The following is a 57671-nucleotide window of genomic DNA, read 5'->3' as shown; positions in this document are numbered from 1 at the left end:
GTGGAGCTCAGCGCAGAGCTGATGACAGCCGCATCGCCTGCTACGACAAGGGTGAGGTCGGCGGGGTCGACGTGGTCGCGGAACGCGGCGGCGGCGCTGGCCGGGGTCACGGCCCGCAGCGCGTCCTGCAAGTCGTCGAGGTAACTGTCGCCGAGGTTGAACGCCGCCTGCATCGCGGCCGACGCCGCTATCGCCCGGGCCGTCTCATGCCGTAGCGGGTGGATGCCGGTCATGAAGTCGACGGCCTCGGCGCACTCGGCCCGGGTCGGGCCGTCCACGCAGAACTTCTCGGTCACCGCCAGGACTTCGTCGACGGCGGGCGCCGTCGCATCAGTCTGCACGGGGGTGTCGATGGAGAACAGACCGCCCCGTCTGAGCGACGTGAAGCCGGCATGAATGCCGTACGTGTAGCCCTTGTCCTCGCGCAGCGACGCGGACAGCCGGGAATTGACGCCGCCGCCGAGGACTCGCGCGGCGACCATCAGATCCGCCCAGTGCGGTGTACGCCGGTCCGGAGCCTTCAGGCCGAAGGCGAGTTGGCTCTGTACCGCACCCGGCCGGTCGGCGATCACGAGGCTCGCCGCGGCGGCGCGCGGGTGCTGGTCCGAAACGAGGGCAGCCGCCGCCTTCGCGCCCCAGGCGCCGAAGGCGGTCTCTGCCGCCCTCTCGACGTCGACCCCCTGGAAGTCGCCGGCCAGCACGAGGGTGGCACGCTCAGCGGCGACCCACCGGAGGTAGAACAGTTCGACCGCATCCCGGTCGATCCTGCGCACACTCTCAGCACGACCGCCGACTGGACGCGAGTACCTGCTGTCCTGCTCGAAGCACGCCGCCAGCCGCTCCGTCCCGGCCAGGCTCGACGCGACCGCCCGTTCCTGCTCCAACTCCCCCAGACGCTGCTGCACATGCCGCTCGACCTCGGCGGCCGGGAACGTCGGCTCGGTCGCCGCCTCGGCGAGCAGGCCGAGGGCAGGGCCGAAGAACCGAGCCGGGGCCTCCAGGTTCAGCTGGATGCCTGCGGTGTTCACCGACGCCGAGTACGAGGCGCCGAGGCGGTCCATTTCCGCCGCGAAGACGGAGTTGTCGCGGCGTGCGGTCCCCTCATCGAGGGTCCGGGACATGATGGTCGCTATGCCCTCACGGTCCTCCGGCTCGATCTCCGGTGGCACGTCCAGCACCAGAACAGCAGCCGCCAGGAGTTGGCCGGGCAGGTCGTAGCGGACGACCCGCAGGCCGGAGCGCAGAGTGGTGCGGTGGACGGCGGGGAACTTCCATGCTGCCGCCGGCCCCGAGACCGGGCGCGGCACCCGGGCCGACAGTGTCATGACTGCTCCTTGCGGTAGATGAGCTGGGCCCGCTGCTGGGGGCGCAGCCAGGTCTGGGCGACGGAGCGCACCTGCTCCGGCGTGACGGCTCGGATCCGTGCGACGGCACCCGCGACCCGGTCGGCGGTGCCGAACAGGCACGCGGCCCGGGAGACCTCGTCGGCCAGGCCGGCGAGCGTCGTGGTGCTCTCCAGCCAGTCCCGCTCGGCCTGCGCCAGGGCCGCGGCGAATTCCGCTTCGTTCGGGCCTTCCTCCGCGAAGCGATCCAACTCGGCGTCCAGGATGGTCTCGATCTCGGCCAGGGAGGCATCCTGCTGCGCCGCCACGATCAGCATGGCGACACCTGTCCCGCCGGTGAGGTCGTTCGGCCCGGCCTCGATCGCCTGGGCCAGCCTGCTGTGCCGTGTCAGACGCTCGACCAGTCGGCTGCTCGCGCCGCCGCCGAGGATCCGCAGCGCGATCGCGGCTGCGTCGAAGTCCTCGGTGCCGTCCGCGGGGATACGCCACCCGCACCAGAGCGCGTCGGCGGGGACCCTGCTGCTCATATCAGCGCGGACCTGCTTGTCCAACGGCTCCAGCGCGGGCATGTCGGCGGCCTGTCCACGGTGCCAGCGGTCTCCCGCGTCGACCGCGTCGAAGTACATGGCCGCCTTGTCGAGTGCATCGCGGGTGCGGACGTTGCCGGCGATGGTCAGGACGGCGTTGGCCGGCGCGTAGTGCTGGTGGAAGAAGGCGCGGACATCGTCCAGTGACGCGGCGGCCAGATCCTCCATCGATCCGATGGGCATGTGGTGATAGCCGTGGCCGGCCGGGAACAGCAGCGCCAGCATGCGCTCGAAGCCGTCACCGTAGGGCTGGTTGTCCATGCGCTCGCGCCGTTCGTTGCGCACGACGTCCCGCTGGTTGTCCAGGTTCTTCTGGTCCAGGGCGTCCGGCAGGCCGCCCATCCGGTCCGCCTCCAGCCACAGCGCCAGTTCGAACGCCCGGGTCGGCACGGTCTGGAAGTAGTTGGTGCGGTCGAACGAGGTGGTCGCGTTGAGATCGGCGCCGAACGATTCGAGCAGGGCCATGTGCTCCCCGGCGGCCACGTTCTGCGACCCCTGGAACATCAGGTGCTCGAACAGGTGAGCCAGGCCGGTCCGGCCCGGACTCTCGTCCCGTGAACCGACCCCGTACCAGAGGTTGACGGCAACGGCGTCGACCGTGCGGTTCTCGGTGACGAGCACCCGCAGTCCGTTGTCCAGTCGCTCCTCGACGATTTCCCCCGCAGAGGTCTCAGTCATTTGTCATCACCGACAGCATCTCGTTTCTGACGATACCAATACTTGAATGTGAACATACCAGAGGCTTCTTGCCCTTGAACAACGAGATCTCATCCGGAAATCGGGAGGTTCGGCCCGGTGTACCGGAAGCATGTGCACGACCGCTCGTAGACGGACTTGCGCATGGCGAGGGCCCCGTCGTGCCGACCGGGCCCGAAACCGCTCTGGAAGGTCGTGACCGAGTCGAAGGTGTCAAGCTTGTCCACGCCCGCAATGAAGGCCTGGGCGTTGACGTACTTGCTGCCGTTGCCCTCCAGCGCCTGCTTGAGCAGATTGAGCGCGTCACACAGCTGCAGCGCGGTGCTCGCGTTCTGGGCGAGGTCCAGGTGCGCCTTGGTCAGGATCGACAGGCACTTGCCGGCTGCGGGGTTCGAGGCCAGCATCTCCTGCTGCGTGGCGACCGGGACGCCGTAATCGGTCAAGCCCCACGCGTAGCCGGTGAGGGCTGCCTGGATGGCCGGAGTGATGCCATTGCCCGCGGGGACTCCGGAAGCCGTCCACGCGTACTGGGCATCCAGGCCCTGCTTGTCGGCGGTGATCGCGATCGGCCCCGCAGCGCCGCCTCCGAAGAACACGATTCGGTCGATTCCGGCCTGCTTGAGCTTCAGCACCATGCTCAACGCCTGGGCCTGGAGCGCCTTCTGGTCGCTCGAGGTGGTGTCGAACGTGAACAGTCGGGGCGTCGAGCCGGCGACTTTCTCCAGCGCGGGGACGAACGTGCTCGCGGCGATCTTGTCGTCGTTGGCGACGCCGTCGGAAACCACGGCGACCTTGCTCGTGCCCTTGAGGAAGCCGGTGCTCTTGAGCAGGGCGGGCCAGGAGGTGGCCAGCCGCTCGTTGGTCAGCGTAGCGGGGCCGACGGTGAACGGCGCATCCTGGAACAGGCTCTCATCGACGACGCTGCCGGACCGCTCCTGAACGACCGTGCCCTGCTTGTTCAGGCACGAGTTGAGCTTCACAGACCCTTCTACATCGTTCAGTACGGCGAAGACCTTGTCCTTGCGCTGCTCGTAGGCCAGGCATATCGCCTGGTCCTGCTCGGCTGCGGTGGCGGTGGCCGGCACGTTGATCTGCGGCTGATCGGCCCGCACGAGCTTGCGGCCGGCGATCCCGCCGGCCGCGTTGTAGGCGTCGAAGACGGCCTTGTCCACCGGCGCCGTCCCGTCGTAGTAGTAGTTGTCCACGACGGTGATGCTGTCGGCGGTGACCCCGGGGCCGTCCTGCTCCGGGATGGTCGTGGCGGCCGACGGTGACGACGAGGACTTCGTGTCGGTGTCGGCGGACGTGGCCGAGCATCCGGCCAGCGAGACGGCGAGGACGCCTGCCGCCACGGTTCTGCGCAGTGACCTGTGTGTTCTCAAGATTCCTCCTGGGTGGTGTCCCGCTGCCTGGTTCGGCGGCGGCAGTTGGAGCCCCGGCCCGACAGGGGATGAAGTCTGCTAAGACCACCAGGTGAAGCTGAGAAGAACAAGTCTTGACTCTGGACTTCACAGTCATGCAGCATGACGTGCCGCCCGATCGTGTGAGGGCGCTCTGTTCAGGCTTCGGACGTCCAGGAAGAGATGAGGGGGAGCCGGTGGCGATACGACCTCGCGTACTACTCGCGCTGGGCTGCGCACTGCTCACCGCGGGGTGTGCCAGTGGTTCCGAGATGAGCTTCCGACAGGACAAGCGGCTGACGATCGTGAGCCCAGGCACCGGCAAGACGGTGCAGTTGCCGGTCACGGTCTCCTGGACGATGCGCGACTTCACCGCGGTCCGCCCCGGCAGCCCGGTACGGGCGGGGACGGGGTACTACGCGATCTTTCTGGACAAGTACCCGATGGCTCCCGGCAAGAGCTTGGGCTCACTGGTCACGAACGGGGACTGCGCCGGCGTGACCGGTTGTCCGGACGCCGGCTACCTGGCCGAGCGCCTGAACATCTTCGTCACCTCCCGGACGAGTTACTCCATCAACACCGTCCCGTCCTCGGGGACTTTGGGCGGCAGCTCGCACTACCTGACGATCATCCTCGTCGACGGGGCCGGCCGACGGATCGGCGACTCCTCCTGGACGACCAGCTTCACCGTCGCGGGAGCCGCGTCATGACAACCACGGATCAGGGTCCCGAGAAGACCGTCGGAACCACCACGTTCTCCGTGGCGGGCTTCACGGAGGAGATCAAGCGGTCGACCGCGGCGATGGCCGAACAGGGCAGGGACATCGCCGGAGTGAACGGCGAGGTCGACAAGCGTTCCCTGCTGCGCATGCTCCGAGAGGAGAAGGCGCCGCTGTACCCGATGGCGGCGCTGTTCCTGCTCAGCCTGAGCGACCTGCTCCACGGTCAGGCGTTCGGCGTCTACCAGCCGGACATCGCCCGCACCTTCGGGCTCGGCCCACAGTTCTTCACCACCGTCAGCCTGATCACGCAGGTCATCGCTCTGGTCATACCACTGACGGTGGCTCGGTATGTGCAGAACAGGGCCGCGCGGGCCATGGTGATGCTGGTGTCGGCGGGACTGTGGTGCGTACTGACCGGCTACACGGCCGTCGTCCCCGGCTCGTTGATGCTCACCGGGGTCATCCTCCTGGACGCCGCGACCACGTCGGCGAACCACACGGTGAGCGGGTCGCTGATGGTCGACCTGTATCCGCCTCGGGCGCGCGTGCGGGTCCTCTCCGTGCTGTCCATGGGGGCGATCGCCGCCGGGCTGGTGGCGCCCGGGATCGTGTTCCTGCTGTCCGGACCGCTCGGCCTCACCTGGCGGGGAGCGTTCCTCGTGCTGGCGGCGCTGGCCCTGGTCTGTCTCCTGCTGTCCCTGAGACTGCGGGACCCGGGATACGGCACCAGGGACACCGAACTGATCCGTGCTGCGGTCCGGGAGAACGCCGGCGCAGTCGACGACACGCGCGCCGTCGAACCGCCCAGGCTCACGGTCTTCGAAGCGCTGCGCCGCATCCTGGCGATCAGGTCGATGCGGTTGCTCTTCTCCTCGGGCATGGTCGGCGCGATCGCCACGCCGATCTCCACCTACCTGGTCTTCTACTACACCGACCGCTTCGGTCTGGACGCCGCTCAGCGGGCCCTGCTGCAGGGTTCCACCTCGGTGGTCGGTCTGCTGTCCTTCGTCCTCCTGGCTCCCGTAGGGGACCGGCTGTACCAGCGTGACCCCAAGCTCATCTTCTACGCCTCCGGCGCGGTCTCGCTGCTGGGCGTCGTCCTGTCCGCCGCGCAGGTGTTCGCTCCGACTCTCTCGCTGATGGTGCTCCTCAGCCTGGCCGGCACGGCGCTCGGCGGCCTGAGCGGCCCGGCGATGGCGGTCGGCACGATGTCGCTGGTCCCGGCGAACCTGCGCGCGCACGTCGGTGCGGTCTCGGCGCTGTTCTCGCTCGGCGGGGTCGCGATCGGCACCGTCCTGATCGGCGGGCTGGCCAGCAGTGTCGGCATCCCGCTGGCGGTCGCGATCAGCGCGGTGCCGTCGGTGATCGGCGTCCTGCTCACCATGCGTGCCGGACGCCACGTCCGCGCGGACCTCGACAGCATGATCGAGGGAGTGATCGAGGAGGAGACGGTCCAGCGGATCCACGCGGGCGGCGGACGGCTGCCCACCCTGGCCTGCCGGGGGATCGACTACTCCTACGGCCAGACCCAGGTGCTGTTCGGCGTCGACTTCTCAGTCGACGAAGGCGAGATGGTGGCCCTGCTCGGCGTGAACGGCGCGGGCAAATCGACCCTCCTGCGGGCCATCAGCGGCCTGGGCCTGCCGGACCGGGGCAGCGTCCGTTTCCAGGGACACGACATCACCTACATCGATGCCGAGCGCAGGACCGAACTGGGCATCACGCAGATCCCCGGCGGAAAGGCCGTCTTCAGCGACCTGACCGTGGCCGAGAACCTGCGCTGTTTCGGCTACACCGCGGGCCGGTCCCGCCGGGACCGCGAGGCCGTCATCGACCAGGTCTTCGCCGGGTTCCCGCAGTTGGCCGACGTGCGCAACCAGAAGGCCGGCACCCTGTCCGGCGGACAGCAGCAGATGCTCGGCCTCAGCAAGGCACTGATCCTGCGCCCGAAGCTGCTCCTGATCGACGAACTGTCGCTGGGTCTGGCGCCGGTGGTGGTCGGCGAACTCCTGAACACGGTCCGCGCGATCAACGCGAGTGGCACCGCGGTGGTTCTCGTCGAGCAGTCCGTCAACGTCGCGCTGAACCTGGCCGAGCACGCCTACTTCATGGAGAAGGGCCAGATCAGGTTCGACGGCAGCAGCCGCGACCTGCTGGCGAAGACGGACCTGCTCCGCGCGGTCTTCCTGTCCGGCGCGGGCGCCGGCGAAGTACCGGGCGTGGACACCGAGGAGCGCTCATGACATCGCGGGACACCATGGCAGGGTTGCTGCGGCGCCTGCCCGCCCGGTCGCGGCTGCCTCTCGGCTGCGGCGCCGTCCTGGCACTGGGGCTGCCGTTCGCGCACCTACTCGGGTACACGACGCCCCCGTACGTGGTGATTCTGGGCGCGATCATCGGCATCGGCTACGGCCTGCTCGGCGTGTGCCTGGTCCTGGTGTTCCGCACCAGCCAGGTCATCAACTTCGCCCTGCCGCAGATAGGCATCTTCGCCGCGGCATCGTTGACGGTCTTCGCACAGGTGGCCGGGCTGCCGTACTGGGTGGCGTTCGTGTTGAGCGCCGCGGTCGGCTTCGCGGCGAGCGCCCTGGTGAACCTGGGTGTGGTGCGTCGGCTGGCGAAGGCTCCGCGCGGCATGGTGACCGCGGCCACCATAGGCGCCGGGGTGCTGCTGTCCGAAGGTGCGGGCCAGCTGCTGTGGTTCACCCACGGCGCCGGCGGCAACCTGCGAGAGCCGACGCTGCCGTCCGGCCTTCCCCAGTTCAACGTCGGCCCGCTGCTGGTCACCCAGAGCTACACCGGGCTGCTGGTCATCGGCCCGGTGCTGGTGGCGGCGCTCACTCTGTTCCTGACCCGCAGCCGGTACGGCGTGGCCATCCGCGCCGTCGCGTGCAATCCCGACGCTGCCCGCATGGCGGGGATATCCGAGGTCCGCATGTCCACCCTGGCCTGGGGGATCGCCGGATCGATCGCGGCCGTCACCACGATCTTCACCGCGGCCCCTTCGGTCAACAGCAACACGACAGCCCCGGTCCTGCTGCTTCCCGCACTGGGCGCCGCGGTGGTCGGCGCCATGCAGAACCTGTCGCGCGCGATGGTCGCCGGGCTCTTCCTCGGCATGGTCCAACAGGTCGTGCTGTGGAAGGACCCGAGCTCGCACGCGGCCGAGGCCGTCGTCTTCGTCGTCCTGCTCGTCGCCCTGACGCTGCAGCCGCGCGCCGGGGGACGTACGGAGGCCAAGGGCAGCTGGGTCGGCGTCGCGGCGATGCCGCCGCTGCCGCCCGACCTCGCCCGGCTGTGGCCCGTCCGCTACGGCCCGAAGCTTCTCCTGCTCGCCGTCGCCGGTGCCCTGATCGGCTTCGGACTGACCTCCGGGGCGCAGGCGGTGAACGTGACCGTGATCCTGTCCGGAGCCATGGTCGCGACCTCCGCCGGCATCCTGACCAGCCTGGCCGGCGAACTGACCCTCGGGCAGTACGCCATCGCGGGCATCGGGGGTGTGGCGTCCTACTACGTCGTCGAGCGCACCGCCAGCTTCCCGCTCGGTCTGCTGGCCGCGGCCCTGGCGGCAGGCGCCTGCGCGCTGGTGCTGGGCCTGCCCGCGTTGCGCACTCGGGGCCTGATGGTCACGGTCACCACGCTCGGCTTCGCTGTGCTGGCCTCGGATGTGATCCTGCCGCACCCGTGGCTGCTCGGCGACGGAGTCACCCCGGCTCAGCCGATCGTCGCCGGTCACACACTCTCCGCCGGGGAACCGTACCTGTGGTACGCGGCGACCGTGTTCTCCCTCGTGCTGCTGCTTGCCCACAACGTGTGGCGGGGCGGCTTCGGACGGCTCCTGCGCGCCGTGCGCGACAACGAGTCGGCGGCGCGGACGTTCACGGTGCATCCGACCCGCGTCCGGATCCAGGCGTTCGTCGTCGCCGGTCTGCTGGCCGGACTCGGCGGCGCTGTCTACGCGCACTTCCAGCTCAGCCTCGACGCGGCCACCTTCCCGCCCGAGCTGTCCGTCGGTGTCGCCCTCGCGCTGATCGTGGGCGGGCTCTCGTCCTTCAGCGGGGCGCTCATCGGCAGCGTCTGGGTGATCGGCGCCCCCCTGCTCCTGCCGTCCTCCGGCCTGGCGAGCACCGCCACCACGACCGGCGTCCTCGTCGTGGCACTGTGCCTGCCGGGAGGTCTGGTGTCGCTGCTGCACCCGGTCCGCGACTGGACGGCCGGCCGGATCGGGCGCATGTACGGCATCCCGCTCGCCGCCGCCACCCATACCCACAACCACGCCGACCAGGCCGATGACGGCCGGCGGACCGCCCTGTCCGAACGCCCGCCGGCATCGCGTCCTCAACCGCCCGTACTGAGGATGCCCGACGTGGCGGACCGCGTGCCGGGGCAAGTGCTGCTCAGGGCGGACGGTCTGGTCAAGAGCTTCGGCGGAGTCAGCGCCGTACGGGGCGTAACCCTGGACGTCGTCGAAGGCGAGACCCTGGGCCTGATCGGGCCGAACGGAGCGGGCAAGACCACCACTTTCGAGATGCTCAGCGGCTTTGTCGTGCCGGACGGCGGCACCGTGCGCTTCGCCGGCTCCGATGTCACCGGGCTGGCCCCCGAGCAACGCGCCGGACGCGGAATGATCCGCTCGTTCCAGGACTCGTCGCTCTTCCCGACCATGACCGTGCGGGAGGTCCTCGCGCTCACCCTCGAGCGGCAGCACCGGACCCCCGTGACCGCCTCGGTGCTGGGCATGGACCGTACGGCCCGCAGGCGCCAGGCCGTCGCCGACGAACTGATCGACTACTTCGGCCTTGGCGACTACCGGGGCAAGACCATCCACGAGCTGTCCACGGGAACCCGTCGGATCACCGAGCTGGCCTGCATGATGTCGCTCCGCCCTCGTCTGCTGCTGCTCGACGAGCCGTCAGCCGGCATCGCACAGCGCGAGACGGAGGCCCTCGGCGTCATGTTGCGGAACCTCAAGCGGGACTTCGACTTCACGCTCGTGGTCATCGAACACGACATCCCGCTGGTCATGGCTCTCGCCGATCGCATCGCGGTGATGGTCGACGGACAGGTCATGTGCTGCGGCACCGGACCGGAGATCCGCGCCGACCAGCGGGTCGCGGACGCCTACCTCGGCGGCAGCGTGACCGCCATCGAGCGCAGTGAGCACAACGTCCCGACCTCCTTCACGACCACCTGACGACCATCTCATAGCCACCCCCTGCCCTGGAGAACCCGTATGCCGAACGCAACCGCCATCCCTCTGATCGACGAGAGCTCACTCGACGACGTCATGCGTACGTCCGAGGTTCCCGTCCTGGTGTACGTCTGGGCCGAGTGGTGCGGGCCATGCCAGTACCTCGGCCCGCACCTGGAGCAGGTCGCCGCCGACCTCGGCGACAGCCTGCACGTAGTAAAGATCGACTTCGACAGGTCTCCGCAGACGCAGGAGAAGTACGGCATCAGCGGCATCCCCCTCCTGCTCCTGTTCACGGGCGGCGAACTGGTGGCCAGGCTCGTCGGAGGCCGGGACGCCGACGAGATGAAGACGCAGCTCCGCCCGCTGCTCGAAGTGCGATCGACGGGAGAGAGTGCCGCGGTCACTCCCCGTGACGACGACTCCCCTCACCATGTCCCTTCCGACTGGACCCCGCGCGGTCCGCGCGTCCTGACCTTCCCCGACGGCCTGCCCGGCCAGCTCGCCATCTTCGACGGATGGATAATCGACCGCGGCGGGAGTGAGGTCGTCCCGGCCCAGGGCACGGTCGAGGTCGCCGAGGACCGGGTCGTGTGGCTCCTGGTCCAGCAGCCCGGCAACAAGGAGAACCCGGATGCCCCGGCCGACCCGGTCGACCTCGGCTTCCTGCGGCGGCTCCCGGCTGACGGTATCGACAAGCTGGTGGTCATGGCCCCGGCCATCAGCGCGGCCGGCCTGGCCGACGTCGCGCACCTGACCGGGCTGACCAGGCTCTCGGTGAACGCCCAGGCGCTGGTCGGTTCCACCGCCGAGGCAGCCGCCGCGCTGGCCGGTCTGACGCAGCTAGACGAGGTGCATCTGACCATTCCGGAGGCCGACGACGCGTTCGTCACGCAGGTGGCCGGCCTGTCGCAGCTCAAGGAGCTCTGGGTGACCGCCGCCGGGGTCACCGACTCCGGGATGGTGCAGCTGGCCCGTGCCCGCGGTCTGCGCAGCCTGATGCTCAACACGCCTTCGGTCTCCGATACGGGGCTGGCCGGGCTCCTCAAGGCCGATCTCCCGGAATTGACCACCCTGATGCTCGGTGTGCCGGAGACGACCGACGAAGGACTCGTTCACCTGGCGAAGCTGACGAGCCTCAAGAGCCTGCACATCACCGCGCCCAAGGCCACGCCCGCCGGACTTCGCCGACTGGCGGGGCTGTCGGGTCTGACCAGCCTCAGCTTCGACGACACCCCCGTCGACGACGAGGTGGTCGACGCCCTGGCGGCACTGACCGAACTGCGGTCACTGGGCCTTGTCGGCGAGGCGAACGTCAGCGAAACCGCGTATCTCCGCCTGCGCGGCGCGCTACCCTCCGTCAAGATCAACGGTGTCTGGGTCGCGCCGTCGGCGGTGCGGCACGCGCTGAACGCCGACTGACCGGAATGCCGGAGTACCCGCTTCATCGGTCCTCAGGCTCTGTTCCCGTGCCGGGGCTCGACCCGCACAGCGGGACCGACGTCACAATCTCGCGATAGGGTCTGCTCCAAGCAGAACCGTGTACTGCTCATACTAGAAGGAGAGCCTCCATGGACTCGGGTAGCGGCGGCGGATCGCTGAGCGAGCGGGCGGTCAGCGAGATCCGCCAGCGCGTCATCCACGGCGATCTGGCGCCCGGCACCTCCTTCTCCGAGGCGGACATCGCCCAGCGGCTCCAGATGAGCAAGGCACCTGTACGCGAGGCCTTGGCGGTGCTGCGGCGGCTGGGCTGGGTGGAGGTCATCCCGCGTTCGGGCTACCGGGTCCCACCGGTCACCCTGCGCGGGATGCAGGACCTGTTCGAGCTGCGCCTGTGGCTCGAACCGGAGGCAGCCGCCCTCGCCGCCCGGCACGGCGCACGCCGGCCCGAACAGGTCGCGGCGCTGCAGGAGTTCTGCGCCCGCGAGGAGGCCGGCGGCAGGGAGGACTCGGCCGCCTGGCTCACCGACCACTACCGGGCGCACCGCCGCATCGCGGTTCTCAGCGGGAACGCCGAGCTGGAGCGGGTACTCGACGACGTCCTGCTGAAGATGGAGCGCTACCACGCTCTCGACGTGATCGGTCCGGCGGCGGGATCCGGCGGACCGGAGTCGGGTCATCGGCACCTGGTGGAGGCCATCGCCGCCGGGGACTCCGTGGCGGCCAGAGATCTGGCCACCCTTCATGTCCGGGAAGCGCGCGACCGGGCGGTCGCCGCCGTCCTGGACAGCGAGGCGCTGCGCACCGTCGACCTGACCTCACTGGGCCTGCCGCACGGCGTGCCCGATGCGGATTCGCGGCTGCGCTCCGCATAGCCCCCACGGACACCGAACCCGGGCACCTCATCGAGGGGAACGTCGAGTCGCGCGAGGTCACGTGGGGCACCGGGCTGTCGCGGCAGAGGGGTTGAGGAGACACGCAGGTGTCGCGTGCCGGCTGGGTCAGCCCGGCCGGTCCTGGTGCGAGCGAGCACCGTCGACACCACGCTCGTGATCACCGCGCTCAAACGCAGCGGTGTCCTGGCCGCGGACCTCCGATCGACCCGCGCCACTCCTGACTGACGTACGGGGGTGACCTGCGCGTGACGCGAGACCTCGTACCGATACCGAGACCGAATATTTCCGGCGCGGCAGCGCGGCAGCGCGTCTGACGTCCTCGGCCTATGCCCGCCGTGTCGTGGCAGTGCGGTTGTGGGTGAGTCGAGTGCGTAGCAAGGCCGCGTCCTGGCCCGGCGGCAGGCCGTAGGTGCTGCGGTACTCGCGGTTGAACTGGGTGGCGCTCACGTAGCCGACCGCCTGAGCGATCTGGGCCGCGGTGGCGTCGCCGGCGGCCAGGCGCCGCCGTGCCTCCTGCATTCGCAGGTGTTTCTGGTACTTGAGCGGGCTCATGCCGGTGGCCGCTTTGAAGTGCCGGTGCAGGCTGGCGGGGCTCATGTGCGCCGAGGCGGCGATCGCGTCGATGCTGAGCGGCTCGGTGTAGTGCGCGCAGATCCATCGGGCCACCTCGCGCACCCGCGCCGTGGCCGAGTCCGCCGGCGCCCACTGGCGCAGAGCGGGGCCGAGGGAGCTGCGCAGTAGCCGGTAGAGGATCTCGCTCTCGATCCGGACGGCGAGGGGTCGGATGTCTTCGGGGGTGTCGAGGAGCTCGACCCAGCGGGTGACCGCGTCGACGAGTTCCGGTGTCATCGGCGCGCTGGCCTGCCCACCGGCGGGCAATGGGGCGCTCTGACCGGTCTCGTCCAGCTCGACGAGCAGCTCGGTGAGCGCCCGGCCGTCGATGTGCATGACGGCGGACCGGTAGGGCACGTGATCCAGCTCGATGGTGACGGGCAGGTCGATCGTGGTGAGGAGCATCTCGCCGGGATTCGCTACTTGGGTGAGTTCTCCCGCGGTGGCGCGTTTCGTGCCGCTGGCGACGAAGCAGATCATCGGTTCGTACAGCAGGTCGGTGGGCTCGATGGGCTCCTCGACCGAGACCAGGAGGAGCCGGGGGACGGCGGTGCCGGAGCCCAGTCCTACGCAGTGACGGTCGATTGCCGCGTCGAGTCGGTCCAGCACGACGCACTCCTTCGTTGAGAGAATCAGGCAATCCTCTGCGATCGACGCCCCATGACCCCCAGGTGCCGTGTCCCTAGCGTTGAGGGCATGTCACAGCACACCACGAACCTCCCCCAGCGTACCCTCGGCGGCCAGGGCCTCATGGCCGGGACGATCGGTCTGGGCACGATGGGCATGACGATGGCCTACGGGGCTACGGACGACCAGAACAGCATCGCCACCATCAGCCGGGCCCACGAACTCGGGGTCACCCTCTTCGACACGGCAGAGCTTTACGGCCTGGGCACCGGCAGCAACGAGCAGCTCCTCGGACGCGCCGTGAAGAACTTCCGCGACGACATCCTGATCGCGACCAAGTTCGGTTTCGACCTCTCCGATCCGACCAGGATCGGAGCCGCCCTGAACAGCCGCCCCGAGCACATTCGCGAGGTCACCGAGAACAGCTTTCGCCACCTGGGCACCGACCACGTCGACGTGCTGTACCAGCACCGCGTCGACCCTGACGTCCCCATCGAGGACGTGGCGGGTGCGGTCGGCGAGCTGATCGCCGAAGGCAAGGTCCGCTACTTCGGCCTGAGCGAGGCCGGCCCCGAAACCATCCGCCGCGCCCACGCCGTCCACCCGGTCTCGGTGCTCCAGACCGAGTACTCGGTGTTCGAGCGAGCCGTGGAGGCCGACGTCCTGCCGGTCGTCCGGGAACTGGGCATCGGCTTCGTCCCATACTCTCCGCTGGGCCGCGGCTTCCTCACCGGCGCCGTCAAGCCGGCCGACGAATACCCCGCGTACGACATGCGCAGCAAGGACGACCGCTGGCAGCCCGGCAACTACGAGAAGAACCTCGCCGCGGTCCGCGAGCTGAGCGCACTGGCTCAGAGCAAGGGCATCGCGGTCACCCAGCTGGCGCTGGCCTGGCTGCTCGCACAGGGCGACGACATCGTGCCCATCCCGGGACCCGCAGCCCGCGGCGGCTGGCAGAGAACGTGGCCGCCGCGCAGGTCACGCTCACGTCCGAGGACCTCGCCCGCATCGAGGAGCTCCTGCCGCACGGATCGGCCGGCTCCCGCTACCCGGCGGCAATGATGCCGTCCTGGCAGTAGTCAGCGACAGGGGTTCGCTCCAGTCGACCGCGAGGTTGCGGGCCGCCGCCCTTGTCAATTGTTTCGCGGCTTTCGAGTTACCAGTACTCCGGAAAACATGATCGCTGGTGGGTCGTGCCGACGAAGAGTCGTCAGCACAGCAGGTAGGTGCTGATGCGCGACGTGCGGGACGAACCTCCAGCGCCACTCACAACGCAAGGCGCAACCATGACACTTTCTTGGGATCCCGAGGTGATCGAAATCTTCGGCGCACCGGGGCAATTCCCCTCTGTCCACAGGCCCGTCGGGGATGTCGAGACACGTCGTAGCACGATGGAACCCGTGCACGCCATGATCGACGCAGCGCAGCCCAGGCCGGACGATGTGGTGGTCAAGGACTTCGAGACCACAGCCGGTGACGGTGCCAAGTTGTTGCTGCGGTGGTACGTCAAGGAAGGCGCCCAGCCTGGCGCTGCGGTGTTCTTCCTTCACGGCGGCGGCATGATATTCAGCAGCGTCTCGCTCTACGACGGAACCGTGTCCCGTTTCGTGTCGTCCAGCGGTGTCCCGTTCCTGTCTGTGGAGTACCGCCTCGCCCCCGAACATCCCCACCCCACCCCCGTCGAAGACGCGTACGCCGGATTGACCTGGCTGGCGGAACACGCCGGGGAACTCGGTGTCGACCCGGCACGCATCGCGGTCATGGGGGACAGTGGCGGTGGCGGGGTGGCGGCCGGCCTGGCCTTGCTGGCACGTGACCGGAGCGGCCCGGCGATCGCCAAGCAGATCCTGCTCTATCCCATGCTGGATGACCGCACCACGACTCCTGACCCAGCGCTCGCCGGACTGACCACCTGGAGCTACGAGGACAACGCGACCGCATGGCAGGCCCTGCTCGGCCCCGCATGCGGCTGCCCCGACGTGTCACCCTATGCGGCGCCGGCCCGGATGAAGGATGCCACGGGCATGCCTCCGCTCTACCTGGAGGCCCTCGAACTCGACATCCTCCGCGACGAGGACATCGACTACGCGCGGCGGACCGCGGCAGCGGGAGTCAGCACCGAACTCCACGTCCACCCCTCCATCCCGCACGCCTTCGAAGCCATCGCCTTCGAAACCGCCGTCGCCCGGCGTATGAAGGCCGACCGCATTCGGGTTCTCAAGGGACTGTGATCGGTGAGCGCATAGAGAGCGGAGCAGCAGCGAAGGCACCGGTGCGCGCCGACCATGAAAGCGGTGCCCACACGCCCACGGAGCACGGAGCACGGTGTGCAGGCGTGTGGGCGTGTGGGCGTGTGGGCACCGAATGTGCGGCTTCCTACTTGCTGCAAGCAGCGCCCTACTCCGCACCCCGCGGTCCCCGCGGCGACCCGCTACGCGCACTCGACTCCGTCATCGACGCCGCCATGACGCTGGCCGCCCGCGAGCACAACACCGTGGCCGCCGCGAGAAGGGCCGGCGCCGTCATCTCGGACGTCATCGACCCGTACTACGCGTCGATGACCCTTCTCACCCGACGCGCCCAGGAGATCGGACGCATCCGCGCCGACCTCGTACCGGACGACCTGCCCAGAATCATGGCCATGCTCTTCAGCCTGCTGTGGACCATGGACCCGGCCAGCGAAGGCTGGCGCCGCTGCCTCTCCCTCATCCTCGACGGCATGTCACCAGCGGCGGCGACTCCTCTTCCCGAGCCCGTTCCGCTACGTCCGTCATCGCAGTCCAGAAACTGGCCAATCTGACGCGAGGGCTGAACGGCGTCCTTCGGCCGGACTTGGCGCACCGGACTTGGCGCAAAGGAACCCTCGCGGACGCCTGCGGATCTGTCGCGGGCGTAACCAGCTTGATCGACGACGACGGCACACGAGAGCAACCGCTGCGGCTCATTGTCCGACATCTGCCCTGTCGGCCCCCTACTTTCGTAGGGGATCACCGTCGCAGAACGACGGATCCGATGCGGATCACCAGCGTTTACCGTCGAACCCATGAACAGCTGGACCACCTCCCACGAAAGAGTCCTGGCGCAGCGCAATGCCGAAGGCTGGATGTTCCTGATCGAAACGGCCCGCGATCTGCGGCCCGCCCGTGCTGCCGCCCCCAGCGGAAACGCGCTGGCCCGGGCCCTGACCGAACCCGTGCGGGTCCAGGCACCCCGCCCACTGGCAGTGCTGGAAGCCGGGGCCGGCGCGGTCACCGCCTCCCTGATGTCCCAACTGCCCCGGGGCAGCCGCCTGGACATCGTCGAAGCCGATCCCCGCTTCGCCACGCAACTGCGCCACCTCGTCGCCACGTACACCGCCCCGGCAGGCAGACCCGGACCCGTGACGGTGCGCCAGACGCGCCTTGAAGACCTTGACACCGAGGACCGCTATGACGTGATCGTCTCCGGGCTGCCGCTGACCAACTTCACTCCGGTACAGGCCGAGCGCATCCTGGCCCGCTACATGGAACTGCTGCATCCCGGCGGCACCCTGACCTACTTCACCTTCGTCGGCATGCGCGAGCTCCGTGCCGTAACCGCATCACGGAGCGAAGCGCGCCGACGCGCCGCGGTGAACGAAATCATGTCCGCGTACGAGCGCAGCTACACCATCGGCCGCCGGACCGTGTGGGCCAACCTGCGCCCAGCCCACGTCTGGCACCTGCAACGCCCCTGCGTCTCGTCCGGCGACCCGCAGCAGACACGGGGCGAAGTGAGCCAGTGACCTCTCTGTCCCACATCCTCGCTGCGTGCAGGTCGCACCCCCGGCTGCGCCGGGTACTTCTCGGCCCGCGCCCTGATGCCGTTCCCGCCCTGATCGCAAAGGCCTGTGCGGCCATCGGACTACTGGACGTGCTGGCCGGCGTCTTCGCGCGCTTCCGGCACAGCCGTATGCACACCGTCGCCGAGGTGCTGCCTGGCGCGCTCGGCCCGTTCGCCGCCGCGCTCTCGCTCAGCACCGGTCTGCTGCTGCTCCTGCTCGCGCACGGTTTGCGCCGCCGCAAGCGCCGCGCCTGGCGGGCCGCCGTCGTGCTGCTTCCGGCCGGTGCCGTGTCGCAGTTCGCCTACCGGCACTCGGCCTTCGGCCTGCTCATCTCACTGGCCCTGTTGACGCTGTTGATCCGCCACCGAGGTGAGTTCGCGGCCCTGCCCGACCCGCGCAGCCGCTGGCGCGCCCTTTCCAACTTCCTTTTGTGGGGTACCGCTTCGATTCTGATCGGTCTGGTCATCGTCAGCGTCCACGGCCGACGGACAGTCGGCGACCCGAGCCTCGCGGACCGCATCACCCACGTCCTGTACGGCCTGTTCGGCTTCGAGGGCCCCGTCGACTACGACGGGCCCACCTCCTGGACGGTCGGTTTCTCGCTCGGCGCCCTCGGCCTGCTCACCGCCCTCACCACCATCTACTTCGCCTTCCGGCCCGAACACCCGGCCGCACACCTGACCCCCCAGGACGAGGACCGCCTGCGCGTCCTCCTCGACAAGCACGGCCGCCGCGACTCCCTCGGCCACTTCGCACTGCGCCGCGACAAGGCGGTCGTCTTCTCCCCCAGCGGCAAGGCCGCCGTCACCTACCGGGTCGTGTCCGGCGTGATGCTCGCCAGCGGCGACCCGATCGGCGACGTCGAAGCCTGGCCCGGCGCCATCGAACGCTTCATGGACGAAGCCAAGGCCCACTCCTGGACCCCCGCCGTCATGGGCTGCTCCGAGACCGGCGGCGAGGTCTGGACCCGCGAAACCGGCCTCGACGCCCTCGAACTGGGCGACGAGGCGGTGGTGGACGTCGCGGATTTCTCCCTCTCCGGGCGCGCGATGCGCAACGTGCGCCAGATGGTCAAACGCATCGAACGCGCAGGCTACGAAACCCGGGTACGGCGCATCCGTGACCTCGGCCAGGCCGAACTGGAACGGATCCGCCACGCCGCCGACGACTGGCGCGGCACCGACACCGAACGCGGCTTCTCCATGGCCCTGGGCCGCATCGGCGACCCCGACGACGGCGACTGCCTCATCGCCACCGCCCACAAGACCGACGACCAACCGGGCCCCTACGGCGACCTCAAAGCCATCCTGCACTTCGTACCCTGGGGCACCGACGGCGTCTCCCTCGACCTGATGCGCCGCGACCGCTCCGCCGACCCCGGCATGAACGAACTCCTCATCGTGGCCGCCCTGGAAGCCGCCCCCCGCCTCGGCATCGCCCGCGTCTCACTCAACTTCGCCATGTTCCGCTCAGCACTCGCCCGCGGCGAGAAAATCGGCGCCGGCCCCGTACTCCGCGCCTGGCGCGGACTACTGGTCTTCCTCTCCCGCTGGTTCCAGATCGAATCCCTGTACAAGTTCAACGCCAAGTTCCGCCCCCGCTGGGAACCACGCTTCGTCGTCTACCGCACCTCCAGCGACCTCCCCCGCATCGGCCTCGCCGCCATGCAGGCAGAAGGCTTCATCGACCTCGCCCTCCCCCTGCCCGGCTTCCTGCGCCGCCGCACTGCCGCCCCGCGCGCGTGTACCCATGGCACGGCGGAACGGGGCCTACACACCGCATAGGGACCGCACGGTCCTGTCGACAGACCCGAGCGAGAAGACTTTCCCGCCCCCTGGCCCTGTCCTCCCGCTCGGGTCACCGAAAAGCCGCCACGACTCCGACGCGACATGCTCCGCCACCGGCCCATGACACTCAAATTCAGGCTCCTGACCAGCAAGAGGCAGTGCGAACCTGGCCCGCAGCGCACAGGCGGAGAGACAGCCCGGCTGACGCATCGTCATATCTCAGGCTCCCACCAACACCCGCCTACCGAGCACTTATTGACGTAAAGTCCCCGGCGCTACCGAGAACTGCCGCTGAAGGTCGTCGCGGATCTCGTCGAGGTCCCACCGGCTTCCCGCCGGCAGCCGCTGCGCCCGTCCGGTGTGCGGTGACCTGCGAACCCGGCCGGCTACCAGCCGTTCTTTCGACTGACAGGGCCCCAGCAGACCGCGTACGTAGTCCCGTATCCGCCGCTGCGGCTAGACCCTCGAAAACCTGCCGCCGACCCGCAGGAACAGGTCCTCAAGTTCAGCCACCCACAACCCCGGTTCCAAGATCCCGATCACACGCGCCTGCCCGCCGCCGATGGACGACTTACACCTTGGGATCGCCTACGGGGCCGGCTCGCAGATGACAACGGGGATCTGCCGGTCGGTCCACGCCTGGTACTTGTCGAAGTCGGCGTACATTGCGACAAGTCTCGGCCAGAGCACTGCGCGCTCGACAGGATCGGCGGTACGCGCGAGCATGTCACGCACGCTGCTGCGGACCTGGACGGTGATCCGCGGATCTGCTTGAAGATTTCGATACCACAAGGGGTTCTTCGGTAGGCCACCCTGCGACGCCACGAGAATCACACGATCACCATCACCCAAGCAGAGCAGGGGCTGGGTGCGCGGCAAGCCGCTCTTGCGCCCCCTGGTGGTCACGAGACAGACGGGCACACCGCGAGGGAAGGCGCTTCCGATCCTCCACTTGCCACCGATCCGCCCGCCCGTGGCGCGATAGACGGCGACATTGAACCGGGACGCCAGTTTGATGATCTTGGGCACGATGGGTGAATCCAGCCCTTGCGGTCGATCGAAGGGCGTCGGCGTGGTGGGTGGAGTGTCGGTCATGTCATCTCACTCTCCTTCGGCTTTTCACGGAATCGCCCGTCTCGCTGCGGAACCCGCCGCCTCAGCAAGGCGTTTGTGGAGTCGCGCGCCTCTGGCTGTCGAGGGAACTGGTGGGGGCGGCGGCGCGAAGAGGCTCACGCATCCTTGCTCGACGAACTGATGCGCACCCATCGCGACTGCTCCTTCGGCGTGACCGCGCAGCACAGCCCCGCACGATGGGGTGCCCTGCATCCAAACAGCGGGAAACCAAGAACCAGAAGACGCGCACAGTGAAATGGAAGGCAGCAAAGACCGCAAGAGTCGTGCCACTGGTCAAGGGCGGCACCATACGTTTCCTGCGGGACGAGAGCGATCAAGTCGTTGAGGCCAGTGATGATGGGGTTTGGCCAGGATGGTGCGCAGGATGGACCAGGTGCCAGGTTCTTACCTGGCAACACATGTCCCGAGACCGGATGAAGGAGCGAGGGCAGACGTCGCGCGGCTCGGCCTGACAGCCGTTCTGGCAGACCGCTGGAGACTGTCAACGGTGCGGGATGCGCGTGTCGGAGGGCCTGGATGGCGTCACCAGCGCAGGCATAAGCGGGGGGGCACCGTCCTCGCCTTGGCCGTCGTCGAACATGGCTACGGCACCGACGTCGCCCGCAGGGTCGCCCGGTGGATGGTTGCTCAGCCACAGAACGAGGCTCCTGGACCGGTCAGGCCTCCTTCCGCGAGATCACCGGTCCTGGGTGTCCGGCCGCGGAAAGCCGACCCAGCGCACTCCGACCGACGGATGCCAGCCGAGCCTGCGGGACACGGCCAGGCCGGAGGCGATGACCGCCGGCCGTACGGCCCACAGATCGACCGACCCGGTGCCTACGACGACCGACAGGGCCGCGACGACCTCGCCGTCGGCGTTGAGGACACGGGTGGCCACCGAATCGACCGCCGGTGTTGTTTCCTGGCGGACCACCGCCACGCCGGTCTCGCGGCACTCGGCCAGCATCGTGCGCAGCCGCGCAGGATCGGTGACGGTGCGCTCGGTGTACGCCGACAGGCCCTGCGCGATGACCTGCTCGACCAGTTCGGGGCAGGCGTGGGCGAGCAGCACCTTGCCCACACCGGAGCTGTGCAGCGGCAGCCGCCCGCCGAGCCTCGACGCGACATCCACGGCGTTACCGGCCGACAGCCGTTCGACCAGCACCGCCTCGGTGCCCTCCAGTACCGCCAGTTGGACATGCTGGCGCAGCGCGGTGTGCAGGTCGTCCATGAACGGCAAGGCCACAGTGCGCAAGGGAACACTCAACGGCGCCAGCGTGCCGAGCTGCCACAGCCGGATGCCCACCGTGAAGGCGCCGTCCGGGGCCCGGTCCAGTGCTCCGGCCCCGACGAGTTCCAGTGCCAGCCGACGCACTGTGGCATGGGGCAGGCCGGTCTCCCGGGTCAGGTCGGCGAGGGTGAGCCGGGACCGGCCGGGCCGGAACGCGAAGAGCACCTCGAACATCCGAGAACCCACGCTCCGGCCGGGCTGACTCGTACGGGGCATCAGGCCTCCACCCTCCGCGGGGGTTGCCGAAAGAGGATGTCCATTGAATGAACATAGCTGCTTCCGGTGGAGCGGGACGCGGGTGAGGATCGCGGTGTTACCAGGACGTTCCCCTCGAAGGAGAGGAGTGGCTCCATGCCCGCTCTTGTGCACGGCCCGCGGATCGCCATCGTCGGGGGTGGCATCGGCGGTCTGGCTGCCGCCGCCTTCCTGCACCGTGCGGGGCTCACCGCCAGAGTCCACGAGCAGGCGTCGGCACTGACCGAGGTCGGCGCCGGGCTGGTCGTGGCGCCCAACGCCGTACGGCTGCTGCGGCGCCTCGGCGTCATGGAGCGGTTTCTGCGCCGGGCCGTGCCGTTGGACTGGGGCTGGGAGTTCCGTCGCTGGGCCGACGGTGGGGTGCTGTCTGTGGAGAAGCTGAGCGTCGTGTGCGAGCGGCTCTACGACGAGCGCACCTACGTCACCCACCGGGCCGATCTGCTGGACGCCATCAGATCGGCCGTGCCCGGCGAGTGGATCCGCCTGGGCGCCCGATGCACTGGCGTCGAAGCGGGTCCGGACGGCGCGCTGCTGCGCTTCGCGGACGGCAGCCGAGCCGAGGCCGACGTCGTCATCGGGGCCGACGGCGTGCACTCCGTCGTCCGCGGCGCGGTGGCAGAACCGGCACCGCCGTCGTACTCCGGCCTGTGTGCCTTCCGCACCATCGTCCCCGCCGAAGCCGTCCCCGACTTCGCGCGTCGCCGTGCCCAGACGCTCTGGCTCGGGCCCGGACGGCACTTCGTGCACTACCCGATCTCCGGCGGGGAGTCCGTCAACATCTTCGCCGCCGCCCCGGCCGGGGACTACACCGATGAGTCCTGGAGCGCGACGGCCACGGTCGAGGAGTTCCACGCCGAGTTCGCCGGCTGGGACCCGCGGGTGACGGATCTGATCGCGGTCGGCGGCGACCCAGGACGCTGGGCGCTGCTGGAGCGCAGGCCCCTGCGGCGCTGGAGCCATGGCCGGATCACCCTGCTCGGTGACGCCGCCCACCCCATGTTCCCCTTTTTCGCCCAGGGCGCGGCCCAGTCCATCGAGGACGCCGCCGTACTGGCCCGTTGCCTCGCCGCAGCCGCCGACGACCCCGAACAGGCCCTGAAGCATTACGAGTCGGCACGCATCGAACGCACCACCCGCCTGCAGCAGGTCAGTCACGACCGCCGCGACATCAACCACCTGCCCGACGGGCCCGAACAGCAGGCCCGCGACGCCGCCCTGGCCGGCTCCGACCCCCTGGTGGGCAACGGCTGGATCTACGGCTACGACGCCGAAGAGACATCCCTGTCGTGAGCAGCGACGCCGACAACGGAAGGAACCGGATCGTGACCGTCACACGGACCGGCAGCGCAGGGCTGCGGACAAGCGCATTGCCGAGCTCAAGAACTCCCTGCGCACGCACGGCGTGAACTTGTCGTCCGTGCTGCCGCTGTACAAGTGGTCGTCACCCGACGAGAGCCAGCGGCAGACCGCCGTCCGTTATCGGAAGCGAATGATCGAGATCACCGCCGACCTCGAATGCCCGCCGATGAACTCGGAGTTCAACTGCCGCCCCGAGCGCGCTGCCGAGACCGAGGCCGCGTTCTGGCGCTCGCTGGAGGAGTTGCTGCCGATCTTCGAGCGCGAGGCATCGCCTTGAAGCCAGGGGCCCACCCGGACGACTTCTGCGAGGAGAACACCCTCGCGGTAGACCTGGTCCGCGCCATCAACAAGCCCTGGGTGAACTACCTCTACTGCGCCCCGCACGGTTTCCACCTCTCCGGGGCCGACCCGATGGCGGACATCGCGGCGTTGACGCGCTACGCCGGCGACAAGCTCCAGCACGTGCAGATCGCCGACTCCGTCAACCACAAGGGCTCCTCCGGCCTGCGCTACATCCTCAACCCGCCCGGCACCACCGCTCGGATCCACCAGCACCTCGACATCGGCCAGGTCGAGGTCGACAGCCTGCGTCTTCGCCTGGGAGGAACGAGCCAAGGAATCCTCCGCATCCATGCTCGACCGCATCGCCAAGGAACTCTCCGCATATTTGCAAATTGCACACATCTTTCGATGCAGTCCGAGCTTCCCTACCAGGGGACAATTGCCTACCCAGCGAGTTTTACCCAGGGGAAAGATTCCTCCCCCCACCACGAGTAGACATGCCCTGAGCATCGACGGACCATGATCTGAGGGCCGCCCGACGGCGGACCGAGGCTGCGAAAGGGCACGCGCCATGGTTGAAGCTATTTCGTTCAGGAACAAGGCAGTAGAGATTGCGGGCCATCTCCATCTGCCAGAGAACTTCAGCGAAGACAAGAAATATCCGGCACTCGTCGGAATCCATCCGGCCGGAGGCGTAAAGGAACAGACTATCGGCCACTACGCCAAGAAGCTCGCTGAGCACGGATTCGTCACCGTCGTCTACGACTCCTCATATCAGGGAGCCAGCGGTGGCGAACCTCGCCTCCTGGAAGACCCGACGACCCGGGTGGAAGACGCTCGCTGTGCGGCCGACTTCCTCACCACGCTCCCGTTCGTCGACTCCGAACGCATGGGGGTCTTCGGCATATGTGCCGGCGGCGGCTACGCAATCAGCGTGGCCCAGACCGAACGTCGCTTCAAGGCAGTGGCTACGGTCAGCGCGGCTCCGATGGGCGAAGGTTCCAGGGCTTTTCTGGGGCACATGTCCCCGGTGGCCGAGCAGATCGGCACGCTGGAAATGGTCGCCCAGCAGCGCACTGCGGAAGCAAGGGGAGCAGATCCTGTCTACGCCCCGTTCGTACCGGAAACGCTGGAGGAGATCAACGAAAGCACCCCGGACCTCCTGCGCGAGGGATACGACTACTACAGGACGCCGCGTGGCCAGCATCCAAATTCGAAGGGCCGTTTCCTGCTGACCAGCATGGACAAGATGTTCGCCTTCTCGACGTTCGACCAGATCCCGGAACTGCTTACCCAGCCGATGCTCCTCATCGCAGGGAGCAAGGCGGACACAAAGGTATTCAGCGACCAGGCATACGAGCTTTCCAAGGGGCCGAAGGAGTTGTTCGTCATCGAAGGCGCAACGCATATCGCCTTGTACGACGTGCCTGAGTACGTGGACCAGGCGATCCCCAAGATGGTGGATTTCTTTACCGTCCTCTAGTGGTCCACAACGCCTCAGCTGAGTATGCGCAGACACCGGTCTCGGACGAGCGGCGAACGTGAACTGCAGCTGCCGTACCACGCCGGCGCGGGACGGGCCACTCTGCAGGGTCCGGCCGTCGGACCGGATTCGCATACCGGGAGAGCGATAGGGAGGGGAAATTTTCTTACCCCTCACAGCGTGCTCTTCCAATGCGATGCTCGATCACACACCGCACAGTGACTTTCGAGGAGCCCGATCACCATGTCCCCCTCCGGCCGCACCACGATCGCCATTGCGTTTCATTCGGGCTACGGCCACACGGCCGTCGTCGCCGAGGCCGTGGCGCGTGGCGCGGCGGGAGCCGGCGCCGAGGTGGTCTTGATCTCCGTGGACACCATCACCGAAGAGCAGTGGGCGCAGTTGGACGCCGCTGACGCGATCATCTTCGGTGCCGCCACGTACATGGGTACCGCCTCCGCGGCCTTCCACGCGTTCGCCGAGGCCAGCAGTCGACGCTGGTTCTCCCATGTCTGGGTGGACAAGCTCGCCGCGGGCTTCACCAACTCCGGTGCCAAGAGCGGCGACAAGTCTTCCACCCTGGGCTACTTCGCCACCTTGGCCGCCCAGCACGGCATGCACTGGATCAGCCTGGGTCTGATGCCGGGCTGGGACTCCACCAAGGGCAGCGAGGACGACATCAACCGGTTGGGCTTCTTCCTGGGTGCCGGCGCCCAGAGCCCCACCGATGCCGGACCTGAAGCGGTCCACAGGTCGGACATCGCCACCGCGGAGCACCTCGGTGCACGCGTCGCACACCAGGCCGCGGTATTCCGGGCCGGGCGGGCCGCCCTCGCCGTCTGATCACCAGGCCTTTTCTCTCGTTCCCGATCCACCACCCCCACCCCCCGCAAGGAGTAACGCATGTCCGACTCCCCGAACCTCGCCCTCATCCGCCGTCTGTACGAATCCGGGATGGCCCCGGAAGTGACCGATGAGGTCATGGCGCCGGACCTCGTCTGGGACATCACCCCGGGCTTCCCGAACAGCGGCGTCTACCACGGCTGGGCCAGCGCGGCGAAGGACTTCTTCGGCAGGACGATGCCGAACTACGAGTCCTTCGGCGCGGTGCCCGAGGAGTTCTACGCCGACGACGAAGGGCATGTCTTCGTGTTCGGGCACTACCACGCCGAGACGAAGACCGGGAACAAGGCCGACGTCCGGTTCATCCACCTGTGGACCGTCCAGGACGGCAAGGCCGTACGGATGCAGCAGGCCGCCGACAGCCACATCCTCCAAGAAGCCCTCAAGGGCTGAGACCGTCACCGGGAGATCTGTAACCATGGCGAAGATCCTTTTCGTGATCACCGCATCCGACCACTGGACGCTGGCTGACGGAACCCAACAGCCGGCCGGCTTCTGGGCCGAGGAAGCAATCGGCCCCTACCAGGTTTTCAAGGAGGCCGGATTCGAGATCGCGGCGGCTACACCCGGCGGAGTGCCGCCCACGGCGGATGCCCTCAGCCTCACCCCGGACTTCAACGGCGGCGAGGACGGCGCGCAGCGCATGCGCACCGCCCTGCGCGAGGCGACCGAGCTGGCGCACCCGATGCGCATCGAAGACGTCGACATCGACGACTACGTGGCCGTGTTCTACCCCGGCGGCTGGGGCCCGATGGAAGACCTGCCCGACGACGCCGCCTCCGGCAAGCTGCTCATCGAGTGGCTCGCCTCGGGCAAGCCGGTGTCCCTGGTCTGCCACGGACCCGCAGCACTGCTGGCCACCATCGGCCCGGACGGGACCTCCCCGTTCGCCGGCTACCGGATGACCGGCCTCTCCAACGCCGAGGAGAAGCTGAACGGTCTCGCGGACCGCGCGAAGTGGCTGCTGCAGGACCGCCTCGTCAACGAGCTCGGCGCGGACTACCGCGAGACCGAGCCGTTCGCCCCGCACGTCGAGACCGACCGCACCCTGTACACGGGCCAGAACCCGGGCTCGGCGGTACCCCTGGCCCAGGAACTGCTCAAAGCACTGTGAGCTGACTCCACAGCTTCGTGTGCTCACTCGGCGGCCCGGTATGCACTCCCCGGGCCGCCGAGTCCCTTTCTGTCTTTTGCCGTACAGGTCGAAGTCGATACCATTCTCATATATGGGTAAAGCCCAACATAGATAGGATCTCTCCCCCTTACAGCGCCAGGCTTTTGTGCGAGGCTGCAAATCATGAACCGCAACCCTCATCTGAACGAGCTGGGTGAGTTCCTCAAGGCCCGCCGTGCCGAGCTCAGTCCTTCCGAGGTCGGACTCCGCGCCGGGGAACGACGGCGTGTAAGCGGTCTGCGCCGTGAGGAAGTGGCCCTTCTCGCCGCGATCAGCACCGAGTACTACACACGGATCGAGCAGGGCCGTCTCCAGGCATCAGCTCCCCTGCTCGACGAAATCGCCAAGACGCTCCGCCTGAACGACGATCAGCGCACCTACCTCTTCGACCTCGCGGCAAAAGAGAGGGTGCGCCCCTCCGCGTCAGGTGCTCGCCAGCAGGTGGATACGCAGTTGCAGCGCATGCTGGACGATCTCACCGCCTCCCCTGCCTTCGTCATCGGCCGGCGCACCGACATCCTGGGCTGGAACAAGCTCGCCGCCGCCCTGTGGACCGATTTCGGGCGCTACCCGGAGCAGGAGCGCGTGTTCGTCCGACTGCTGTTCACCGAACCCTGGATGCGCGAGCTGTACGCCGACTGGGAAGAGGTCACCCGGCTGGCCATCGCCCAGCTGCGCATGGAGAGCGCGCGCTACCCCGACGACAAGCGCCTCACCGCTCTGGTCGAGGAGCTCTCCGCCCGTGACGCACAGTTCCGGCAGTGGTGGACCGCGCATAATGTCGCGATGCGGGGCAAGGGCGTCAAGAAGCTTCATCACCCGGTGGTGGGCGAGTTGACACTCGACTGGAACACGCTCACCTGCGGCACGGACCCCGACCAGCACATCATCGTGTGGAACGCCGAACCCGGCACCCCGTCCCACGACGGACTGCGCCTCCTGGCCTCCTGGGCCGCGGACCAGAAGCCGACGACGTCCGACACCGCCACCTGAGCCCTCTCACACTTACGTCCGCAGGGGAGCAATTCCCTGGCAAAAGAGAGCATCTCACCGGCCTGCCTCCCGTACGGAGCCCCGTCCAGCGGAGAATACGGCCTTTGCGGCAAGCGACTTCCTCGGCCGCGCGATCGGCTCGGCCGCCGCGAGGGCAATGTGGGCGACGGGCGGCTGGACGGTCGTGACCATCGTCGGCATGGCCCTCAGCTGCTTCGTCCTCGTCGTCTGGGCGCTCGGACGCCGAGCCCGTTCGTTATGGCCAGAGCGCGACCGCGAGGAGCATCGCGTCTTCCGCCGGCACCAGTGTCATGGGGGGAAGGACTCGTCCCCCCTATCGCCGCATCCCAGCCAAGAAACCTTCCCCTTTTCCGGGCGCACGCGAGAGGGAAAGGTCGGACACCTCAACGACCGCATAGCAATGAGGTGCTTCGAATGAAGGCTGTAGGTTTCACGGAATTCGGTGGGCCGGACGTACTTCAGGTTCTTGAGCTGCCTGCCCCCGATGCCGGGCCGGGCGAAGTGCGCATCCGTGTGCACGCCGCGACCGTCAACGCGATCGACGCCCTCCAGCGCAGCGGACCCGCCCGGTCGCCGGACGCCCAACCGCCGTTCGTTCCCGGCATGGAAGCATCGGGGGTCGTGGACCAGATAGGCGCGGGTACGGACACGGATCTGAGCGTCGGCGACCGCGTGATGGCGATCGTGCTCGCCGACGGCTCCCGCGGTGCGTACGCCGAGCAGGTCGTGGTCCCGGCGGAGTCGGTCGTCCGCGCTCCCCACGGCGCGAGCGACGTACAGGCCGCGTCGCTGCCGATGAACGGCCTGACCGCGCGCCTGGCCCTGGACACGCTCGGCCTGGAGCCTGGACAGACCGTCGCGATCACCGGAGCGGCCGGCGCGGTCGGCGGCTACGCCGTTCAGCTGGCCAAGGCGGACGGGCTGCGGGTGGTGGCCGACGCCTCGGAACAGGACGAGGCCCTGATCAAGGAACTCGGTGCCGACGTCGTACTCCGCCGCGGCGCCGAGTACCCGGACCGAGTACGCGCAGAGATCCCGGAGGGCGTCGACGGACTGCTCGACGGCGCGTCGCTCGGCGCTCTCACCGCTCGGGCGGTCCGCGACGGCGGCCGGGTGGTGACCCTGCGCGGCTACGACGGCCCCGGCGAACGAGACATCGCCTACGAGCCGATCGTCGTGTTCCGATACGCCCGGGAGCGCACCAAGCTCGACCGGCTCCGGCAGCAGGTGGAGGACGACCTCATCACACTCCGGGTCGCCAAGTCGTTCCCGGCGGAACAGGCCGCCGAGGCGCACCGGCTCCTCGCCGCGGGCGGCGTGCGGGGCCGACTGGTCCTGACGTTCTGAACGGAGTCAAGTACGGGCACAGGGGCGGCGGCCCTCAGCGTCACCTCACTGTTGCGGCCGGACGTCGAACGACGTCCGGCCGCAATCGCGCCGAATCGGTCAGAGCCGGACCACCAGCCGGATCCTTCGCGAGGAGCCGCACCACACTGGTACCGGCGCCGCCCATGGCGCCGGTGGCCACGATCATGCGGGCCGGCGCTGCTCACCCAATGTCGGGGAGTCAGGAGCGGGGAGCGTCCGGGGGGCCCCGCTCCTGACACACGCTACGCGGTGAACGCGTTCACCCCCGTCAGTTGCGCCGACAACTCCCAAAGGCGCACTGCCTGTTCGGGGTCGATCGCCCAGTCCTTCACACCGCGCATCTCACCGTCCGCGGGAGCGGGCTCGGCGACATCGCAGTCCTCGAGGTAGAGGCCGCCCAGGCCGACGAGCTGGGGTGACGTCGCCGCCCAGACCTGCGTGGCCGCGCCCTGCTGCGGGTTCTTGAAGAACCCGGGGTTCCGCAGGTTGCCGTCCTCGTCGAACCAGCCGAACTCCACCTTCTCCTCTTCAGCCACGTGCCGCAGGAGCGGCGTGATGATGACGCCGGGATGGAGGGCGAAGGCGCGGACGCCGGAGTCCCTGGCGAGCCTGTCGAGGTGCACGGCGAAGAGCGCGTTCGCGGTCTTGGCCTGCCCGTACGCCTGCCACTTGTCGTAGCCGTGCTTCCCATGGATGTCGTCCCAGCGGATGCCGGACATGTGGTGACCGCCGGAGGACACGGAGACGACACGTGCGCCGCCGGTTTCGAGAGCCGGCCACAGACCGTTGACGAGGGCGAAGTGGCCGAGGTGGTTGATCGCGAACTGCGCCTCCCAGCCGGGCCCGACCCTCGTTTCGGGACATGCCATGATCCCGGCGCTGTCGATGACGACATCGACGGCCCTGCCGGAAGCGAGAAACCGCTCGACGAAGCCGCGCACGCTTTCCAGGTCACCGAGGTCCAGCTCGTCCACCTCGACGCCGGGAACCCCGTCCAATGCCTCCCGCGCATCCACCGGCCGACGCGCAGGGACGACGACGCGGGCGCCGGCCCGGGTGAGCGCACGGGTGGTCTCCAGGCCGATGCCCGAGTAGCCACCGGTGACGATCGCGAGCTTCCCGCTCAGGTCGATGCCCTGGAGGACGTCGTCGGCGGTGCTTGTGGCGTCGAAACCGGAGCCGATCTTGTGCTGTGCAGTGGTCATGCCCAAAACGCTCCAAACTAGAGCAGCGGAAAAATCCTGATGTTCGAAGCCGGCCGCCCGCAACTCGGCGAGCCGTGCGTCGACGGTCCCGATGAGCCGGTCGAGAGGGTCGTCCGGGAACAGGACAGGTCCTCGATTCAGTCGCTTCGCTCGTTGAGAAGCGGTCCTCGGCGGCCGAGGGCCCACACGAGGAGCGCGACGCAACCGAGGCCTGCCCCGGTCAGGGAGACGGCGGTCCAGCCGCCGACGGACCACAGGACGGACGCGGCGGCGGAGCCGGCCGCGCCGCCGATGAAGTTGCAGGTGACGAAGGCCGTGTTGAGGCGGCTTCGGGCCTGCGGCGCGACCGCGAACAGCCGTGTCTGGTTGAGGATGTTCACGCCCTGTACTGCGATGTCGAGCAGCACGATGGCCACGATGATCCCCGCTACGGAATGGTCGGCGAAGGCCGCGACGACGAAGGAGATCACGATCACGGCCCATCCCCATCCGGTCGCCGGCATGGACCGGCCCCGGTCGTGGAGCCGCCCCGCGCGTTGGGCGGCCAGCGCCCCGGCCAGCCCGATGAGGCCGAACAGGCCGATGACGGAGACCGAATAGGAGAACGGCTGCGCGCTGAGCAGGAAGGTCAGCGCAGTCCAGAACATGGTGAAGACACCAAAGGCGGTGGCACCGAGGAACAGGGTCCAGCGCACTGCCCGCTCCTGCCGGATCACCTGCCAGACCGAGACCAGCAACTGCGGGTAGGACAGGTGAGCCTTCGGGGCGAGCGAAGGGATCGCGCGGCTGAGGACCAACGCGAAGGCGACGGAGACCGCTGCGGCGACGAAGTAGATGGCGCGCCATCCGGCTGCATCCGCGATGAGTCCGCTGATGGTGCGGGAGGTGAGGATGCCGATGAGCAGCCCGGAGACCACGGTCCCGACCACCTGCCCGCGGTTGGTGTCGTCGGCGAGGTCACCGGCGAGCGGGGTGAGCAGCTGACCGCTGACCGTGGTCAGGCCCAGGAGAGTGGTCGCGACCAAGAGCGCGCCGATGGACGGAGCGAGTGCGCAGGCGATGAGGGCGAGGGCCGCGCAGAGCATCAGCCCGGGGATGAACCGGCGCCGGTCGAGGACATCGCCGAGTGGCACCAGCAGCAGTGCTCCGGCCGCGTAGCCGATCTGTGTGACTGTCACGAGCCAGCCTGCCAGCGCGGTGGAGGTGTGCAGGTCATGGCCGATGAAGTCGAGGAGCGGTTGTGCCCAGTAGAGGTTGGCGACCGCGGTGCCGCCGGCGATCGCGAACAGCAGAGTCAGGCCGCGGCTCGTTCTGTTCCTGTCGACGGCTTCGGGGGCGCTCGCGGTGGGCGGCGTGGGGGTGTCCGGGGTGGCCATTAGTGGGTGTCCAGGTGAGTGCGAGTCGACGGCATCTTCAGGGTGAGGCGGATCTCTTCTACAGGACAGCGGAGGCTTTCGTGGCGCTCGGCCGGCCTTTCGGAGCAGGCCCTGCAGGCCTGTTCCAGGGGCAGTCAGCGGCCTCGGCGGCCAGGTGGTTGGTCTCCGCCGGACCCCACCTGTCGAGGTGGTAGCGGTATGGCGCGCCGGGCAGGACGTGGGTGCAAAGTGCCGGGTCAGTTCGCTCTGCAGGGCGCGGGCGGACTGCGGGATGAGCGGGCGGCGCCGATGAGAACCATGCCTGTCAGGAAGATTCCGAAGGAACTGTTGACGCACATGACCAACAGCCCGCCCGCCGACGCGACGACGGCCAGGCGCAGCCACGGTTTGAGGCGGGGACGGCACTTCTCGGTGCAGGTGCGGCTCTGGTCATCTGTGACTCGCTCCTTCGGCCCGAGCCCCGACAGAACACCGGCGTTCGTCATCGCCCCGAAGGCGAAATGTGGCGACAACGCGACCTCTGATGGGGCACGTGCATCACGTCCGCGTATCCATCTCCGCAGCTCTGCTTCGGACAATAAAGTTCCTCATGTCCAGGGGAAAGTAAAGACGATAATTCCTCTCCCCGGTACTCGTTATCCAGGGGACAGATTCTTCCCCCCTGCAGAGAAAGGCGCGGCACCAGCCTTACAGGGCATCGGGACCGCCACGGGGAACGTCGCGGTACCGTCGGCAGGTATCACTCTGGTCTGCTCGGGCACGGCCGTAGAGGTGTAACGGTGGCCGGTGAGACGGATCTTGACAGGGCCTCGGTAGCTTCCGGGGTTCAACGGCGTAGCCGCCGTAGTCGTAGCTGAGCTGCGTCAGCCGGCCGGCCGGATCGACCAGGGCGAGCCGGTCTCAGCCCGTGCCCGCACCTCGCCCTCGGCCCCCCGTCCGGCGGCTGGCGGCCGTACGGAAGGGACGCACCCTGCAGGTCAAGGCCGACACGACGGCGCGAGCCGACTGTCCCCTGCCCCGGTCAAGCTGCCGCATCACGTGCCGGCTGATTCGGGTCCGTAGTCCATGACGCAAGGAAGAGAAGTCCGTCATGGGACGGGGTCCCTGGATCGGCGGTCGAGATCACCAACTTCTGTGCGGGGTCGGCTGTGCAGGTCAGGCTGTCCCAGTCGAGGGTGAGGTCGCCGACGAGCGGGTGTCGCAGCCTCTTGGTACCCATCCGTAGGCCGGTCATCTGGCGGCCTGCCCACCACTGCCGGAAGTCGGCGTCGGCCATCGAGAGCTCGCCGACGAGTGCGGCCAACCCGGGGTCGCCAGGGCTCCTGGCGGCCTCCACGCGCAGGTGGGCGACGCAGGTCCGAGCGTTCGTCCTCCAGTCGAGGTAGATCTCCCGGAAGGCGGGGTCGGTGAAGAGCAGCCGGGCGTAGTTGCGTTTCTTCTCGGGGACCCGGTCGAAGTCGGTGAGCAGGGCGGCAGCCAGAGGGTTCCAGGCGAGGATGTCCAGGTGCCGGCCCAGGACGAGCGCGGGAGTCGCTGTCAGCTCGTCCAGGATGCGCCTGAGCTGCGGGTGGACCTTCTGCGCCGGTCGGCGGCGCGGTTCAGACTCCCCGCTCGCGGCCAGCTCGAACAGGTGGTCACGCTGGTCGTCATCGAGGTGCAGGACACGGACCAGAGCGATGAGCACAGACCTCGGCACAGGGGCACGCCCCTGCTCCAACCGCGCATAGGAGTACGTGCTGATCCCCGCGAGTTGGGCGACCTCCTCACGGCGCAGCCCCGGCACGCGCCGCGGTGCCCCGGACTCGGGCAGGCCCACGGTCCGCGGGCTGAGTTGGGCTCGGCGCTCCTTGAGGAATTCTCCCAGTTCAGGCAAATGCGCTTCGCTGTACATAGCAGCCAGTGTCGCAGCATTCACCCGAAAAATGAGGGGGAGAATTTTCTCCCAGGGTTCGGGAATTCACCTTGTTGCTCCCAAGCTCGCGGCGCCGGATCAGACCAGTCGACCGGACCGGCCGACGGGCCCGCCGAGTCGGCCGGAGGCCCGTGAGGCGAGGTCACGTAGCCCGTCGTACGACGGCGTGCCGGGCTCCGCCGTCCAGACGACGAGTTCCTGATCGGGATCGCTGCTGCAGGTGAAGATGTCCCAGTCGAGGACCAGTTCACCGACGACGGGGTGGTGGAACCTCTTCATGCCCAGCCTGCGCGACGGCAGGTGACGGCTTCCCCACCACTGCCCGAAGTCCCTGTCCTGCACGGATAGTTCGCCGACCAAACTGATCAGCCGCGGATCGTCCGGGTATTTGGCGGCCGTCATACGCAGATGGGACACACAGCCACGGGCGACGGCCCGCCAGTCCGCGTACAGCGTCCGCATGGAGGGATCGGTGAAGAGGATACGGGCGCAGTTCCGCTTGCCTTCCGGCACCTTCGCGAAATCGGTCAGCAGGGCGGCGGCGAGCGGGTTCCACGCCAGAATGTCCATACTGCGGCCGATCACCACGCCGGGACTCGCGGTGAGATCGTCGAGCAGGCGGCGCAACTGGGGTTGAGCCTTCTGTACGGCCTGGCTACGGTGTCGCGCCCTCTGCCGGCCGGCCAGCTCGAACAGGTGGTCACGCTGGTGATCATCCATATGCAGGACACGGGCGAGAGCGGCCAGCACTGACGCTGACGGCTGGATACGGCCCTGTTCCAGCCGTGTGTAGTAGTCAGTGCTGATGGCGACGAGCCGCGCAACTTCCTCCCTGCGCAGGCCAGGCACACGCCGGCCACCGGTATCGGGCAGACCGACCGTGCGCGGGGTCAACTCCGCCCTCCGCGCCTTGAGGAATTCTCCCAGCCCGTTCAGATGCGCGTCGCTGGTCATGTCAGCCAGTGTCGCACCGCTCGGTCTGCACGAGGGGGGTAAGGATCTCTACCCTGGATAAGTGATGCCCAGGATGAAATTCTCCCCTTTGCGGATTCCCTCAAAAGGGGCAGGGTCGATGGCGTGTGCGGCGACCAGAATCGGTCTGCGGAGAGCATGCACCCGAAAAGGCGGGACGGCCGACCCCGGGACGGAATTACTTTCCGCACGTCACTGATATTCCGTATTTCCCCGGTCGAAGGCCGGGCAGCCTGAATCCCCCCACATACACGCAAGGAGCACCATCCCATGTCCGAACGGAAGAAGTTCGCGCCGCCGGCCATCCAGGAGTTCGCCCCCAAGCTCGCGGAGGTGACCGACACGGTGCTGTTCGGTGACATCTGGGAGCGGCCGGGTCTGTCCCCACGCGACCGCAGTCTGGTCACCGTCACCGCTCTCGCCGCCCTGTACCGAACAGACCAGCTCGGCTTCCACCTCGGCAAGGCGCTGGAGAACGGCGTGACCAAGGACGAACTGGTCGAGGCCATCACCCATCTGGCCTTCTACGCCGGATGGCCCAACGCCATGACCGCGATGACTCAGCTCAAGGAGATCGTGGAGAAGTCCGACCAGTCCGGCTGATGCTCCTCCGCCCGCACGCACCCCACATCGCGGGCTCTCCCCCACACACCGCCGCCGCACGGCCCGGCGGCAGCACCACACCAGAGGGACGACACCCCATGGAACTGCTGAAGCAGCCTCCTACCATGAAGCTTCCTGCCGAGTGGTTCACCGGCGACGCCTACGCCGATGTGATCTACCGCGGTGAGGAGCCCTCCCGGATGCGGGCCAACATGGTCCGGTTCACTCCCGGCGCCCGCACCGCCTGGCACTCCCACGGCCTTGGCCAGACCCTCCACATCGTCGAGGGCATCGCGCTGGTGCAGTCCCGTGGCGGCGACATCATCGAAGCTCACCCCGGCGACATCATCCACACACCCCCGGGTGAGGAGCACTGGCACGGTGCCGCGCCCGACCAGTTCATGACCCATCTCGCCCTGTGGGAGACGGACGACGCCACGTGGCTCGAACACGTCTCGGACGACGACTACTACGGCCGGCGCGTCAGCACCCGTACCCGCCCCTGACACCACGACAGACCGACAAGAGCTGGGAAGGCACCATGCGAGCAACCATCATTCACGCACCCGGTGACATCCGGGTGGAGAACGCTCCCGAGCCGAAGATCACGGCACCGACGGACGCGGTCATCCGCACCGTCGCCGCCTGCGTGTGCGGCTCCGACCTGTGGAGCTACCGGGGCGTCCTGCCGGTCGCCGAACCGCAGCCGATCGGCCACGAGTACGTCGGAATCGTCGAGGAGGTCGGCAGCGACGTCTCGACCGTCCGGCCGGGCCAGTTCGTCATCGGCTCCTTCGTCGCCTCCGACAACACCTGCCAGATCTGCCAGTTCGGCTACCACACCTCCTGTCAGCACGCGCAGTGGGTGAACGGCGCCCAGGCCGAGTACGTCCGCGTGCCCCTCGCCGACGGCACCCTGGTCGTCACCCCGGAGGAGCCCGCCGAGGAGCTGATCCCCGACCTGCTGGCCCTGTCCGACGTCATGGGCACCGGCTGGTACGCGGCGAAGGCCGCCGAGGTCAGGCCCGGTTCGACTGCCGTGGTCGTCGGTGACGGCGCGGTGGGCCTGTCCGGCGTCATCGCCGCGAAGGAACTGGGCGCCGAGCGGATCATCGCCATGAGCCGGCACGAGTCACGGCAGAAGCTGGCCCTGGAGTTCGGCGCCACCGACATCGTCACCGAGCGGGGCGAGGAAGGCGTCGCCCGCGTCAAGGAACTGACGAACGGCATCGGCGCCGACTCGGTCCTCGAGTGCGTCGGCACCCAGGAGTCGCTGCACCAAGCCCTGCAGTCCACCCGCCCCGGCGGCAACGTCGGCTTCGTCGGCTTCCCGCACGGCTCTCAGATCGACGGCCAAGAGCTCTTCTTCTCCCACGTCGGCCTGCGCGGTGGCCCCGCCCCCGTGCGCGCCTACCTTCCCGACCTGATCGACCGCGTCTTCAGCGGCCGTATCAACCCGGGCAAGGTCTTCGACCTCATCCTGCCCCTGGACAAGGCCGCCGAGGGCTACAAGGCCATGGACGAGCGCCGCGCCATCAAGACGCTGCTGCGTCCCTGACGTGAAGCCCTGGCGGCGGTGGGCGCCGACTCGGCCGTGCACACCGCCGTCGGCGCCAACCAGCGGCGGCACCTCCCATCGCCGCCACCCGGCAGAACGGACCGACAGTCATGGCCAGCAGCGAGGCGATCACCACCGTCGAGGCGTACTTCGACGCCCTCGGCACACGCGACATGGAGCGGATCCTCGCCCGCTTCGCTCCCGACGCGACGTGGACGATACCGGGCAACCCGGCACTGACGCCCTGGTCCGGGCGTCGCATCGGGCCGGAGAAGAACACCACCACTCCCGCCTGACCACAGGTGTGCCGCTGCTGCGGACCGGTCCGACGACCGTGACGAGATTCATCGCACTCTCACGGGATCACCAGAAGATCGGAGAACACCGATGACGACATGGACGAGCGACGAACTCGACCGCATCGCCGGGGCCGACGAGTTGGAGATGGCACCGCTCCGGCGCAACGGCACCCTGCGCCGACCGGTGCCGATCTGGGTCGTCCGCGACGGTGACGACCTGTACGTCCGCTCCTTCCGGGGTACGGACGGCGGCTGGTGGCGCGCGGCACTCGCGAACCATGAGGGGCACATCCGATCCGGCGGCGTCGACAAGGACGTCACCTTCGTCGAGGTGGCGGGCTCCGGCATCGACGACCGTATCGACACCGCGTACCGCACCAAGTACGGCCGCTTCGGTGGCGCGTATGTCGATCCCATAGTGGCGGCACGCCCGACGACGCTGAAGCTGGTGCCCAGATGAGCAAGACGTGCCCGGTGGCGGCCACCGGACTTACGCCAGTGGCCCGCCCTACTCAGGAGCAAGCCCCATGATCGGTCTCGAACTCGTCGTACTCCTGGGTGTGGCCGTGCTGGTCGGCCAGTTCGTCGCGCAGCGCCTGGGCGTCGCACCGCCCGTGGTGCTGCTTGTCGTGGGTGCTCTGGTCGGGCTGGTCCCCGCCGCGCGCCAGACGCAACTTCCCCCGGAAGTGGTGCTGCTGCTCTTCCTTCCGGTGTTGCTGTACTGGGAGAGCCTCACCACGTCCATGCGGGAGATCCGTACGAATCTGCGTGGAATCGCCCTGCTCAGCACGGTCCTGGTGATCCTCACCGCGGGGGCCGTCGCGGTCGCCGGGCACGCGCTCGGGCTGCCGTGGGGGCCGGCGTGGGCGCTGGGTGCGGCCGTGGCTCCCACCGACGCGACCGCGGTGGGCGTCCTGGCCCGCTCTCTGCCGCGCCGCCAGGTCACTGTGCTGCGTGCCGAAAGCCTCGTCAACGACGGCACCGCGCTGGTCATCTTCGGCCTGGCGGTCGGGATCACCGTCGGCGAGGAACACCTCACCCTTCCGCACGTCGGCGCGCTGTTCCTGCTGGCCTACGGCGGAGGAGCCGCTGTCGGCGTGGCGGTCGCGTGGATCAACATGAACCTGCGGAGGCGCCTGGACGATCCCCTGCTGGGCAACCTCGTCATGATCCTGGCGCCGTTCACGGCATATCTGCTCGCTGAGCTGATCCACGCCTCGGGCGTGCTCGCGGTCGTCGTGAGCGGGCTGATCATGGCTCAGGTGGCTCCGACCCTCATCCGTGCCGAGCACCGCCGCCAGGCCCTGGCCTTCTGGCCACTGCTCACCTTCATCATCAACGGCACCCTGTTCGTCCTGGTCGGAGTGGAACTCCAGTACTCGCTCCGCCACTTGAACCGGTCCGACCTCCAGGACGCCTTGATCGCGATCGGAGTGGTCAGCGTGGTCCTGGTCGCGGTCCGGTTCGCGTTCCTGTTCTCCTCCACCTACCTGATCCGCGCCATCGACCGGCGTCCTGAGCAACGAGATCAGAGACTCAGTCACCGGGCGCGTGTCGTCAGCGGGTTCGCGGGCTTCAGGGGCGCGGTGTCGCTCGCCGTCGCGCTCTCGGTTCCGGAGACCCTCGACTCCGGTGCTCCCTTCCCCGACCGTGCCTTCATCGTCTTCGTCACCTCAGGCGTCATCGTGGTGACCCTCGTCGTGCAGGGACTGCTGCTGCCGGGCGTGGTGCGCTGGGCTCGGCTGCCGCACGACACCTCCGTCGACGAGGAGGAGGTCCTCGCCGACACCACCGCGACCGAGGAAGCCATCCGGGCGCTCCCGCACCTCGCCGACGAACTGGGCACCACCCCGAAGGTCACGGAGTGGCTGCGCCAGGAGTACGAGGCCCACCTGGCCACCGTGCAGGCCCAAGGCGCGGGCTCCGACGGAGATCCCGCCCTGCTCCACAACCGCCACTACACCGATCTCCGCCTCGCCCTCATCGCCCACAAACGCGCAACCGTCGTCCGCCTGCGCGACGAACGGCACATCGACGACACCGTACTGCGCCGCCTCCAGGCAGCCCTGGACAACGAAGAGGTCCGGCTGGCCGGACGCGAACCGGTGGAGTGAGCCGAACCCGAACCCACCCTCACCCCAAGACCGACGCGAAAGGACCCCCTCGGTCATGCCCTCCGGCCTCATCGACGTCCACGCCCACCTCCTGCCCGACTTCTACGTCCAGCAGGCCACAGCAGCGGGCCACGCCCACCCCGACGGCATGAGCACCTGGCCGTCGTGGTCCGTGCAAGCGCACCTCGACCTGATGGACCGCAACGGCATCGAGACCGCGATGCTGTCCATGTCCTCCCCCGGCGTGCACTTCGGTGACGACAAGGCGGCCAGCCTCCTGGCCCGGCGCGTCAACGAGTACACCGCCGAACTGACCCGGGACCACCCGGGCCGCTTCGGCAACTTCGTATCGCTTCCCCTGCCGGACGTGGACCGCTCGCTGGAGGAGATCGCCTACGCCTACGCCGAACTCGACGCCGACGGCGTGGCCTTGCTGACTCACACGCACGGCGTCTACCTGGGCGACCAGCGCCTCGACCCGATCTTCGCGGAACTCGACCGCCGACAGGCCGTGGTCTTCCTGCACCCCACCTCACCGGTGTGCTGGGAACAGTCGGCGCTCGGCAGACCACGCCCGATGGTCGAGTACATCTTCGACACCGCCCGCACCGTCACCGACCTGGTCATGGCCGGCGTCCTGACCCGTCATCCGAACCTACGGGTGATCGTCCCGCACTGCGGGGGTGCCATCCCCGTCCTGGCCGACCGCATCAACGAGTTCATGGGGCTGTTCCTGCCCGCCCAGAAACCGACCGCCTCCGATGCGGTGCAGCAACTGCGGGGCCTGTACTACGACATGGCGGGTACTGCCTTCCCCCGCCAGGTTCCCGCGCTGCTGAATCTCGTCGATCCGGACCGCGTACTGTTCGGCAGCGACTACTGCTGGACGCCTCCCCCACTGGCCGACGCCCACATCGCGGCAATCGACACGGCCGAGTCGCCAGTGGACGGAACCACATGGCGCTCCCTGACCACAGCCAACGCCCAACACCTGTTCTCGGGGAAATGACGGTGAACGCAAGCCGACCCTCGGGCCGATGGGCCGGTGGTCCAGTCGTACTGGAAATCAGCTGATCGCTGCTGGTCAGTGCAGGTCCTCGGACCGTGTCGGTGACTGTTGCATCGTCAGCAGCTGGACACAGGGCCAGCTGGCCCACTTCAGCAATCGCCCGATTGTTGTCCACTTCATTCGCTTGCGACTCGGCGGAGGCCTGCGCACCACCGACGGTGGCGGGGGTGCGGGGCCTCCGCCGGCCTCCTTGCCTTCACCGCCGTCGATGACGGTGAACAGCCGGTCGCAGGAGCCCAGTTCGCGCTATTGGACCTCGATGAGCGGGCCGGAGGCGGAACCGACGGCGTGGATCTGACCGGTGGGCCGACGGCGTGCTTCCTGCCGCATTGTCTCGATGGCGCGCCTGACCGCGCCTTGTGCGGGCGTCAGCGATCGACCCGGGGTCATGGCAGGAGAAGCACTTTGCCGGTCTGCCGATGGCTTTCCAGGTAAGCGTGGGCCTCAGCCGCCTCTGCCAGGGGATAGGCCCGGTCGATGATCGGCTCGATCTTTCCGTCTGCCAGCAGTTCCAAGCACAGCTGCTGGTCCCGCAGGGTCGCCCCGCGCACGCTGGCGATCTTCACCTGCCCGCCGATGAGCGCGAGTGCGTCCAGCTCGAGCCGGGATCCCTGGTCGGTCGGTGTACCCAGGACGATGACCGTACCGCCGAGCCGTATGCAGGCAAGGGAAAGCTGGAAGAAGTCGTTGCCGCCGACACAGTCCCAGACGGCGTCCGCGCCCAGACCGTGCGTCAGCTCCCTGACCTGTGCCGGCAGTCGGGGATCGGTGGAGTGCACGATGTGGTCGTAGCCGAGCTTCCTGAGCGCTTCGTCGCGGTCCGGCTTGGTGGTGGTGCCGATGACGGTGGCTCCGCTCAGCTTCGCCAGTTGTGCGCAGGCGATCGCCATCCCCCCGCTGGCGCCGGTGATGACCACCGTGTCACCGGGACCGACAGGTGCTTGCCGCGCACAGTTGAGCGGGGTGGTGTAGGACCACATGGTGGCTGCGGCGGTCTCGAAGTCGATGCCCTCGGGGATGGGCAGGATCGCGTCCTGGCGACGCACGACGTACTGGGCGTATCCGCCGAAGACCTGGTGTCCGGGGTAGGCGGTGTCGATGCACAGGTTTTCGAGTCCGCGTACGCACAGGGCGCAGTTGCGGCACGGCGGGTGCGGTAGCTGCACCGCCCTGTCGCCGGGGCTCCACCGGGTGACGTTCTCGCCGGTGGCGACGATTTCACCGGCCGCGTCCCGGCCGAGCTGGAACGGCAGAGGCCACGCGGGCCGTCCCGGGAGCGGCTGCGGCAGGTTGCCCGAGCGGTATCGGAGATCCCAGCTGTTGACGGCCGTGGCGTGCACGCGCATCAAGATGTCGTCGGGGCCGACCTCGGGAATCGGTGCCTCGATGTACTTGAGCACCTCGGGACCGCCATGTTCGAACAGGCGGACCGCCATCATGGTCTGTTCCACTTTCACGTTCCTTCAGATCGTTACGCGGTTCATCGGGGGCTGCATACAGCCGCCAGAAAACTGATCGGTCTGACGATCAGTCTGACGATCGGTCACTTGATCTCGGGCGGGTGAGCATCAGCTCGAAGATCCGCTCCGCCGTGTCCGGGTCGAACGACAGCGTCGGGTTCGCGAGCAAGTCCCGACTGATCACGAGTCCGGTCCGGTGCAAGCGTCTGCCCCACGACTTCTACGTGCTCCGCCCACCCCACATGACGGAGCGCGCCGAGCACGACGGAACCGGACCGGGCGGCGTGAACCGCCGTAGTCAGGTGCCGCAAAGCATCGTGATCAACGGCGGTCGATGGCGGGACGCGGAAAGCCTGCATGACCGCCAGGCAACAGCCGCCTGATAAAGCTCATACCACTCGGCCTATGAAGCTTCCGTGAAGCCGGGCTCTTGCCGCCGGCGCCCGGGGAGCAGGGCTGCAGCCGGCCGCGGCGGATCCTGTGGTCCGAACTGTTGACGGCGACGGCCATGACCTCGGAGCCGCCGAACTCCTCGTACACGATGGCCTTCATGTCTGGTACTTCCCGTCACATGCGTAACGCCGCCGTGGGGGAAGCCCCTGGGGGGCCGGATCCGCCGTCACCACCGTCGAGGTGGCCGCGCCGCGTCTCCTGGTGTCGGCGGAAGGGAGTTGGCAGGGCACCTCTTTGCCCGAGGAGCGTCTGACGCCCGCTCACACGCTGTGGGTCCTGCTGACCGTGCACCGGGAAAGCCTGCGGACCGAGCGATCCCCGGGACGCTGACCGTGTCACGCGCCGCGGTCGCCGCACGCGCTCTCGCCGTCTCCGAACTCGGCGACGCGCACCGAGCGCACTCCCTCGATGTCCTTCACGACCGCGACCTGCTCATCACCTCCGCTCCGGGGTCGATAACTCGATAGGTCGATGGAGTCAGCGGGAGCCCGGTGGCATGCCGCCCCCTGGGGCGGGTTCCTGCGGTAGGCGCAAGGAGAACGTTGCTCCCTTGCCCAGGCCGGCGGATTCCGCGGTGATGTCTCCGCCATGGGCTCGGGCGATGCCCCGGGCGATGGCCAGGCCGATGCCGCTACCGCCGGCGGCAGCGGGTCGGCCGGGACGCTCAAGGCGTTCGAAGCGGTGGAAGATGCGCTCCAGGTTGTGTTCGGCGATGCCGATGCCGTCATCCACGATACGGACGATCACATGGGGCACGGGAGACGGTTCAGCGTGCACGGACAGCGCCACACGCCCGTGCCGATCGGATGCGGCCAGTGCGTTGCCGAGCAGGTTCACCAGGACCTGGGTGATCCGGTCCGGGTCGCAGAAAGCGCCGACGGGTGTGCCCGCGTCCACGACGAGGGTCACCAGCTGGGCGTCGTACTGGGGGCGCAGTCGCTCGGCTGTGGCCCGAGCCACCATGGCCACGTCGGTGAGCTTGCCGTGAAGAACGAAGGCGCCCTCCTCCGACCGGGACAGGCTGGAGAGGTCGCCCGCCAAGCGCTGCAGCCGGTACAGGTCGTCGGCGAGGGAAGCGAACATCGCCTCATCGGGGACGAAGATACCGTCGGCCACGCCCTCGATCTGGGCGCGTAGAAGGGTGATGGGGGTTCGCATCTCGTGGGCGACCTCGGAGATCAGCCGGGCGCGGCGGCGTTCGGTGTCGGCTAGGGCTGCCGCCAGCGTGTTGACGTCTTCGACCAGCGCTGCCAGGCCCGGCTCGCTGGGAAGTTCGAGGACATCGTCGTAGTGTCCCTCGGCGAGCCGGCGCGTGGCGGCACGCACCCTGTCGAGCGGACGCAGCAGAAACCGGGACAGGGCGACGGACGCCGGGAACGCCGCGGCCACTCCGAACAACAGGCCGACCTGCAGGACCACGTCGCCTTCGACGTCGTCAAAACCGAGCCACACCTCGATCAGCGCGCTGATCGCCGCCATGGCCGCCAGTGCCAGAAGGAGCACCATGACGTGCGAGAGCACCAGCCGGTTGCGGAACGACAGACGCTCCATGATTCGGCGCAGCCGCGCACGAGACCGGTGGTAGGCCGGGAAGCGGGAGGCAGGCATGGGTGGGTGTCCTTCCTGGCCGCTAGGCGGGGCGCCCTGTGAACCGGTAGCCGATGGTGCGGACGGTTCCCACGAACCGGGGTGCGCCCGCGTCGTCGCCCAGCGCACGTCGCAGAGTGCGGATGTGCACGTCCACGACGCGCTCGTCACCGAAGAAGTCCTCGCCCCATACTTGGGCCAGCAGGCCGCGCCGGGTGAAGACCCGTCCGGGGGCCCGGGCCATCGCGAACAGCAGATCGAAGTCGAGAGCGGACAGTTCCACCGCCCGGTCGGCATCGACCAGCACGGTCCGCGTCACGCTGTCGACAGTCAGCCCGTCGAAGCGCAGGACGCCGTCCTCGTCGGCCGCCTCGGACCGGCTGTCTGTGCGCCGCAGGATGGCGCGCACCCGCAGGGCCAGTTCGCGGGGGCTGAACGGCTTGGTGACGTAGTCGTCGCTGCCGGTGGTGAAGCCGATCAGCCGGTCGACCTCCTCGTCGCGGGCGGTGAGCATGATCACCGGGATCTGACTCGCCTCCCGGATGCGGCGCAGGACCTGGAATCCGTCCAGCCCCGGGAGCATCACATCGAGCACCACGAGGTCCGGCAGGTCACGGGTGACCGCCTGCAGGGCGGACGGTCCGTCCGCGGCTTCGACGACGTGGAACCCGTCCGCCTCCAGGTAACCGCGCACGGTCATACGGATCTTGGGCTCGTCATCGACGACCAGAACGCGCTGCGTACTCATCGTGCTCGCTTTCCATCGCCGGGTGGGAAGAGGGAGGCGGAGGGTCGTCATGGCCGCGGGGTGACCGGCGGCGTGGAGGCAGCGAGCCTCGATTGCGGCCAGCGTACGGTGTCTGTCGTGGCCGGCGACGATCGTTGGGACGGGATGTGCACGACGTCCGAACCGATCTCCTGCAGCAGCCGGGCGGCGGGCCGGGCGACCTGCCAGGGCAGGCAGACGCGGAAGGCGAGGCGGAACGGGGTACGGCAGCAAGCCGGCCGGTGCAGCGTGATCCCCTTCTCCATGCTGGTCCCGGCACCGGCCTCCGCCGCTGGGCAGATCAGGAACCGCCTTCCCCATCCTGCGGGCCGCGTTCACCCGGCCAGGCGACGTCGATTTCCGTCGGTGGCCCCTCCGTCGGCTGGCGCTGACCTTTGCACAGAGCGCCGCCCGCGGCCCATCGGCGGGGCAGCGGGCGGCGGGCTCGGCGTGCGGTCGCGGCTCAGCGCGGGCCGGCGCGGCGTATACGCGCCTTCAGTTTCGGGAACTGGTCGAGGGCGTTGTCCCGCTCGAGAGCGATCCGCTGGCGCCGGCTGTAGATCTCGTCGACGGTCGGTTCGGGGTCGCCTGTCTTGAGAATCGGCAGGCTGCCCTTGAGGAAGGGCATCGTCTCCACGTTGTCGGCCGCGTAGAGGTGGCGGGTCGCCGGCCAGTCGCTGCCGAACATGATGTGGTCGGCGGGCACGAGGGACGCCAGTGGCTCCAACTGCGCGGCGGTGAACGCCTGTGCGTTGTCGAAGAACAGCCGCTTCATGTACTTGAGGGGGCCTTCGGGCAGCACCTCGTTGAACGGCGGGAAGGCCGAGTGCCGTGTCGCGAGCCGGTAGGCCAGGAACGGCAGTGCCCCGCCGGAGTGCGTGAAGTGCCAGCGAATGTTCGGGTAGTCCCGCAGAACACCGTTGTAGATAAGGCTGGTCATCGCGCGGGTCGCATCGAACGTGTACTCGAAGACGTTGTTCCCGGCCGGGATGTCCGGGCCGAAGCAGAGCTTCGGAGCCGGGTTCGTCTCCGGACCCGTCGGGTGGACATAGACGTAGGCATGGCGGTCATTGAGGATCTCGTACAGAGGTGCGAACGAAGGATCCCCGAGGTAGGTGCCCTTGTAGTTGGTGAGCAGGCAGATGCCGTCGAGATCCAGTTCGCCGAGCGCGCGGTCCACCTCGGCGACCGCGCCGTCGATGTCGGGCATCGGAGTGACCGCGAAGATCCCGAACCGGTCACCACGGGTCTGCACGAGGTTGTGGGCGTAGTCGTTGACCGCGCGGGCGGTGGCGCGCCGGTCGTCGACCGGGCCGACGGTGACCTGGAGGTCGCCGAACGACAGGACGCTGGCCTGGATCCGGTACTCGTCCATGAAGGCCAGGTGCCGCTCGACCGACCACGGACCGTACGCCCCGGTAATGGCGCCGAGGAGGCCGTAGCGCTGCAGGTAGTCGTTGTACACGTCGGGCGAGTAGTGGGCGTGGGTGTCGATACGCCAATTGCCCTTTGGCAGCCCCGAGCCGGACGATGCCGTCTCCGGACTGGCCATGGCAGTCGGCACCGTGGCCGCCGCCGCCGTGACAAGCGCCGCGGCCGATGCCCCTTCGATCATCCTTCGACGCGAGATGTTCCGTCGCAGGTTCATTTCGAGTTCCCCTCTTCCTTCTATGTGCGAGTCAGGTCGTATGTGCGTGCGTCACGGCGCCGTCGCCAGGCCGGGCAGGGCCCGCGCAGGACGCCGACGGTCCCCGCCGCGATGGAGACTGCTGTCTCCACGGGCGTGCGAGTGCGCGGTGCAGGCCGCTCGGGGAGTGCAAGCGGGCAAGTCGCTCCTCGGCTGGGCCGGTCGCGGCCAACAGGTCGATTCGGCACTCAGGCGTGGGAACCCCATGGCGCCGATGCAGCCGCGCCGACCGGCAGTCGACTGTGGAACGGACCCGCGAGCATCGCCGCCGACCCCGCCGCCGCTGTCCCCACCCAGGTCGTGAACAGGCTGCCGGTTCCTTCATGCAGCACGTCATCGCCGACCGCCTGGCCGACGGGGTCCACGTGTCTGGCCGACTCCGGACGAGGGAACGCGCCGATCACAACGGAACCGGACAGCACTGCGTGAACCGCCGTGGTCAGGTGCCGCGCAGCAGGGTGATCAGCAGTGTCCACCGGTGCGACGAGGAGTGCGTGCATGACCGCCAGACAACAGGCGCCTCATAAAGCACGTACGACTCAGCTCATGAAGCTTCCATGAAGCCAACCGCCGGACTGGCCCCCCACTTCCTGCAGCGGTCTCCGGCTTCTTGCAGATTCAGGGGCCTCCCCCAGCCGCCACCCTGGTCAGCTCTTGGGTGCGTCCGCCATGACCAGCCGCCGCCCGTGTCCGCCCGCGCCGGGGCTGTTGGAGGATTACGCGACGCGGCTCGACGACCTCTATGCAGGGGATGGGTCACGCCTGCCGGGATGGTGTACCGCACGGCGGTGCCGCTCATCCAGCCCAGCGCCTCCAACTCCTGGACCCCGCCGGCGCAGACGTAGGTGGCGCGGACGTTGAAGATGGTGGCCTGGTCGATGCCCACCAGGCCCTTGCCGTCGTCGTAGTGGTCGGTCTGGATACCGATCACGGCTCCGGCCGGGGCGTCGACCTTCAGGTACAGGGTGACCTGGATGTTGGACCGCAGGGTGGCCGAGATGGCGGTGGAGCCCTGGCCGGTGGCCGGGAGCGAGGCGGCGTTGGTGTGGGACTTCAGGTAGAACCCCGGGTTCGTTGCTCATCCCGGTTGTTCAGCCCCTTGTACGAGCGGTGTCCGACCGAGGGCATGACCTCCGGTGAGCGGCGCCGTAGCAGCGGAGCTTGTCCGTGACGACCACCCGCGGCACCGTGCGGGTCCTCTTCACCAGACGACGGAAGAATCGCCTGGCCGCGGACCGCCGACCCCTCCCGCCCCCGCCCCCGCCCCCGACCCGGCAGTACAACTGGACCGCCGGCTCATCAGCCCGAGGACCGACAGCGATGTCGGGGGCGTCGGACCCAAGCACCGACGCCCCCAATGGGCCGGGATCATGTCGACCCGGCATCACGGCAGCCTCTTCCGGAACTACCGGGAAGGAGTCGCGACCTTTGTCAGCGCGGGCGGACGCCGCCGCACGGTTGGGTCGCTATGGCTGCCTCAGCCGCAGTCGGCGCGGCTGTTCACGCCTCGGTCGCGGGCGACGATCTGGCCCGACGGCTGGCCGTTGGAATCAAGCACGTTGCCGATGGCGTCGTAGTAGGCGCCGTAGGAGACGATCTCGTTGTACCCGCGGCCGCGCCAGGAGTTCACCCTGGTCTTGCCCCACTGGTAATCCTTCACGTGGAAGACCGGATTGCTGCGGACCGTACGCATCACCGGACGTTTCGCCAGCCACCCCTTCCTCCGCGGCGGAATGCTGATGCCGGTGGTGACCGACCAGCCGGACGCCTTTGCGTACGACCAGCTGCGGGAGTAGGAGCCGCCCGCCGAGACGGAGAGCACCTTTTCGAGGATGGTCCAGTCTATGCCGACCTCGACGCTGACGCTGTTGGTCGTGGTGCTGGTCGTGGTCCCGTTCGCCTGGATGTTCTGGGAAAGCGTACTCCTATAGCTGCAATTCACCAGTGTGTCGCTGGTCTGCTGCTCGGCGCCGGTCCAGGTCCAACTGGCCGACTCGGGGTAGGAACAGTAGCCGCGGACCATTTCCCAGGGATGGCGCAGCGTGGAGTAGACGTGGTCGAACTTCCACTGGTCGTAGCTTCGTCTCTTGAGCTCACCGGTCTGGACGTTGATCAGCCAGTATGTGTCCCAGGTCGGGCCATTGCACAGGGTCAGCATCACCCTGTTGGCGTCGAACGGCTCGGCTCTCATGATGTCGGTGACGGCGCTGGCCGGCGAGACGAACGTCAGCACCGAGGCCAGACTCAGACCCGCGGCGACGCAGGCTCGATTGATCGTGGTACGCGAGGTCATAGGGCATTCCTGTTGGTCGAAGCAGATGGCGGCCGGTCGGGGGAGAGGGAACCGCCACCCTCGGTAGCCAGCCATCACGGGGCACATCACGTGTCTTCTTCGTCACCCGGTAATGGTGGGGACATCTTCGACAGATCATCTCCGGATGCGGCATCAATATCCACGCCCGATGATCGACGGTCAAGGGGTCCAGTGAAAAGGGGGAGTTAACTCCCGGTGACGCGAGAACGATAGAAAAAGGGCACGCTAAATGGCAGCGAACTCAAAAGATGAGAGCGCCGATATAGAGCCATGGCCGACGCGGTGACGCCTGCATGTGCTGGCGAGTCTTCAGGGGCTGGAATTGTTCATCAATCCAGCCCGCGGCGCCAAACAATCAACCTCGCTCCGGGCCGCATCCGCCCGCGATGCGGCCTCGTCGGCCACAGTGGCGGTCCGGCCGTCTCGATGGGCAGCCGCTCGCCCGTCCGGGGCCGCTGCAGGGAGACCAGCGCGGCGGTCAGCACGACAGCCAGAACAGCGGCCAGCGAGGCCCACAGGCACCGTGCCCTGCGGGTGGTTCTGGCGGCTTCCCACCTTTCCGCCTCGCACGCCTGCCGGGAGGCGCTGAGGAACGCCCTCTCCTGTGCCGTGAGGGCACCGCGCATCTTTGGAGCGGTGAAGAACTCCTCCGCCCTGGCCAGTCGGATACCTCGGTACAGGGCGCCAGGGTCGCGGCCGAACTCCTGCCAGATACGGGCGGCTTCGGTGAGGCGGCACTGTTCGCGCAGCCGCTCCCGATCCTCCTCGATCCAGCCGCGCAGCCGGGCCCAGCGGGTGAGCAGGGCCTCGTGGGCGAGTTCCACCATGTCCCCGCCCACGGTGAGCAGCCTGGCATGGGCCAGCCTTTCCACGACCCGGACCGCCTCCTCGGGCTCCGGAAGGGAGCGGAGCTCGGCCATGGGAATCGGGCGTGGAGTGTCGGGGGAACAGTCCCCGGGGACGACCATCCGCAACAACAGCTGCCGGACGGTGCGTGCCTGAGCGGGGGACAGACGGCCGTAGACCTCTTCACCGGTGGCGACGATCGGGCCGAGGACGCCGCCAACGGCTTCGTAGGCGGCCAGCGTCAGCATCCGGCCCCGGCGTTTTCGCCAGGTCTCCAGCAGGGCGCGCGAGAGGATCGGCAGTCCGCCCGGCTGGTTCGCGACGTCCTGGACCAGCCTGTTGGTCAACTCCCGTTCCACCAGCAGCCCTTCGGCGGCAGCCGGCCCGGTGACCGCCTCCCGCAGTTCCGCAGGGCTCATCGGGCCGATCCGCAGACTGGAATCCCGCAGTGCCTGCGCGAGACCAGGGTGCTCGGCGCAGCGACCGCGATAGTCAGCCCGTACGGCGAGCACCACCCGTACCCGGCTGTCCGGCTCTCGGGCGGCCAGCAGCAGGTCGATGAAGCGGTTTCGCTCGGCCCGGTTCCGGCAGAGCGCGAAGACCTCCTCGAACTGGTCGACCACCACCCAGATTTCAGGCTCATCGGGGCACGGGTTCAACAGACGGTCGTAGGCGGCCGCAGGACCCTCCCCCGGCGTGAGCAGCCGGACCAGAGAGGAAGGCCGAAGTCGTCCCGCCGTCTCCTGCAGCGCCGGGACCAATCCCGCCCGCAGCAGGGAGGACTTCCCGCTCCCTGAGGCACCGGACAGAATCGCGAACCGCCGCTCGGTCACCAGTGCCACCAACTCCGCCACCAGGCTGTCCCGACCGAAGAAGTAGGCGCGGTCCTCCGGTTCGTACGGGGCCGGCCCCCGGTAGGGCGGCGGCGTACCCGCGGTGTCGCGCGTCGCTGCCGACTCCTCGACCGCCTGCTTCCACCGCACCTGCCATTCATCCGGGTCCGCGCCGCACGCCTGCACGTACGCCCGAAGTACCTGAAGGGACGGCATCCGTTCGCCCGAAGCCGCCTGCGCCAGCGTCGTCACCGAGAACCGCACCCGCTGGGCCATGGTCCGATAGGTGAGACTACCGGCCTGCTCGCGCAGCAGCCGCAGTTCGTATGCGAGCCGCTGCACCGGCCCGTCGTCCGGTTCCAGTCGTTTCTCAGGACGGCCCGCCATAACTTCCTCCCCTTTGGCGTGGATCTCCCCGGGGGAGCACCGCCGCAGCACGATCCGCCGCTGGAACGGACGTCACCCTCGCATCGGACGGAAGAGTTGTGAGGGGGAAGAAACCTTCCCCTGACTGCGCCTGCCCTTTGGATGGGAACGCGCGTGCCGTATAACCGGCGGAGTGGTTCGGGTGGCTCGCGATGCGCGACCGGGGTCCACACGGTTTGGCGGCCCTGGTTCTGGTGGCTGCCTGGGTGCCTGCGGCTGCCGCGCTGCCGCCCCTGGTCGACGCCGGCCCGCGTCATCGTGCTCCTCGCGGCCCTGGCCACCGTGAAGACGTGGCGCTTCGCGGAACTTCGCCGTACGGAGCGCGTCTGAACGTCACCTTCGCGACACCACGCAGCCGTCATCCGCGCCGCACACTCACACCGGCGAAAGCGCAGGGCTGATGGTGCGTCTACGAATAGTGGCGGGGCCGAGACCGGAATGCTGTCCCGGCCCCGCCATGGTTCACCTCGACGCCAGGGCGAAGGTGCCGCCGGTGTGTTGTGGGGCTGCGAACTCGGGTGCGGTCAACGGACCGGGTTCCAGCCGTCGGTGCCTGCCAGGTACTTCTGGGCGGTGTAGTCGGCAGCCTGGGCGGCGGTCAGCTTCGGGGCGTTCTGGACACCGGCTCCGAGGCCGGAGTTGTTGTACTCGAAGAACCGAGCCTGTGTCCAGGAGTAGTCGGTGGTCATGTAGGTCCACGGGTGTGTGTCGTTCACCTGGGGGTACACCACCGTGTCGCGGACCACTGCCTGGGGCCAGGCGTCCACCGAGTTGTGCCACGGTCGACCGAGGTACATCGAGCGGATCGGCGCTTGGCCGTCGCCCGGTATCGAGCATCCGGTGATGAGGATCCCGTACTTCTTGCTCTTGTCGGTGTTCGGCGCCAGAACCGTGCCGCCGGGCCAGTACGTCTGCTGGATGGTGGACCGGTCGATCACCGCGGTGGCGTTGCCGAAGATGAAGTCGACGTTGCCCTGGATGAAGCAGTTGTAGAAGTACTGTCGGGTCTGGGCGGTGGCGGTCGGTGACTTGACGAGCAGGGTGTCCTGATGGCCGAGGATCCGCACGTTGTCGTACACCTGCCGGTCGCCCTTGGCTGCTATGGCGACGGCCTGGGTCTCGTAGGGGCTGATCTCCGGGTGGGTCGCGGGGTCGAACGTGTTGGATACCGTGAGGTCCTTGACGGTCAGGTTCGTTGATTTGAAGGTGGCCACGGCACTGCCCTCGGTGCCCCACTGGGTGCTGTAATCGGGCTGGAGCATGCCGTGCGCCCGGGTGTTGTAGATTATGACGTCCTGGGCCTTGCCGCTCACGCCCTGGATCGTCAGCCAGCTCTTGTTACTGGCAACGGTGATGACCTCGTGGTAAACGCCGGTGTCGATGAAGACGGTGTTCGCGCCGGAGCTGGGAATGTGGTCGATCGCCTCTTGCACGGTCCAGTAGTCACCGGTGCCGTCATTGGCGACGAGAAAGCTGGTGCCCTCCAGAGCGCCCCTGCCCCTGGTTCCCTTGTTCGAGTGGTGGGCCAGCATGAGGTTGGCCGCGATCTCGTATGCGGCTAGGTAGGTGATGCCACCGATGACGAGCGGAGCCCCGAAGGCGACGGCGGTGGTACCAGCGACCACCGCGGTCAGAAGTGCGACACTCAACACGGACCAGTTGTTGTGCTGTTCTACGTGTGCTGGGGTGACAACGTAGGACCTTCCGTATTGGAAGGCCGTCACGGTCGCAGCCGCCTGGTTGCGGAACCGGGCAGCTTCGGCGATTCCCACGATGATCTGAAGGATCGACTGTGCCGCGTCCCTGACGCCGATACTTGCACCGTTCGCCAGTTCCCGCACGGCGGTGGCGAGACTGGCGGGGTTGATCTCCATCTGGTCGCGGGTGGCGTTCTGTCCACGCAGGGCGTCGTAGCCGGCGAGCGTGTTGAACCGGGTGTTTGTCTGGCTGCCCAGGTCGGGCGGCGTAGCGTTCGGGTTCGCAGGTCTGCCTTGCGGTATCCCGCCCTGGCCGTTGACCAGTCCTCTCTCCAGCGGGAAGAAGTCGCCGATCCGTACATCGCCGACGCCGTTTTCGACGCCTGAGAACCAGCCCATGACGTAGGCGTCAGACCGACGCATGACCACCCGGATGAACTGGGGCATGTTCTCGCCGTGCAGGTCGACAGTGATGTACGTACTGGTCCCATCCTGGTCGGTGACGTCGACCGTGCGGCCTCCGTCCGGTCTGACCTCGTGGGAACGGATCCTGTCCCTGATGGCATGGAGCAGGCCGGCGTAGGTCTTCGCGGCACCGTCGTCTCCCTTACCGGTCTCACTGGTTATACGCCAGGTGATGTCCGCGCCGGTCGCCGCGCTGGCGCTGGGTGCGTCGGCCAGCACCACAGCACCGGCGGCGGCCAGACTGACGGCCGTCGCGGCGGCGAGAAACGATCTGCGGGAGAGTCCATCGGACATTGCTCGCGACAACGTGAGCTCCTTCTGTTGAGCCCTGCGTAAGAGGGCACGGAATCGGAGACGCCGTTCCTCGCGGATTCCGCGTCCTACCGAAAGGCTGTGCCCGAACCGCGCCCCACGGCCATGGGTACTTGTACGGGGTTACTTCTGCTCGCTCTCCGCCCCCGGTCCGGGTATTTGTACGGGGTTGCCGTGCGAGGTGGACGCCTGGTTCGCTGTCCACCAGGACGCGATCCGGGCACGGGAGCCGAAGCCGAGCTTGGCCAGGATGTTCTCGACGTGGCCGTCGACCGTGCGAGGGGAGCGTCCGAGCGCGGACGCGATCTGCCGGTTACTCATGCCCTTGGCCACCAGCGCGGCCACGTCCTGCTCCCGGAGGGTAAGCGGACTCGGGGCGGGGGCCGCGGCGGTCGACTCGGACCCGGTGCGCAGGGCGTAGGCGATGGCCTCGTCGGGGCCGCGGTGGCTGCCGCCCTCCGCGAGGGCCTTCTCGTACGCTGCCGGGCCCAGCGCCCATGTGACGGCTTCCTCGCACTGGGCGTGCTGCTCGGCCATGTGCGGGCCGAACGCGGCGATGGGGATGTCGATGTCCCGCCACAGGGCACGCGCCGCACCCAGCAGCCGCCCCGCCTGTTTGTGGTCACCGCCCGCAGCGGTGACCCAGGCGAGCTCGTCCAGCATCAGCGCGACCCTGGCGTAGTCGTTGAAGCCCTGCTCGTTCTCCAGCGCGGCCCGGATCATGACCGAGGCCTCCGCCAGGTCGCCGCGCCTCCAGGCGTCGTAGCCGAGCGTCCACTGCGCATGCGCGCGGGCCAACCGCTCGTCATGCGCCTCGGCCAGGGCGACCGCCTGCCTGCAGGTCTCCGTGGCGCGTGGATCCCCCAGGTGGGACTGGGCGGTAGCCATCAGAATCAGCGTGTAGACCGCGCCGATTTTCTCGCCTGTCCCCATATGGGCGGCCACCGCTTCCTCCAACAAGGACACGGCCTCCTCCAGCCGGCCGCTGAACAACGCCAACATGCCACGCAGGTTCTGGACGTGGGCGCACACCACCGGGTCGTCCAGGTGCTCACCCAGCGCTCCGGCCTCGTCCAGCCACCGGTACGCCGTAGCGTGATCGCGCTGCAGCACCGCCACCAAGGCGGCGACCCACAGCGCCCTGGCCCGGGCCGGGCTGGGCTCGGGCGCGGCGGCGAGCGCCCGGTCGAGCCAGCGGCGTCCCTCACCGAGGAACCCACCCTCGCACCAGTGGAAGCGCAGCGCGGCGGCCAGCGCCAGGGTGGCCTGCGGGTCGCCGCCCCGCTCCAGCGCCGCGCGCAGATTGGCATGCTCGGCACGCAGCCGCGCCAGGCTCTCCAGCTGGCCGGGGCCGTACCAGCCGTCGGCGATGCGCTCGGCGAGGGCCAGGTAGAAAGCGTCGTACCGTCGCAGCGTCTGCTCCTGGCCGGACTCGGGGAGCCGCTCCCGCCCGTACTGGCGGATGGTTCCCAGCAGCCGATAGCGCGGCAGGCCCTCGTGCTCGGTGGGCACGACGATCGACTGGACGACCAGCCGGTCGAGGAGATCGAGTACCTCGTCCCGGCCGATGCCGTCGCCCGCACAGACGGCCTCGGCCGCGTCCAGGCCGAAGTCGCCGGCGAAGACCGACAACCGGCTCCACAGCAGCCGCTCGGTGGGGGTGCACAGCTCGTGGCTCCAGTCGATCAACGCGCGTAGCGTCCGCTGGTGCGGCCGGGCGACCCGGCTGCCGCTCGTGAGCAGCCCGAAGCGGTCCTCCAGCCGGTTCACCGCCTCGTCGACGGTCAGCATCCGCAGCCGGGACGCGGCCAGTTCGATGGCCAGCGGCAGCCCGTCCAGGCCCTCGCACAACCGGAGGACCTGGGCGCGGTTGGCGTCGGTGATCCGGAACTCCGGGCGCACGGCGATGGCCCGGTCCCGCAGCAGTTCCGCCGCGTCGTCCGGCGCCAGCGGAGGGACGGCGAAGAGGTGCTCGCCGCAGATTCCCAGCGCCCGGCGGCTCGTCGCCAGAACGCGCAGTCCGGGGGAGGCCGACAGCAGCGCGTGTGCCAGCTCGGCGCAGGCGTCGATGAGGTGTTCGCAGTTGTCCAGCACGATCAGCGGAGCGCGATGGGCCAGAAAGGCGGCGAGCTGGTCGATGACCGGCCTGGTGCCCAGGTCCGGCACCCCCAGCGCGGTCGCCGTGGCGTTCGCCACCAGCGACGGGTCCCGCACCGCCGCCAGATCCACCAGCCACACCCCGTCCACGAAGTCCGCCACCGACGCGACCGCCTCCAGCGCCAGCCGTGTCTTGCCCACCCCGCCCATACCGGTGAGCGTCAGCAGCCGCGTGGCCCCCAGACCGCGGCGCACTTCGGCGAGGTCCCGGCGCCTGCCCACGAACGTGGTCAGGGCGGCAGGCAGATTCCCCATCTCTGATATCTGGATGGTCACGTTCGATGTCTGGACGGTCACGTCTCTTCTCGCCTTCCAACGGCTCGCACTCGTCCTGGAACATCAAGGACGCCTTTCTGAGGTGGCAGCACGCTTCGTTGCGGGCGGTTGGGGGCGCGGTCCTGCCGCCGTACCCCAGCTGCCGTGCCCCTTATCCGCAACCGGCAAGAAAGAACAAGTCCCGCGGTCGCGCCTTTTAGCCACTCCCCGAAGGGGAGAATCGCTTACCCGGCGACGGATAGGGAGGGGACATTTCCCTACCCCCCAAAGCGCACCAATCCGATGCAAAGCATGATCCGCATCGAGCGCAGACATCCAAGGAGACGATCACCATGTCCTCTCTAGCCGCCCCACTATCGCCATGCCTTTCATTCGGGCTACGGCCACACGGCCGCGATCGCCGAAGATGTCTTCCTGGGTGTCGGCGCCGTCGAGGTCGACTGCACACTGCTCACCGGCCAGAACCCTGGCTCGGCGGTTCCGCCGGCCCAGGAACTGCTCAAGGCGCTGAGCGACTCAGCTGCACACGGAAGGAAACTCGGAGGCCCCCAGTACGCATGCTGGGTCGCCGAGTCCTCCTCTACGTACAGCCATACACGTCGGAACCGGTACGATTAACGTGCGACAGCCGAGCTGAAGTAGGAGGATCTCGCCCCCTCGCAGCACCGGGCTTCCGTGCGAGGTTGGAGATCATGAACCGCAGCCCCCACCTGAACGAGCTGGGTGAGTTCCTCAAGGCCCGCCGTGCCGAGGTCGGTCCTTCCGAGGTCGGGCTCCGTGGTGGGCAACGGCGGCGCGTGAGCGGTCTGCGCCGTGAGGAAGTGGCTCTTCTCGCCACGATCAGCACCGAGTACTACACACGAATCGAACAGGGCCGTCTCCAGGCATCGGCTCCCCTCCTGAACGAGATCGCCGAGGTGCTCCGCCTGAACGACGACCAGCGCACCTACCTGTTCGACCTTGCGGCCAAAGAGAGAGTGCGCCCGCCTACGTCGGGCGATCGCCAGCAGGTGGACACGCAGCTGCAGCGCATGCTGGACGACCTCACCGCCTCGCCGGCTGTCGTCATCGGCTGGCGCACCGACATCCTGGGCTGGAACCAGCTCGCCGCCGCTCTGTGGACCGACTTCGGGCGCTACCCGGAGCAGGAGCGCGTGTTCGTCCGGCTGCTGTTCACCGACCCTTTGATGCGAGAGCGATACGTGGACTGGGAGGAGGTCGCCCGGCTGGCCATCGCTCACGTGCGTATGGAGAGCGCGCGCTACCCCGGCGACCCGCGCCTCATCGCTCTGGTCGAGGAGCTCTCCGCCCGTGACACACGGTTCCGGCAGTGGTGGACCGCGCATGACGTCGCGATGCGGGGCAAGGGCGTCATGAGGATTCGTCACCCGGTGGTGGGCGAGCTGGCACTCGACTGGAACACGCTCACGTGTGGCACGGACCCCCACCAGCCCATCATCGTGTGGACTGCCGAACCCGGTTCCCCTTCGTACGACGGGTTGCGCCTGTTGGCCTCCTGTGCGGCGGACCAGAAGCGGACCGCGTCCGACAGCGTCGCCTGACAACTGTCCGGGGCGTCCACCTGTTCAACCAGTCGCGGATGTTCGCCCGTGTCGAACCAGGCGCGCTGCCGGCCCAACACGGCCTTCGTCGCGAGCGACTTGCTCGGGGGCGCGATCTTCTCGGCCGCCGCCCCGGTGCTGTGGACGGCGGGCGGCTGGACGGCCGTGACGATCGCCAGCGTGGTCCTCAGCTGCTTCACCCTGTGGCGTGGGGGCGCTCGGGCGCCGGGCCCTTCCCGATGCCTCGTGCGGTCCGCGACGGCGGCCGGGTGGTGACGCTGCGCGGCTTCGACGGCCCGGCGAGCGAGGCGTCGTCTTCGAGCCGATCATCGTGTTCCGCTACGCCTGGGAGTGCTCTCGGTGACTACTGCTCCGAG

At 68.4% G+C, this 57671-nt stretch carries 47 protein-coding genes and 4 pseudogenes (2 of these 51 only partly in view); 29 read left to right on the top strand and 22 right to left on the bottom strand.

The annotated features are described in order from the left end of the window. From OG734_RS44720 to OG734_RS44710, 3 genes are all read right to left on the bottom strand, one after another. Positions 1–1325, bottom strand: partial view of a M16 family metallopeptidase gene (locus OG734_RS44720; RefSeq protein ID WP_330293109.1) — the 5' portion only. Its footprint begins 34 nt before the window's first position; 1325 of the gene's 1359 nt are visible here — the first part of the coding sequence; the start codon lies at positions 1323–1325; its stop codon lies off the left edge, out of view. After that, positions 1322–2608, bottom strand: a complete 1287-nt coding sequence (locus OG734_RS44715; RefSeq protein ID WP_330293108.1) for a M16 family metallopeptidase — start codon at positions 2606–2608, stop codon at positions 1322–1324. The genes OG734_RS44720 and OG734_RS44715 overlap by 4 nt, the downstream gene beginning before the upstream one ends. A gap of 89 nt (positions 2609–2697) precedes the next feature. Then, positions 2698–4008 (bottom strand): hypothetical protein, encoded by a 1311-nt coding sequence (locus OG734_RS44710; RefSeq protein ID WP_330293107.1) that lies wholly within the window; start codon positions 4006–4008, stop codon positions 2698–2700. Between the two features lie 290 nt (positions 4009–4298). Here OG734_RS44710 and OG734_RS44705 point away from each other — a divergent pair, with 290 nt between their 5' ends. From OG734_RS44705 to OG734_RS44680, 6 genes are all read left to right on the top strand, one after another. Then, positions 4299–4736 carry a hypothetical protein gene (locus OG734_RS44705; RefSeq protein ID WP_330293106.1) on the top strand — a complete coding sequence of 146 codons (438 nt, stop codon included), beginning with the start codon at positions 4299–4301 and terminating at the stop codon, positions 4734–4736. Further along, positions 4733–6991 (top strand): ATP-binding protein, encoded by a 2259-nt coding sequence (locus tag OG734_RS44700; RefSeq protein ID WP_330293105.1) that lies wholly within the window; start codon positions 4733–4735, stop codon positions 6989–6991. The genes OG734_RS44705 and OG734_RS44700 overlap by 4 nt, the downstream gene beginning before the upstream one ends. After that, the gene (locus tag OG734_RS44695; protein ID WP_330293104.1) at positions 6988–9942 is read left to right on the top strand and encodes a branched-chain amino acid ABC transporter permease/ATP-binding protein; all 2955 of its coding nucleotides are present in this window, start codon (positions 6988–6990) and stop codon (positions 9940–9942) included. Before OG734_RS44700 ends, OG734_RS44695 begins: the two co-directional genes overlap by 4 nt. Before the next feature lie 39 nt (positions 9943–9981). Then, positions 9982–11361 carry a thioredoxin domain-containing protein gene (locus OG734_RS44690; protein WP_330293103.1) on the top strand — a complete coding sequence of 460 codons (1380 nt, stop codon included), beginning with the start codon at positions 9982–9984 and terminating at the stop codon, positions 11359–11361. Between the two features lie 149 nt (positions 11362–11510). Next, positions 11511–12254, top strand: a complete 744-nt coding sequence (locus OG734_RS44685; RefSeq protein ID WP_330293102.1) for a GntR family transcriptional regulator — start codon at positions 11511–11513, stop codon at positions 12252–12254. A 114-nt stretch (positions 12255–12368) separates the two neighbouring features. Then, positions 12369–12500, top strand: a complete 132-nt coding sequence (locus OG734_RS44680; RefSeq protein ID WP_330293101.1) for a hypothetical protein — start codon at positions 12369–12371, stop codon at positions 12498–12500. Between the two features lie 99 nt (positions 12501–12599). Here the strand turns inward: OG734_RS44680 and OG734_RS44675 are convergent, their stop codons facing one another. Further along, the gene (locus OG734_RS44675) at positions 12600–13496 is read right to left on the bottom strand and encodes an AraC family transcriptional regulator (RefSeq protein WP_330293100.1); all 897 of its coding nucleotides are present in this window, start codon (positions 13494–13496) and stop codon (positions 12600–12602) included. An 87-nt stretch (positions 13497–13583) separates the two neighbouring features. On the opposite strand from OG734_RS44675, the pseudogene OG734_RS44670 reads away from it, so the two are divergent. The 5 genes and pseudogenes from OG734_RS44670 (at position 13584) to OG734_RS44650 (ending at position 19100) form a co-directional block, all read left to right on the top strand. Next, positions 13584–14593, top strand: a pseudogene (locus OG734_RS44670) (aldo/keto reductase). 312 nt (positions 14594–14905) lie between these two features. After that, positions 14906–15745 (top strand): alpha/beta hydrolase, encoded by an 840-nt coding sequence (locus OG734_RS44665; RefSeq protein ID WP_330294016.1) that lies wholly within the window; start codon positions 14906–14908, stop codon positions 15743–15745. Between the two features lie 149 nt (positions 15746–15894). Continuing rightward, a complete protein-coding gene (locus OG734_RS44660) occupies positions 15895–16314 on the top strand; it encodes a hypothetical protein (protein ID WP_330293099.1) in 420 nt (139 codons plus the stop codon). 243 nt (positions 16315–16557) lie between these two features. Continuing rightward, positions 16558–17277 (top strand): class I SAM-dependent methyltransferase, encoded by a 720-nt coding sequence (locus OG734_RS44655; protein ID WP_330293098.1) that lies wholly within the window; start codon positions 16558–16560, stop codon positions 17275–17277. Beyond that, a complete protein-coding gene (locus OG734_RS44650; protein ID WP_443065039.1) occupies positions 17274–19100 on the top strand; it encodes a phosphatidylglycerol lysyltransferase domain-containing protein in 1827 nt (608 codons plus the stop codon). Before OG734_RS44655 ends, OG734_RS44650 begins: the two co-directional genes overlap by 4 nt. Before the next feature lie 294 nt (positions 19101–19394). On the opposite strand, the pseudogene OG734_RS48205 reads toward OG734_RS44650, so the two are convergent. The 3 genes and pseudogenes from OG734_RS48205 to OG734_RS44640 all read right to left on the bottom strand — a co-directional run. Then, positions 19395–19622 (bottom strand): annotated as a pseudogene (locus OG734_RS48205) (IS701 family transposase); the annotation flags it as partial. A gap of 69 nt (positions 19623–19691) precedes the next feature. Beyond that, on the bottom strand, positions 19692–20198 hold the full coding sequence (locus OG734_RS44645) for a nitroreductase family deazaflavin-dependent oxidoreductase (RefSeq protein ID WP_330293097.1): 507 nt from the start codon (positions 20196–20198) through the stop codon (positions 19692–19694). Between the two features lie 715 nt (positions 20199–20913). Beyond that, positions 20914–21723 (bottom strand): IclR family transcriptional regulator, encoded by an 810-nt coding sequence (locus OG734_RS44640; protein ID WP_330293096.1) that lies wholly within the window; start codon positions 21721–21723, stop codon positions 20914–20916. 135 nt (positions 21724–21858) lie between these two features. On the opposite strand from OG734_RS44640, the gene OG734_RS44635 reads away from it, so the two are divergent. From OG734_RS44635 to OG734_RS44600, 8 genes and pseudogenes are all read left to right on the top strand, one after another. Beyond that, entirely contained in the window at positions 21859–23052 is a 1194-nt protein-coding gene (locus OG734_RS44635) for an FAD-dependent monooxygenase (RefSeq protein WP_330293095.1), read from the top strand. A 58-nt stretch (positions 23053–23110) separates the two neighbouring features. Beyond that, positions 23111–23785: pseudogene (locus OG734_RS44630) on the top strand (sugar phosphate isomerase/epimerase family protein); the annotation flags it as partial. Between the two features lie 189 nt (positions 23786–23974). Beyond that, entirely contained in the window at positions 23975–24886 is a 912-nt protein-coding gene (locus OG734_RS44625) for an alpha/beta hydrolase (RefSeq protein ID WP_330293094.1), read from the top strand. A 243-nt stretch (positions 24887–25129) separates the two neighbouring features. Beyond that, positions 25130–25729 carry a flavodoxin family protein gene (locus OG734_RS44620; RefSeq protein WP_330293093.1) on the top strand — a complete coding sequence of 200 codons (600 nt, stop codon included), beginning with the start codon at positions 25130–25132 and terminating at the stop codon, positions 25727–25729. 60 nt (positions 25730–25789) lie between these two features. After that, positions 25790–26182, top strand: a complete 393-nt coding sequence (locus OG734_RS44615) for a nuclear transport factor 2 family protein (RefSeq protein ID WP_330293092.1) — start codon at positions 25790–25792, stop codon at positions 26180–26182. 25 nt (positions 26183–26207) lie between these two features. Beyond that, a complete protein-coding gene (locus OG734_RS44610; RefSeq protein WP_330293091.1) occupies positions 26208–26903 on the top strand; it encodes a type 1 glutamine amidotransferase domain-containing protein in 696 nt (231 codons plus the stop codon). Between the two features lie 183 nt (positions 26904–27086). Then, positions 27087–27956, top strand: coding sequence for a helix-turn-helix domain-containing protein (locus OG734_RS44605; RefSeq protein ID WP_330293090.1), 870 nt, complete (start codon positions 27087–27089; stop codon positions 27954–27956). Positions 27957–28391: 435 nt separating this feature from the next. Further along, entirely contained in the window at positions 28392–29324 is a 933-nt protein-coding gene (locus OG734_RS44600) for an NADP-dependent oxidoreductase (RefSeq protein WP_330293089.1), read from the top strand. A 263-nt stretch (positions 29325–29587) separates the two neighbouring features. Here OG734_RS44600 and OG734_RS44595 read toward each other — a convergent pair whose 3' ends face one another. The 4 genes from OG734_RS44595 to OG734_RS44580 form a co-directional block, all read right to left on the bottom strand. After that, positions 29588–30550 carry an SDR family NAD(P)-dependent oxidoreductase gene (locus tag OG734_RS44595; RefSeq protein ID WP_330293088.1) on the bottom strand — a complete coding sequence of 321 codons (963 nt, stop codon included), beginning with the start codon at positions 30548–30550 and terminating at the stop codon, positions 29588–29590. A gap of 137 nt (positions 30551–30687) precedes the next feature. Further along, the gene (locus tag OG734_RS44590) at positions 30688–31926 is read right to left on the bottom strand and encodes an MFS transporter (RefSeq protein ID WP_330293087.1); all 1239 of its coding nucleotides are present in this window, start codon (positions 31924–31926) and stop codon (positions 30688–30690) included. A gap of 1021 nt (positions 31927–32947) precedes the next feature. Continuing rightward, positions 32948–33817, bottom strand: coding sequence for a helix-turn-helix transcriptional regulator (locus OG734_RS44585; RefSeq protein WP_330293086.1), 870 nt, complete (start codon positions 33815–33817; stop codon positions 32948–32950). Positions 33818–33916: 99 nt separating this feature from the next. Continuing rightward, positions 33917–34792 carry a helix-turn-helix domain-containing protein gene (locus OG734_RS44580; protein ID WP_330293085.1) on the bottom strand — a complete coding sequence of 292 codons (876 nt, stop codon included), beginning with the start codon at positions 34790–34792 and terminating at the stop codon, positions 33917–33919. A gap of 288 nt (positions 34793–35080) precedes the next feature. Between OG734_RS44580 and OG734_RS44575 the strand changes: the two genes are divergently transcribed. The 7 genes from OG734_RS44575 to OG734_RS44545 all read left to right on the top strand — a co-directional run bounded on the left by OG734_RS44575 (position 35081) and on the right by OG734_RS44545 (position 40393). Then, entirely contained in the window at positions 35081–35413 is a 333-nt protein-coding gene (locus OG734_RS44575) for a carboxymuconolactone decarboxylase family protein (RefSeq protein ID WP_059083086.1), read from the top strand. Positions 35414–35511: 98 nt separating this feature from the next. Then, positions 35512–35919 (top strand): (R)-mandelonitrile lyase, encoded by a 408-nt coding sequence (locus tag OG734_RS44570; protein ID WP_330293084.1) that lies wholly within the window; start codon positions 35512–35514, stop codon positions 35917–35919. 35 nt (positions 35920–35954) lie between these two features. Then, entirely contained in the window at positions 35955–36971 is a 1017-nt protein-coding gene (locus tag OG734_RS44565; protein ID WP_330293083.1) for a zinc-dependent alcohol dehydrogenase family protein, read from the top strand. Positions 36972–37081: 110 nt separating this feature from the next. After that, on the top strand, positions 37082–37267 hold the full coding sequence (locus tag OG734_RS44560; protein ID WP_330293082.1) for a nuclear transport factor 2 family protein: 186 nt from the start codon (positions 37082–37084) through the stop codon (positions 37265–37267). A 91-nt stretch (positions 37268–37358) separates the two neighbouring features. Beyond that, entirely contained in the window at positions 37359–37730 is a 372-nt protein-coding gene (locus OG734_RS44555; protein ID WP_330293081.1) for a DUF2255 family protein, read from the top strand. 67 nt (positions 37731–37797) lie between these two features. Beyond that, entirely contained in the window at positions 37798–39384 is a 1587-nt protein-coding gene (locus OG734_RS44550; RefSeq protein ID WP_330293080.1) for a Na+/H+ antiporter, read from the top strand. A 55-nt stretch (positions 39385–39439) separates the two neighbouring features. Further along, entirely contained in the window at positions 39440–40393 is a 954-nt protein-coding gene (locus tag OG734_RS44545) for an amidohydrolase family protein (protein WP_330293079.1), read from the top strand. Between the two features lie 446 nt (positions 40394–40839). On the opposite strand, the gene OG734_RS44540 is transcribed toward OG734_RS44545, so the two are convergent. Beyond that, entirely contained in the window at positions 40840–41904 is a 1065-nt protein-coding gene (locus tag OG734_RS44540; protein ID WP_330293078.1) for a quinone oxidoreductase family protein, read from the bottom strand. A 110-nt stretch (positions 41905–42014) separates the two neighbouring features. On the opposite strand from OG734_RS44540, the gene OG734_RS44535 reads away from it, so the two are divergent. Continuing rightward, the gene (locus OG734_RS44535) at positions 42015–42296 is read left to right on the top strand and encodes a hypothetical protein (protein ID WP_330293077.1); all 282 of its coding nucleotides are present in this window, start codon (positions 42015–42017) and stop codon (positions 42294–42296) included. Positions 42297–42843: 547 nt separating this feature from the next. On the opposite strand, the gene OG734_RS44530 is transcribed toward OG734_RS44535, so the two are convergent. From OG734_RS44530 to OG734_RS44490, 9 genes and pseudogenes are all read right to left on the bottom strand, one after another. Then, complete coding sequence (locus OG734_RS44530; RefSeq protein ID WP_330293076.1) at positions 42844–43974, bottom strand: sensor histidine kinase; 1131 nt, start codon at positions 43972–43974, stop codon at positions 42844–42846. A 22-nt stretch (positions 43975–43996) separates the two neighbouring features. Beyond that, a complete protein-coding gene (locus OG734_RS44525) occupies positions 43997–44701 on the bottom strand; it encodes a response regulator transcription factor (protein ID WP_330293075.1) in 705 nt (234 codons plus the stop codon). Between the two features lie 481 nt (positions 44702–45182). Beyond that, the gene (locus tag OG734_RS44520; RefSeq protein WP_330293074.1) at positions 45183–46334 is read right to left on the bottom strand and encodes an amidohydrolase family protein; all 1152 of its coding nucleotides are present in this window, start codon (positions 46332–46334) and stop codon (positions 45183–45185) included. 616 nt (positions 46335–46950) lie between these two features. Next, on the bottom strand, positions 46951–47337 hold the full coding sequence (locus tag OG734_RS44515) for a hypothetical protein (protein ID WP_330293073.1): 387 nt from the start codon (positions 47335–47337) through the stop codon (positions 46951–46953). A 146-nt stretch (positions 47338–47483) separates the two neighbouring features. Continuing rightward, positions 47484–47638: pseudogene (locus OG734_RS44510) on the bottom strand (DDE-type integrase/transposase/recombinase); the annotation flags it as partial. Between the two features lie 245 nt (positions 47639–47883). Then, entirely contained in the window at positions 47884–48699 is an 816-nt protein-coding gene (locus tag OG734_RS44505) for a hypothetical protein (RefSeq protein WP_330293072.1), read from the bottom strand. 350 nt (positions 48700–49049) lie between these two features. Further along, positions 49050–50786 carry a helix-turn-helix domain-containing protein gene (locus tag OG734_RS44500; RefSeq protein ID WP_330293071.1) on the bottom strand — a complete coding sequence of 579 codons (1737 nt, stop codon included), beginning with the start codon at positions 50784–50786 and terminating at the stop codon, positions 49050–49052. Positions 50787–51349: 563 nt separating this feature from the next. Then, a complete protein-coding gene (locus OG734_RS44495) occupies positions 51350–53281 on the bottom strand; it encodes a pectinesterase family protein (RefSeq protein ID WP_330293070.1) in 1932 nt (643 codons plus the stop codon). A 141-nt stretch (positions 53282–53422) separates the two neighbouring features. Next, positions 53423–55753: an ATP-binding protein gene (locus OG734_RS44490; RefSeq protein WP_330293069.1), complete on the bottom strand. Its 2331-nt coding sequence runs from the start codon at positions 55751–55753 to the stop codon at positions 53423–53425. A gap of 671 nt (positions 55754–56424) precedes the next feature. Here OG734_RS44490 and OG734_RS44485 point away from each other — a divergent pair. Both OG734_RS44485 and OG734_RS44480 read left to right on the top strand, forming a co-directional pair. Next, positions 56425–57294, top strand: a complete 870-nt coding sequence (locus OG734_RS44485; protein WP_330293068.1) for a helix-turn-helix domain-containing protein — start codon at positions 56425–56427, stop codon at positions 57292–57294. A gap of 48 nt (positions 57295–57342) precedes the next feature. Next, positions 57343–57570, top strand: a complete 228-nt coding sequence (locus tag OG734_RS44480) for a hypothetical protein (RefSeq protein WP_330293067.1) — start codon at positions 57343–57345, stop codon at positions 57568–57570. An 88-nt stretch (positions 57571–57658) separates the two neighbouring features. Here OG734_RS44480 and OG734_RS44475 read toward each other — a convergent pair whose 3' ends face one another. Further along, a protein-coding gene (locus OG734_RS44475) for a TetR/AcrR family transcriptional regulator (RefSeq protein ID WP_330293066.1) crosses the window boundary here: on the bottom strand, positions 57659–57671 show its final stretch. Its footprint extends 590 nt past the window's final position; the window shows 13 of its 603 coding nt (coding positions 591–603); the start codon falls outside the window, past its right edge — the gene reads right to left on this strand; it ends in the stop codon at positions 57659–57661.

It is taken from the genome of Streptomyces sp. NBC_00576 (genome assembly GCF_036345175.1).
Classification (GTDB): domain Bacteria; phylum Actinomycetota; class Actinomycetes; order Streptomycetales; family Streptomycetaceae; genus Streptomyces.
Note: the sequence above shows the minus strand (reverse complement) of the source record. Positions and strands in the feature narration are given on the sequence as shown.

Excerpts from the sequence above, each read along its gene's own strand:
- OG734_RS44590 (WP_330293087.1), bottom strand. The coding sequence starts at position 31,926 with ATGGCCACCCCGGACACCCCCACGCCGCCCACCGCGAGCGCCCCCGAA.
- OG734_RS44530 (WP_330293076.1), bottom strand. The coding sequence starts at position 43,974 with ATGCCTGCCTCCCGCTTCCCGGCCTACCACCGGTCTCGTGCGCGGCTG.
- OG734_RS44550 (WP_330293080.1), top strand. The coding sequence starts at position 37,798 with ATGATCGGTCTCGAACTCGTCGTACTCCTGGGTGTGGCCGTGCTGGTC.
- OG734_RS44520 (WP_330293074.1), bottom strand. The coding sequence starts at position 46,334 with ATGATCGAAGGGGCATCGGCCGCGGCGCTTGTCACGGCGGCGGCGGCC.
- OG734_RS44485 (WP_330293068.1), top strand. The coding sequence starts at position 56,425 with ATGAACCGCAGCCCCCACCTGAACGAGCTGGGTGAGTTCCTCAAGGCC.
- OG734_RS44705 (WP_330293106.1), top strand. The coding sequence starts at position 4,299 with ATGAGCTTCCGACAGGACAAGCGGCTGACGATCGTGAGCCCAGGCACC.
- OG734_RS44715 (WP_330293108.1), bottom strand. The coding sequence starts at position 2,608 with ATGACTGAGACCTCTGCGGGGGAAATCGTCGAGGAGCGACTGGACAAC.
- OG734_RS44700 (WP_330293105.1), top strand. The coding sequence starts at position 4,733 with ATGACAACCACGGATCAGGGTCCCGAGAAGACCGTCGGAACCACCACG.
- OG734_RS44595 (WP_330293088.1), bottom strand. The coding sequence starts at position 30,550 with ATGACCACTGCACAGCACAAGATCGGCTCCGGTTTCGACGCCACAAGC.
- OG734_RS44495 (WP_330293070.1), bottom strand. The coding sequence starts at position 53,281 with ATGTCCGATGGACTCTCCCGCAGATCGTTTCTCGCCGCCGCGACGGCC.
- OG734_RS44555 (WP_330293081.1), top strand. The coding sequence starts at position 37,359 with ATGACGACATGGACGAGCGACGAACTCGACCGCATCGCCGGGGCCGAC.
- OG734_RS44665 (WP_330294016.1), top strand. The coding sequence starts at position 14,906 with ATGGAACCCGTGCACGCCATGATCGACGCAGCGCAGCCCAGGCCGGAC.
- OG734_RS44600 (WP_330293089.1), top strand. The coding sequence starts at position 28,392 with ATGAAGGCTGTAGGTTTCACGGAATTCGGTGGGCCGGACGTACTTCAG.
- OG734_RS44505 (WP_330293072.1), bottom strand. The coding sequence starts at position 48,699 with ATGACCTCGCGTACCACGATCAATCGAGCCTGCGTCGCCGCGGGTCTG.
- OG734_RS44620 (WP_330293093.1), top strand. The coding sequence starts at position 25,130 with ATGTCCCCCTCCGGCCGCACCACGATCGCCATTGCGTTTCATTCGGGC.
- OG734_RS44575 (WP_059083086.1), top strand. The coding sequence starts at position 35,081 with ATGTCCGAACGGAAGAAGTTCGCGCCGCCGGCCATCCAGGAGTTCGCC.
- OG734_RS44545 (WP_330293079.1), top strand. The coding sequence starts at position 39,440 with ATGCCCTCCGGCCTCATCGACGTCCACGCCCACCTCCTGCCCGACTTC.
- OG734_RS44570 (WP_330293084.1), top strand. The coding sequence starts at position 35,512 with ATGGAACTGCTGAAGCAGCCTCCTACCATGAAGCTTCCTGCCGAGTGG.
- OG734_RS44635 (WP_330293095.1), top strand. The coding sequence starts at position 21,859 with ATGCCCGCTCTTGTGCACGGCCCGCGGATCGCCATCGTCGGGGGTGGC.
- OG734_RS44585 (WP_330293086.1), bottom strand. The coding sequence starts at position 33,817 with ATGTACAGCGAAGCGCATTTGCCTGAACTGGGAGAATTCCTCAAGGAG.
- OG734_RS44500 (WP_330293071.1), bottom strand. The coding sequence starts at position 50,786 with ATGGCGGGCCGTCCTGAGAAACGACTGGAACCGGACGACGGGCCGGTG.
- OG734_RS44525 (WP_330293075.1), bottom strand. The coding sequence starts at position 44,701 with ATGAGTACGCAGCGCGTTCTGGTCGTCGATGACGAGCCCAAGATCCGT.
- OG734_RS44605 (WP_330293090.1), top strand. The coding sequence starts at position 27,087 with ATGAACCGCAACCCTCATCTGAACGAGCTGGGTGAGTTCCTCAAGGCC.
- OG734_RS44640 (WP_330293096.1), bottom strand. The coding sequence starts at position 21,723 with ATGCCCCGTACGAGTCAGCCCGGCCGGAGCGTGGGTTCTCGGATGTTC.
- OG734_RS44580 (WP_330293085.1), bottom strand. The coding sequence starts at position 34,792 with ATGACCAGCGACGCGCATCTGAACGGGCTGGGAGAATTCCTCAAGGCG.
- OG734_RS44565 (WP_330293083.1), top strand. The coding sequence starts at position 35,955 with ATGCGAGCAACCATCATTCACGCACCCGGTGACATCCGGGTGGAGAAC.
- OG734_RS44615 (WP_330293092.1), top strand. The coding sequence starts at position 25,790 with ATGTCCGACTCCCCGAACCTCGCCCTCATCCGCCGTCTGTACGAATCC.
- OG734_RS44655 (WP_330293098.1), top strand. The coding sequence starts at position 16,558 with ATGAACAGCTGGACCACCTCCCACGAAAGAGTCCTGGCGCAGCGCAAT.
- OG734_RS44645 (WP_330293097.1), bottom strand. The coding sequence starts at position 20,198 with ATGACCGACACTCCACCCACCACGCCGACGCCCTTCGATCGACCGCAA.
- OG734_RS44695 (WP_330293104.1), top strand. The coding sequence starts at position 6,988 with ATGACATCGCGGGACACCATGGCAGGGTTGCTGCGGCGCCTGCCCGCC.
- OG734_RS44625 (WP_330293094.1), top strand. The coding sequence starts at position 23,975 with ATGGTTGAAGCTATTTCGTTCAGGAACAAGGCAGTAGAGATTGCGGGC.
- OG734_RS44690 (WP_330293103.1), top strand. The coding sequence starts at position 9,982 with ATGCCGAACGCAACCGCCATCCCTCTGATCGACGAGAGCTCACTCGAC.
- OG734_RS44610 (WP_330293091.1), top strand. The coding sequence starts at position 26,208 with ATGGCGAAGATCCTTTTCGTGATCACCGCATCCGACCACTGGACGCTG.
- OG734_RS44560 (WP_330293082.1), top strand. The coding sequence starts at position 37,082 with ATGGCCAGCAGCGAGGCGATCACCACCGTCGAGGCGTACTTCGACGCC.
- OG734_RS44685 (WP_330293102.1), top strand. The coding sequence starts at position 11,511 with ATGGACTCGGGTAGCGGCGGCGGATCGCTGAGCGAGCGGGCGGTCAGC.